Genomic DNA, 57671 nt, shown 5'->3' on the forward strand with positions numbered 1-57671 from the left:
CGCTGAGATCGCCGTAATAAGCCGGCACATCTGGCAGATAACCGATGCCTTGAGTTTGGCCAAACCGCACCGGCTGACCAGCAAACGTAATGGTGCCCGAGTCTAGTGGCTCCAGGCCCAAAATCAGGCGCATCGTGGTGGTTTTCCCGGCGCCGTTTTCCCCGACAAAGCCGTAAATGGCGCCTTGGGGAACGGCTAAGTCGAGTCCCTTCAGCACCTGCTGGCTGCCGAATGCTTTATTGACCTTGGTTAACGTGAGTAAATCCATCATTCCACCTCGCGGCCGGCAAAGAAATACAGCAACGGTCCAAACGGTTGCACGAAAATCACCAACAGTAGCCACAGAATGCGGTTGCCGAAGCGGTAATGGGGATGGCGCAGCACACTGATCACGCCAGTAATCGCCAGTGCCAGCTCGATTAACACAGCTGGAATCAGGAACGGTAAGTATTCTTTAATGAGTTCAAAGTCAGTCATGAATAAGCTCCTTTAATTGTTCCTGCAGTGGGGCCAAGCTCGGCTGCGCTAAGATTGCTTGCAGCGCCGGATGCGTCAGCAGCAGTTGGGCCATTTCCGCTTTCACATGACCTGAGTTGCGCGGCGTCACACCGGCGGTTTCGGTGGCCGCTAGCCAGTCATCGATTTGATCAAAATAGGCATCACCATGCAAGGTCAATGGTTCCGGCAAGGTCTGCAGCACTGGCAGCAGCAAGTGCAACTGCTTGGCGACTTGGTCTGCCTGGTTGAGTGCCCCAAAGCCCACCGCAGCACTGCTCCAAAAGTTAATCGCCACGATGGGATTGAGCTCGGCCACCTTAAAGGCCTCAATCAACGCTTGGCCGCGCTGCACCGTGGCCGTGAAGCGTGCAGGCGCTGCGATAGTCAGTTGCAAGTAATTAGTTAACCCGCTCAACATTACCGCAACATTTTGATACAAACCGCTTTGAAGCGTCGCGATGGCCTGATCCATTTGTCCCAGTTGCTGATAAGCGCCAGCAATCAAGCTATCCGCCGGCATGGCTTCCGGCGCGGTGGTGCCTAATTTGGCCAAAACTGCTTGCGGCTGTTGCAACATCAAATCGCACATCGCCGCCAGCTTGGTCGCCTTATCGATCAAAGCAGGCGTCTGGGTGATAGTGGGCACATGGGCAAACAACGCCTGAGCCTCATGAATGTAAGTAAGCCGATCGCCTGGCAGCAAGTCGCTGTGGTTAAGCAAGAGCAGGCCCATGCTCAGCACCAGATTGGGGCAAGCATAGTAGCGATGAATGGTCGCCTCAATGGCCTGATACACGACTGCCGCTGGCTCCTTGAGCAGACGAGCTTGCAACTGGCGGTATAATTGCGCCACTTCCGCATCGGCTAGCTGCGCCGAGTACGCCAAAAGCTCATCCACCGTGATGTTAAAGAAACTTGCAAGCAGCGGGAGTAACGTGATGTCTGGATACGATTGTCCGGTTTCCCACTTCGAAACTGACGCCTTGGACACACCGAGAAAATCGGCGACTGCTTGCTGCGTCAGGCCAGCCGCTTTACGCTGGGCTAAAATGACGGTGCCAACATTGAGCATGGACTTCACCTCCTGCTGTCATTGTAGCGAACGAGAGGGCCAGAACCAAGCGAGCAGTTGTTAACTTGAGCGAGAATTAATCAACTAACAAGAAACTAAAATTTCATCAACTCATGCCGCTTTGAAAACCTAGCAAAAAACGAAGCTTGATTATAACTGACTAATTAGTTATTATTGATTGCACCCGCAACTCTCTGCACTTTTTAGTAACGGCCGCCAAGCAAGTGCCATTGGGTGGCTGATTGCCGCAGCGAGTTGATTGCGGCTTCTCGCTGTATTTTGAACTGGTCAAGAAGGAGTCTATCTATGTCCAAGTTAATCTTAATCACCGGTGCCACTGCCGGCATTGGCAAAGCAACGGCCCGCGCGCTCGCCGCCCAGGGCCATCACATCATTATCCACGGCAGGAATGCTCAAAAAGCGAAACAGGTTGTCGCGGAAATTCAACAAGCCACTGGTAATGCTCATGTCAGCTATTTGATTGCCGATCTCTTTTCCATGCAAGCGGTCAAAGACATGGTGACTACCTTCAATGATGAATATGATCACCTTGATGTTCTCATTAACAATGCCGGCGCCGTGCTAGATGCCAAAAGGTTTGAAACGGTCGACGGCTTCGAAGGAACGATGGCACTGAATGTGCTGGCCCCACTGCTCCTCGCGCAACTGCTTTTGCCGAAACTACAAAAGTCGGATGATGGACGCATTATCAACATGTCCTCAGGGACTCATCGCATGGCGCACCCTGATATGAACGACCTCAATCTGGAACACGTTGCCTCCGGCCAAACCCGCTATGGAATTAGCAAACTTTTTGTGATTTGGAATACCCAGCACATGGCGGCCCAACTACAGCAGGCCGGCATCACCAATGTCACGGTCAACGTTTCGCATCCCGGCATGGCAGCGACTAATTTTGGCCAAGCCAGCGACAATGGTTTTTGGAATAATCTCGTTTACAAAGTCGCCTTGGCGATTGGTAAGACCTTGCATGTCGCAACCGCAGAACAAGGCGCCGTGACCAATGTTTTCCTCGCGACCAGCGCTACCGTTAAAGGGGTCAGCGGTAAATTTTTCGACAACAAGAAACGTCAAATCGCCCCAGCCACTGGCGAGTATTCACCCGCTAAAGCGTTGGCACTTTGGAACGATTGCATGGCCAAGCTTCAGCCTTGGCTTGACGAAAACTGACTGATTAGTTAACGTGAGGCTATGAGAACAAAAGACGAAAACAAAACCAGAGCCATCAAGGCCGCTGTGATTGCCCTTGCCCAGCAAGATGGCTTCACCAATTTAACCACTGCTAAAGTTGCCAAACGTGCCGGCGTGAGTCCAGCCACCATTTATCTCAATTACAAAGATAAAACCGATATGTTGAGCCGTTTGTACGAAGAGGTCAAAGATGACCTGCATCAGGGCTTAGCTGAGGCCATCGCCGCGGCCGGAGCAGAGATCGAGGCCCAACTCCGCGCCGCGCTGCACTTTTCCATTGCGCAAACCCTGGCACATCCCCGGGAAGCACACTTTGTTTCGGCTTTATGGACCAACCAAGAGTTACTGGATGATGCAGCCCGGGCCTATGGGCAAGGCACTGCCGAGCCGCTGGTTCAATTATTTCAGCGGCTTAATGCCTCACCTGACTTTACTGATGCCCCCGCAGTGATTGTCGCCGCGGTGGTCAGCTTACCGACGATTGTGTTACAAACAGCCACTGATCCTGTTAATCAAGCAACGATTGAGCAGGCCATTGATGTCGCCGTTAAAGCTTTAAAACACTAATCCAATTTATAATCGCCGATGCAAATCAGCTCAGTACCGTTGCAATTCCTGCCACCCCCTTGTGCATGTTGAAGGCGTATAATCAGCTTAAATGTTTCTTTCGAGGTCGCCTAATGAATCCCAAAATTGCCTTACTGAAAAATCAAATTTTAAACACCGAACGCTTGGTACTCCGGCCTTTTACAGTAGCCGATGCGTCGGCACTGCTTAAAATCGCCCAAGAGCCAGAAAACACTGCCCTGAAATATAAAAGTCTCGATGACGCGCTGCTTGGCTTGGCCGATTATTGGATGGGCCAGCCCCTGGGCAAATACGCTGTGACGCTGGCAGGCCAGTTTATTGGTGCGGTTGAGTTACATTTAGATGCGGCCAATCTTAAAGCCGAAATCGGTTATGTCATTAACCAAGACTACTGGCACCACGGCTATGCCACCGAAGCGGCCCAAGCGCTGTGCGATCTATGTTTTAACCAGCTTCTTTTGCGCCGGGTGGAAGGCATGTTTGATGCCCGCAATCAGCGCTCGCAGCATGTCCTGCAGCGCCTGGGCATGGTGGAAGAGGGTCGGATTGTGAACGACTTTATTGAAGATGGCGTGTTCGTAACCACAGTAGTGATGGCGAAAACTCGATAGCAACGTGGCGGGGCCAAAGGATATTCAAGCAACGCCGCCGCAAAAACCAGCGTAGGAAAAGATGGTCAAATGACCGCTTTTCCTACGCTTTTTTCACGTGCCTCCTCACATTCGCGCATCGAACCGCCTAGAAATGGCGGCCTTCATCATTTCGTCACACCTGCATGCTAAGCTCTTCATCGTATTCAGGAGGCGAACAAATGCGGGTCATGACGTTATGGCTAGTCGGATTAGGGTTCAGCGCAGGGCTGGCAGTGCTGGCCGCCTTATTTTTGACGGTCGAAAATCAACTCACAGCAGTGCTCTGGGCCGGCAACGTCTGGTGGCGCGAGCTGTTGGTGATTGCCGTTGGGGCTGGGTTACTGTGGCTGATGCGGTGGCGCTGGCCAGCCTTACCAGCCAACGCGCAAAGCGCAATGAAGCGCCTCAAAGCGGGCCAGTTATCGACGGCGCGAGAATTAGGGGCGGAACTGGCCATCACGATGATCATCCTCGTCGCCGGGGCAGGCGTAGGGCCGGAAGCGGCGCTGACCGCCGCAATCGTTGCCGCTTCAGTCTGGGTCGCAGATAAGTTGCGGTACCTGTACTTTAACTTTACGACTTGGCGCCGAGCGCCTTGGCGTCTGCTTCATCCCACCGCCTATCTAGTGCCTTATGACCCCGAAGCCCTGCCGGAAAAGCGCACGCTTAAACATGTCATGATGGCGTCATTGATCATCAATGGCCTCGTGGTGGCCAAATATTTGCTCCAGCAGTGGCATCAGCCGCAACTGCGGACGGTACTCGGCGCTAGCGACTGGCAGTGGCAACAACTCTGGGTGCTGGCCTTAGCGTTGGGCGTGGCCTTGCTTTACCAGCGCCTGGATCGCCGCCTGCAAACTGGATTGGCAAAAATTAAGCTGCCGCTTTGGGGTCAGGTCGCCGCTGGCGCGGGGTTTATTTTTCTGGTCGCCCAAGTGGAACCAGCCTTGCTGTTCTCTGGCCAGCACAGCGTGGACTGGCTACTGGCCATGCAGCATGCAACGCCTTGGTTGCTCACGCTACTCGCGGTGTTCAAGCTAATCTTTATGCGGTTGTGCCTGAATTTCGGCTGGCGCGGTGGCGATCTCTTTCCGTTGCTGTTCGTCGGCCTGACGCAAGGTTTTGCCCTAGCCGCATGGTTGCCACAAGTCGACACCATGCTGACAGTAGCGGTAACGGCGACCGCTATGATGGTGGTGCTGGGGCACCATCCTGCCTTGGCGGCAGTGATGGTGGCGTTATTTTGCCCCTTGACGTTGCTACCAGCGATTGCCTTAGCCGCTGCCGCAGTGATGCTGGGACAAAAACTGCAGCAAGCGCGGACAACCGCCTAAACTGTCACCAGGATTAGGCCTGGACCAGCTTCAGTGCGTAGTATCTTGAATCGCGATCGGGGAAAGCATATTGGCCGCCAAGTTGCTCGCGGCTGATGCGCACAAACCCCTGGCGCTCATAAAAGTGATGGGACCGATGCTCATTTTCTGGTGTGTCGAGCACAATCCGCTTAAACCCTTGCGCCTGAGCAGCATTCAAAAAAGTAGTAAACAACGCTTGCCCTAAACGATGAGGCTGGCCGCGAAATTCGGGATAAGTGAAGAACTTTTTTAGCACGGCAGTCTCATCATTCAGCGGCAACAAGGCAATACACCCTACCAGCCGCTCGTCGGCGCTGGCGCCCCAAAATTCGCCGCCGCGCCGACGATAGTAAGCATCAATTTGAAAAATATCGTCTTGCTCAGCCATGGTGATGGCTAGCTTCGCCTCAATGTTTTGACAATAGTTAATCAGATCGACGAGCTCGGCGGTGTGGTGCGCCGTTTGGGTCAGTGGTTGAATCTTCATAACTGGACCTCCTTCTTTAAAGCAACTATGAGTATAATTGTAAAAAGCCATTCAATAAAATTGAACTTTTCAAACTCAAAATTCAAATAATTTGAACGGAGGCCGCTTTTGAATCTCAAATATCTGCTGACGGTGCAAACCGTCGCTAGGCTCGCTAGCTTTCAGCTGGCCGCCATCCAGTTGAATTATGCCCAGTCGACCATTACCTTTCAGGTCCACCAAGTTGAACGTGAGCTTGACGCCACCTTATTTGTGCGTAACGGCCGCAAGGTGCAGTTAACCGCCGCGGGCCAAGCGGCATTGCCGTTAATTGAGCGCCTCCTTCAAGATGCCGAGGCTTTAACCGCGGCGGCCCATCCAGCCGCGCTCTCTGGGCCACTGCTTGTTGGGGTCCCGGAAACACTGCTGACCTACAAGCTGCAGCCCATTTTGCGCGCCTTCAAACAACGCGCACCTCAAGTCACCCTCAGCTTGCGCGTACTCAACTGTTACGATTTGTATGCCCAAATGATGGCCGGCGCCCTCGATGTGGCCTTACATTACAACGTGCGCGACTACCCCGCCGGTTATCAGGTCACTACCCTCGCGCAATATCCTATCAGTGTCGTCGCGGCGTCTGAATTAGCCCCCACGATCGACCTCATCACGCCGCACCAAACTCAACCAATTGGCCAGATTGAAAATGACCAGCGCGCGCAGTACCAAGAGTTCTTCACCGCCTACTTAGCCGCCAGTGGCATTCACTTGCCGCCAGCGATGGAACTGTGGAGCTTGGAAACCGTCAAGCAAAGTGTCGCCAGTGGCCTTGGCCTGGCGGTGCTCCCAACCTTTTGCGTGGCGAATGAATTAGCCAGCGGGGCGCTAAGCGCAGTGCCAACCAAGATGCCGACAAAGACTCTAACCGCTGTGATGGCGGTGCGCACGCCAACGCCAGCCGCCACCCTTTTTGCCCAGCTGGTCAAACAGCACCTCCAAGCCGAGGCCTGACCCTGCGCGCAAGGTCGCCTTCCGCCCCATTAGATTTGTTATATAATCAAGGTAGCAATGCATCCTGAAAGCTGGTCAATTCATGTCGTCTATTCAAGAAACAGTTTTCGCCAATCGGCAACCCGACTGGCCGAAGTTCGCCGAGTACGGATTCAAAGGCAGCGGTACCGATTGGGCATACACCAGCCCTTTGGTCGGCGAGTTGCAACTAACGGTCACTATTCACGGTGATACCGTCACGACCACGGTCATCGACGGCGATAACGGCGCGCCTTATGTGCTCCATCTCGATCCAGCCAACTCAGGCTTATTCGTTGGTCAAGTGCGGGGCGCTTATCTCACCGTGCTAGAAGACATCGCGGCCAAATGCTTTACCTCCACGACTTTTGCCTCCGGTCAAAGCGCCGCCATCATCGCCGAACTCACCACCAAGTACAACGAAACGCCTGAGTTTCTTTGGCAAAAGTTCCCCAACAACGCCATCATTCGCCGCGCCGACAACCGCAAATGGTACGCCTTGTTAGTGAAGGTCGCCGCGGACAAAGTAGGATTGGCTGGCAGCGAGTTGGTGGATTTACTCATTGTCCGCGCGGAACCGGCAACCATCACCGCCAAGCTTCAAGCTGGGACGGCGCTGCCGGCTTATCACATGAACAAGCAACACTGGCTCTCTTACCAACTCAACCAACAGACGCCGCTGGCTGATCTCATGGCCGCCATCGAGGCCAGTCGCAAGCTGGCGTGAGCCAAATCCTGTATAAGTAAAACTGGAGGTTCTCATGACCATTCTCTTTCTCATCTTAATTGGCTTGCTCGGGGTGCTTCACCTCGGCATCATGGGCCTAGAGCTTTGGGCCTCACCGCAGACGCAGGCCCAAGCCTTTGCGATGCCATTGAGCTTTGTTAGTCAGGCTCCGGCGCGCACTTCGCTCATCAACCAGGGCATTTACAACGGTGCGCTCGGCGCCCTGTTCTTGTTCACCTTTTTGTTGGCGGATAATCCCACGACTTGGTTGGTGCGGATGGCACTGGCTGGGTTTGTCTTGATCGTCGGCCTCGTTGGCGGCTTCACGGCGACCAAGAAAATCTTCTTCATTCAATGTTTACCAGCTGCCATCACGCTGCTCATTGGACTGCTAGCAAGGTAACAGGCACTAGCGGCAAACACACATCAGGTCAAAAGGGGCACCCCGCAACACCGGGGTGCCCCTTTGTGCGCCTCGCTGGCGGATGCCAGCATGTTATATAATGGTCATGGCGCAAGGCACGACCACTTTGAAATGGGTTGGAAATGAGGGCTAACAATGAACAAGCTGACATGGCGAAACTTTAAAGGCTTTTTGAGTCTACTGCTATTATCGATGATCATCCTGCTAACTGGCTGCGGCGCCAGGCAAGCCAGCGGACCAGAAGATGACCCGACTAAAACCGTGAAAGTTGATGGCACCAGTATTTCCCCAATCACGGCGACGCAAAAGACTTTTAATCAGCAGTTGCTCAAGCTGTACCCTAATCTCAAACCGGCGATGAGCAAAGATCCACGGCCGCGCTTGTACGTCATCCCTGGGCTGAAGACGACCAAAACGCTCAAGATGAATGCTAAATCCACCGTGGGCATCAGCAAAAAAATGGATCCACAGGGGTTAGCCATCACGCCCAAATACGTCATTATTTCGGCCTATAGCCGCGACAAGCAATACCACTCGGTGCTTTTCCTGCTGAGTAAGAAAACCGGCCGGTACCTCAAAACCATCGTCCTACCGCGTAATTCCCACGTTGGCGGCCTCGCCTATGACACGAAGTATCACCGGTTGTGGGTGACCACCGAAACGACCACGCAACAGGCCTCGTTATCCGCCTATAATTTGGTCACCCTGAAAAAGGCCAACTTTGCGCGCCACCACCGCGCCACGAAGTTCGACCAAATTGTAACCTTACCGCAACTCAAGCGCGCTTCCTACGCCACCTATTACGGCGGCAAAATTCTGGTGGGCTACTTTGATCAAGGCGGTCAAGGTAGTCTGATGGCTTATCCCGTCAACCAGCACGGTCTGCCCGACACCACTCAAGCCGCTACCACCCAGCTGCGCGGGGCGCATAACTACACTACGTTCACCCGCCTGCAAGGCGTCAGCGTCACCGCCAATCGGCTCCTGTTTTCCCAATCATTTGGGCAACAATCTTCGAAGTTGATCAGCTTCGACAATGACGGTAGCAAAACCTGGATTGATTTTGACGCTGATGACGTGGTGAAATCCGCCACCTTACCGCCTTACATGGAGCAAACCGCAGTGGACGGTGACGATATTTATATTTTGTTCGAATCGGCGGCTGAAAAGTACCGGCATGTCGACCTCGATTTTCACGCCGACCGGGTGGTGAAGCTGGATCTTAAGCCTCTGTTTAAATGAGTAGGTTACGCCTGACTCATTTAAATGAGTGGCCAGAGCAAAACAGATGGCAGCAATCCCAAGCGGGATTGCTGCCATTTCTGGTTCAATATAAAGCCTAAAAACAAAGCAGTGGTCTGAAACAGCATAGCCAACAATGTAGCCTCTGATTGAGGTTTTCAAACTTTCTGCTGCTGACTGATAGCTTGCAAAAAACGGGCCACGAGTGAATCGAGCTGATCTTGCCACCAATATGGAATCTCCAGCATTGGCACCTGATGATTCTGGCACCATCGACGTTTAACCTCCATGTTAGCAGCATAATTTTGAAAATGTGGTCTGTCCCTGAGATAGTGATGCATCCCGTTGTACTCGATGAAGGCCCATTGCCCTGCCACTTTGAAACATAAATCAACAGGCAAAGGGGTACCATTTTGATTTTTCAGTCCCCTAAACACCCGCTCCTGATAAACTTGGTAGCCGCGCTCCTTTAAAAACTCCCGAATATGTTGCACTTGCCAACCGTTCACGCCCCTGATAGCAGGAAAGCTTTGATACGTCGCTTCAGCCTCAAGCTCAAAATGCAGTGCCAGAATTTGGACGTTACGTCTAAATCCCGGCAGATGAAGCCGCACCACCTGACCAACGCGAGTATACGGTTGCCGATATGAGGGCAAATACCACGAGTAAACCTTACCCTGCGCCATCCCATGATGAAAAAACTGGGCATCAACGACATTTAACCGATCCCTGACAAAAACGATTTCGTTCATTGCATCACCCCACTGCAGGAGATTACCAGCATTGTTTCTGGTAGTTTACGATGCTTTCGTGTGTCATGCAATCTCAGCGCTTCGCCTTTTGAGCGGCGTGCCAAAGCAGCCTTAACTCCATCGCCGCTTTCAGCTTCTTTGATTGTATGGTCATCCCAGGATGCTACAGCAATCGCCTTGGTCAGACTTATCCTAAGCTCCCCTATCACTCGGAAAATTATCATCAGGGTGTCTAATGGCATGGCCTAACGCAACGCCGCTGACCGCTAGTGCTGCGCCACCTGCAGCATAAAATTCGAGGCTCAAACCAAAGGCCAAATACAATAGGACGAGAAAGGCGATGACGCCTAGAAACAAGATGGCAAACCGCGTATAGATAGGTAACAGTTTAGGCTGCCTTAGATACCAATACCGCTGTCGGATAAACTGCAACGCTGCGAGACTGCAACTCAGCACCATCACAAGCATGGCTTGAACCAGTGGCGGCGTCTGCAACCACGGCCAATCAAACAGAGCACCTAAAACCAGTACCATCAAAATCGCAACTGCGACCAGCAGGACCCAATAAGCCCGCCGCGCTTTCGTCGCCGCTTGTGCTTTCGCTCGCATATCGCCAACCAGCTTATGATCACCCCGAATGAAATCATCCAGTGACAAGCCAAATAAATCGCTCAGCGCAATCAAAGCATCAATATCTGGATAAGTACGTCCATTCTCCCACCCTGAAATCGTTTGGCGACTGACATGAAGCTGGTCTGCCAGTTGTTGCTGCGTCAGATTCTGTTTTTGTCTTGATTGTTTCAGGCGAGTGCCGAACGTCATCGCTATCGCATCCCTTCGGCCCAATTATGCCACGAGCCTCATTAATCGGATAGTGAAGGCGCGTCAATACGATGACGAGATTTGTTGCATGCCACGCGGAGGCCGCTACTCGACGCGCCTGAGCGCCATCACTTATGATGCGAAAGAGCGGTCCTGTTTGCTGCCGCGATTTTAGCTGCGCTTGGTCACTCGCCAAAGCAGCCCCAGTTCGATGGCAGTCAACACCGTCAACACCGCGAAACTATTCACGCTGCCGGTGAGCGTCCCGGCGACTCGCGAAGTGGCCTGCGCCTGGCCGGCCGCAACGATGGCCGCCGCCAAGTCGACCCCCAGCGCGGCCCCGAATTGCTGAACCGTATTGAAAATTGCATTGCCATCGGGATACGTGGCTTCCGGCAATTGATTCAAGCCAAACGTCATGATATTGCCATAACCCAAGCCGCGCCCCAGCATGAACAACAGATACAATACCAAGATTGCCACGTCATCCAAGTGATTGCCCCAAACCCACAGTCCCAAGGTACCCATGAGGGCAATGATGGCACTGCTGCGTAACGGCGCCTTGGCGCCACGTTGATCATACCAGCGTCCGCTCAACGGTCCGGCAACCGCGCCAATGGCTGCGCCCGGCAGCACCACCAGGCCGGCGACCAGCGCCGAACTGTGATTGACCAACTGAATGTAGTTGGGCAACAGAAAGCTCATCCCCAGCGCGCCGATTTGCACGCACAAAAACGCCAGCAGGCTCTCGACGAACGTCTGATTGCTCAACAGACGTAGGTTGATGATCGGCGTCTGGAGGCGCAACGACCGCTGCACAAAGCCCAGCAGCGCGAAGCAGCCGAGCACCAACGCGCCAGCCACTGACCAGCTGAATAGCGGCTGGGAGCCCCAGTTAGAAATGCCGTAGATCAAGCCACCAAACGTGAGGATGATCAGAATCACGCTAAGCGGATCGGTTTTGGCGGCGACCAGCCGGGAATGTTGTTCAATGCACACCAACCCCAAGATCAACGCGATCAGCAACACTGGCAACAAAAAGACGAAAATGTAGCGCCATGACAACGCGGACACCACCAGCCCGCCAAAAGTTGGCCCGAGTGCCGGCGCCACGCCAGTAATCATCGTGCCGACCCCCATCATCATGCCGGTTTGACTCGGCGGCACTTGCTCCAGAATGATGTTAAACATCAAGGGCAGTGCGATGCCAGTCCCCAGACCTTGCACCCCGCGCCCCAACAAGAGCACCCAAAACGCCGGGGCCGCACCATCAAGAACTACACCGACGATGAACAGGCTAATCGCCACCAAGAATAAACTGCGCGTCTTAAACCGCCGCTTCAACGTCGCCGAGAGCGGCACCATCGCCGCCACCACTAACAGATACAGTGTTGTCATCCACTGTACCGTGTTGGTGGCAATCTTGAACTCGTGCATTAGAGTGGGAAACGTGATATTCATCGCGGTTTCGACCATCACCCCGCAAAACGACATCAACCCTGTGGCTACAATTGCGCCAACGACTTTTGGCGTGATTTTCTTTTCGTACACCGTTGCCTCCTGAAATTTGATAGCTTGCTAACAAATTCCAACCTAGCACAATATTTTGCTTCGCGTAAGCACAACCTGTTGCCAGACCACGGCATGCAAAAAACCGACTATCCGTTGTCTGATAGTCGGTTCACCAGCGAGGATTGAAGCTGTTAAAGCCGCCCGAACCGACAAAACAAATCGGTTCGCCAAGACTGCCGCATCACTTATGATACGGACTCCCAATCTGTATCATAAACGCGCGATAAATCTGCTCAATCAACACCAGCCGCATCAACTGATGCGGCATGGTGAGCTTGCCAAAACTCAAGGTATCATTTGCGCGTTTCATCACCGCCGGCGCCAAGCCCAGCGAGCCGCCAATCACGAAGGTAATGTCGGAATGGCCATAGGTCGTCAGGTCTTCGATTTCTTTGGCAAAGACTTCGCTGGGCCGCTGTTTGCCCTCGATGGCCAGCGCAATGACCCATTCTTTGTCCTTGATTTTGCCTAAAATCCGTTCGCCTTCAATGGCTTTGACCTGCGTCATCTCGGCCTCAGACAGCGACTCTGGGGCTTTTTCGTCAGCCACTTCCACAATCTCGACCTTGGCAAATTTGGTCAGGCGTTTGCGATACTCGGCAATCCCGTCTTTAAAGTATTTTTCTTTCAGCTTGCCCACGCCGATAATTTTGATATTCATGTTCGTTCGCCTCTGCTTTCCTGTTCAGTATAGCAAAAAGCGCCTGCTCCTCGCAGACGCTCGCGTTTACTTAAACCACCGGCTGGCGAAATCGTACAACGGCGTACTCATGGGCGTCGTATGTAGCGCCGCTTCAAATGGCCCGGTGTAAATCGCTGCATCGGCCCCTTGCCCCAGCTTCACGGCCCAGGTCGGGTCATACAGCAGCTGCTGGCCCACTGCCACTAATTCTGTCGTGCTCAGCACGTTTTCGACGTCTTCGCGGGTCCGCACGCCGCCCACGCCGACTAAGGGCAAGCGGCCCGCCAACTGCTCATGCACCACAGCCAGAATACTACGGTCAACAACGTCGGTCCGCGCCACCCGCTGATAGTCATTGAGTGACACGTGCAAATAGTCCAGCGGCTGCCGGGCCAGCTGATCCACCAACCACAAGGTATCGTCAAGGCGAATGCCCGGTGTTTCATATTCCTCTGGCGACAGGCGATACCCCACGGCAAACGAACGGTCGGCCGTTTCGCGTACCGCCGTCATCACCGCGTCAATCACGGCTTGAATAAAGACGTACCGCTTGTCTCGAGAACCACCAAACGCATCAGTCCGCCGGTTGGAATGCGGGGAGAAGAACTGTTGCAACAAGTAAGTATTAGCCCCGTGTAATTCCACACCATCGAAACCGGCCGCGATCGCGCGGCGCGTGGCCGCACCAAACGCTTCAATCGTAGCCTGAATCTCTGCAGTGCTCATCGCCCGCGGGGTTTCCGCATTGGCCCGTTCTGCGGCCACGGCGCTGGCCGACACCGGCTGCTCACCACTCAGCGTGGCCCGATCCGTCATCCGGCCGGCATGAAAAATCTGCACGATGGCTTTAGCGCCTTGGGCATGAATCGCCCCAGCCAGCGCTGCCAGTTGCGGAATTTCGGCGTCTCGGTCAATGCCTAGCTCGCCTGGCCAGCCTTTGCCGCCTGGCTGCACATTGGCGGCACCGGTAATGACGGCGCCCAGGCCCTTCGCCCGGGCGTGATAATAGGCGATTTCGTCCTGCGTTACAGTACCATCAAAAAAGCTTTGTTTCGTCGTCATCGGCGACATCATCAGGCGATTTGGTAAAGTGACCCCAGACCGCAACTTCAGTGACTCATTGAACTTAACCATTGCACTGCCCCCTCAGTTCGTGTTGTTTGTCGCTTACTAATTATAAGCTCATTCCAGCACAAGTGCCACCGGCGATTCGGTCAAATAAGCGGTGACCGCAGCGGTAATTGTTCGCTAATGATTGACAATGTAACGACTTATTGCCCACTTTTTACACATTACCCCCGATGCTGTTTTTTGGTCTCGCCGTACAAGTAAATTTATAGAATGCCGATTTGATAGCATTTAGATGCATCTTTTTGGCCTTTTTTACCCGTCATCCGTATAATTTACCTTAGCGTGTGTTTTACACGAGTTTTACACACGCTCCATTGTTTCACTTGTTTTTTAAGTGCAGAATAGTAGTGTTGAGTCAATTTTGGAGCGTGTAAAAACATATGACTGTAATCAAAAACATTGCCAAAGACCGGGTGCTTCAGATCACCGCTGCCTTGGTAGTGCTGAGCCTGTTCGTTGCTAAGCCACGACTTGCGGACATCAGCTTTTCAACACTCTGGTCGATTCTCGGGATGATGACGGTCATCCAGATTTTTGAATACCTGCACATCCTCGATTATTTCGCTTACCGGTTAACCAGTATTGCCGCTGACTCCAGGCAGCTGCTGGTGATGTTCGTCGGGCTGGCGCTCGTCGCCGGGATGGTGCTCACCAACGACGTGACCGTCATCACCCTGGTGCCGTTGTACCTTCAAATTGCCAAAAAATATAACTTACGCGAAATTCTACCAGTGACCCTGATCGGCATGGCGGCCAACTTCGGGAGTGCCTTCACCCCATTTGGGAATACGCACAACATCTACCTGATGAGCCACTACACGATTACCGCCGGTCAGTTCTTCGGCTGGTCGACGCCGTTGCTAATTGCCAGCATCATTTTGCTGGCTGGGTTTGTGTTGTTCATTCCAAAACAACCACTACCAACCGTTGAGTTCCAAGACATCCACATTCAAACGCGGCCAACGGTGATTACCTGCATCGTGGCGCTGTTGATTTTTGCCGGGGTCTTCAAGTTCATCCCTTCGTACGTTGGTGCCATCGCCGCGATTCTGTTGGCCAGTGTCTACAACCGCGAGATCATGAAGAATGTCGACTACGCAATCGTTTTGACCTTCGCCGGTTTCTTCGTGATTGTCAGCGTCCTTCAGCAGATTCCCTGGGTCGTCAATCTCATCTCTAGCTTGATGAGCAGCGCCCACTCTGTTTTCCTCACCAGCATTCTCAGCAGTCAGCTGATTTCCAACGTACCATCAACGGTGCTGATTGGGAAATTCACCAATTACGCCGCGGCACTGTTTCTTGGCTCCAATATTGGGGGCCTCGGTACGGTGGTCGGTTCAATGTGTAACCTGCTGGTGTACAAGGAATACACCGACTGGGGCAACCATCACCCCGGCAAGTTCTTCCTCGGCTTTTTCGCCTTCAACATCATCGGTCTGTTGGTGCTGGGTGTGATGGGCTGGCTCATTCTCGATTTTGTTTATTAGTAGAAACCAAACGCGCGTCAACTGCAATTGAGTTGGCGCGCGTTTTAGTTGGCTTCGAGGGCGCCCGGCGTGAGCTTGGCGCGGATTTTATCCGGTAACGCGGCTCGTTTGACCGGCTGCCAGCGCAGCACCTTCTGCCCTTTCGTTTTCACCGCCAGATAGGTGTCAGGGGCAAGCGGCTGATCCGTGACTTGAATCAAGAGCTGGCGCGGCATCCCGCACCGATCATAGGCGGTCAGTTCATAGCGATAATCACGGCCGCCATGCGCGTTGGGGAGCCACTCCACTTGCTTGGCTTGGGTCGAGACATAAACCGTGGTGCATGGCACGACCGGGTTCAAATAGTCAATCGCCGCTGCGGCCTGGGTGGTTTGATTGCGCGTCATCAGCGGCATACCAAACAGCACTGCCACCACAATGATCACTAATGCGCCGCAATTCAACCCAGCCCGTTTCATGTGCTCCCCTCCTTGTTGTCACTATACCAATCAGAATATTTATCGGCATACGACTTAGGAAGGATTTCACATGGGGCCTTCGTGGGATTTTTCATGGCTTAATTGCTCGATGCGTTCACTAATCGGCATGTGCTCTCAACAATCGGTCATTATCAGTCCGGGAGACTGATGCTGTTTTCTCACCCTACTGTTATGAAGCGGGTACAGGCGGGGCGGCGGAGGCGCACCGCCTCTATCCGCTGTGCCTCAAATGATTCTTAAAAAAGCGGCACCACCGCAATGGGTGATGCCGCTCATAAGCATTAAAGGTCTTCGCCGTTGGTGGCGATCACTTGTTTGTACCAGTTGAAGGAGTCCTTGCGGCTGCGCTTCCAGCTGCCGTGGCCTTCGTCGTCAGCATCGACGTAAATGAAGCCGTAACGTTTCTTCATTTCACCAGTCGAAGCCGAGACAATGTCAATCGCGCTCCAAGGGGTGTAGCCAATCAGCGGCACGCCATCTTCAGCCACCGCCTTTTCGGCTTGCAGCAAGTGGTCGCTCAGGTACTTGATGCGGTAGTCGTCGTGAATGCTACCATCCGCTTCCACCGTATCATACGCGCCAAAGCCATTTTCCACGATAAACATTGGCTTGTGCCAACGGGCGTTCATCCAGTTCATCGCATAGCGCAGACCCACGGGATCGATTTGCCAGCCCCAGTCGGAGCGCGGTACGTATGGATTTTTGACGCTGGAGTTCGGTTCGTCGTAGTCCATTTCGGGATTGTTTTCGTTGTACTCAACGGCATTGCTGTTGTAGTACGAGAACCCAACGTAATCCACGGCGCCAGCCTTCAAAATGGCCTCGTCTTCAGGGGTGACATCAACATGGATACCTTTGCGGTCCCAGTAGCGGCGGACCCAGGCTGGGTATTCGCCATTCGCCTGCACATCGCCAAAGTAGTAACGGTAATCCATGGCGCGCTGAGCAAACAGCACATCTTCTGGCTTAGCGGTCAGCGGGTAGATTGGTGAGAAGGCAATCATATCGCCGATTTGCAGGCTTGGATCGATGGCATGCCCGATTTGAACGGCTTGAGCGCTGGCAACGAATTCCAGATGCGCAGCTTGGAACATGGCTTCTTCCCAGTTTTCGTCATCCTTCAAAATCAAGCCAGAGTTCTGCAGTAGGGCATGATCACTGCGCCAGTTGGTCTGGTTGTTGATTTCGTTGAAGGTCATCCAGTACTTGACCTTGTTGTGGTAACGCCGGAAGCAGGTTTCGGCAAACTTGGTGAAGGCATCCACCACAGCCCGGTTGCGGAAACCGCCGTAATCCTTGACCAGCTTCAGCGGGATTTCAAAGTGTGACAAGGTGACGACTGGCTGAATGCCATTTTCTAAGCAGGTATCAAACAGGTCGTCATAGAACTTGAGGCCTTCCTCATTCGGCACAGCTTCATCGCCATTGGGATAAATCCGAGTCCAGGCAATTGAGGTCCGGAAGCACTTGAAGCCCATTTCGGCGAACAGCTTGATGTCTTCCTTGTAGTGCGAGTAAAACTCAACACCCCAGTGGTTCGGGTAAGTCTGGTCGGGCAAAACGGCATCGTCCTCGATGCGGGCCACCCCATTGGCGCCGGCGCGCATCACATCCGCGATACTTAAGCCCTTGCCGCCTTCTTGCCAACCACCTTCAGCTTGGTGCGCCGCAATCGCGCCGCCCCATAAAAAGCCTTCCGGCATCTTGTAACCTTTGCTCATAAAAAATCCTCCTTGTGACGATAAAATAGACGAGTGTGACAGTCGAAATGCGACCCGCAGCATCTAGTTGCGCTCCGTGGGGCAACGCCCGTGCCCCTAGCTACGCATTAGGCATCGCCGCAAAAAACGCGCCAATACCTAACGCTAGGCTATGTGACGGGCTAAGTGCGGCCCCACTCCGCAGCCTTCTTTAGTTGCGCTCCGTGGGGCAACGCCCGTGCCCCTAGCTACGCATTAGGCATCGCCGCAAAAAACGCGCCAATACCTAACGCTAGGCTATGTGACGGGCTAAGTGCGGCCCCACTCCGCAGCCTTTTACAAAAGTTTGGCGCTGCTCTGGGCCTCGCGACTCTGGCTAGCCAGGGGCGGGGCGCCATCACAGCGCCAAACGGAAATTATTTGCCAAGCGAACGCGGGAGACTACTTGCCTTCCTTGTCCAAACGCTTGTACAGATCAACGATTTCGCCCGCCAAGTCGCGGAACGTAATGCTGGTCATCAAGTGGTCTTGTGAGTGAACCATGAGCAGGCTAACCTTAGCGTGTTCGCCGTTAGCTTCAGCCGTCAGCATCTTAGTCTGTGAGTTGTGCGCATCAACTAAGAAACCGTCAGCTTCTTTGAGCTTGGCATCTGCCGTGTCAAAATCACCCTTTTTGGCGGCTTGAATTGCTTCAAAAGCGGAGCTCTTCGCGTTACCACCATTCAGGATCAAGCCCATGATTGCGTCCATGTTCTGTTCTTCTTCAGCCATTGTATTCTCCCATCAAAAACTAGTTATTGCGTTCTGGTACCGGTTACTTTTTACGGCAAGCTTACTTTTGGAAGTTGTCGATTGAGGTAACGGCTTCCTTGAGGACCTTTTCACCGTTCATCATGCCGTAGTCTTGCATGTTGATGACTTCGACAGGAATGTTGTTAACCTTCTTCTGGAATTGACCAAGCAGGTAACGAACCTGAGGTCCAAGCATTAAAATGTCTGGGTTCTTCGTTGCCAATGCGTTGTCAGCATCGGAGGCAGCGGTTGCAAAAATCTCCGTATCAAGACCTTGAGCTTCAGATGCCTTCTGCATCTTGGATACAAGCAAGCTGGTGGACATCCCAGCAGAGCATACGAGCATGATTGTCTTTTTGTCAGCCATAATTAAGAACTCCCTTTGATTAAAATTTTCGCAGTTAAAGTTTAACCGCTTTCATTACAATGCTATAATAATACGTGGGTACAAAATAAACAAGTGCTTAGTGCAAAAATTTGTTTGGAGGGGCGCTCATGTATCATCAAATCGCGGAGGAACTGCTTCAATCGATTCAAGCTGGGGAGTACCAATCGAAACTCCCGACCGAGCAAGAATTGATGAAACGCTTTAATGTCAGCCGGAATACGATCAGGCGGGCGATCGATGTTGTTTATCAACACGGGTTGCTTCGCCGGATTCAAGGCAGCGGCTACTATGTCAATAATGTGCAATTGCAAAGCACGATGACCATTAATTTGTCCATCGGCGCCGGCAAATCTTTGGCCAAACGCGGCCCGCTGAAGTCGAAAATCGTCACCTTCGACCGGGTGCTGGCGCGTGAAATTCCGCTGGCTCAAAAAATGAAGATTAATGACGACACCGAGTTGTGGCGCATCATTCGCCTGCGTTACTTCAACGGAATGCTTTATTGCCTTGAGGAAGCCTACTATCTGCGGGATGTCGTCCCATTCATTTCCACCGACGTCCTCGATGATTCGCTGTTTGACTTCGTGAAGGAAACATACGATATCGATCCCGATTCAAGTGATGACTTCCTATCCATGACCACCTTAGGCCCCGACAAGGCTGACCTGATGAACCTCAAGCCAGGCACCTCCCTGCTGACGCTGGCCCAGATCAACTACATGCGCAACAACGTCATCTTCAACTTCTCCCAAACCGTCTACTGCTACCCAGGACTGGACTTCTACTTCCACTCAGCACACTTGAGCAGCAATTAACAGGCTGTGGAGGTTGGCGGGCTTAGCCAGATGGGTAGCCTAGCTGAAGGCATTGCCGTCGTACTTTGATGGCGAGGCCTTCAGCGTAGCTATCCACTCCGGCGTTGATCAACCGGAGCGCAACTAACAGCCTGCGGAACGGGGCGCACTTAGAATGATGGCGAGCCTAACCACCTGCCCTTTACCAGTATGGCACATAAGAATTCGCTCCAACCAGTCAAAAGGACTCGCCTTCTGCATGAAGACGAGTCCTTTTACGTTGCTTTTAAACGGCCGTTATCGGTCCATCTGACGGCGTACTGCAAACGGTATTTCCTGTCCGCCGCCACGCACTCAAGCGTTGATAACGCCTGCTAGGCCGGTTTAACCTCATACTGGTCAGCATCCCGCCGTCCAGTCCGAGCCCGCAGCGCGTACAAGATGGTGATGGTGTCGACGACTTCTTGGAACAAGGCACCAATGATCACCGGAATAACGCCGGCGCTGGCAATCAGCATCAGGACCGTACAAATCCCAATCCCGATCCACACCGCTTCTTTGGCGATGCGCATGGTGTCTTGAGAGATGATCACAGCGCAAGCGACTTTAGTTAGGTCATCGCGCAGAACCACTGCGTCGGCCGATTCGCTGGCGGCCGTGGCGCCGTGCGCCCCCATGGCAATCCCAACATCAGCGACCGCCAAAGAAGGTGCATCATTGACACCATCGCCGACCATGACCACTGGCCGGTTTTCTTTTGGCGTCTGATCCAGCACGGCGATTTTATCGGCTGGTAGCTGTTCAGCGTAGACCTCATCGAGGCCTACTTGAGCCGCTACTTTATCCGCAATCGCTTGGGAGTCGCCAGAAATCATCAGGGTCTTTTCCACGCCTAATTCGTGTAAAGCGGTAATGGTTTGCTTGGCTTCAGGCCGCGTGCGGTCGGTAAAGGTGATAACGCCCGCGTACTGACCGGCCACGTTAACGAAGACCGCGGTGGCATCCACTTGCTGGTCAGTTTCCGCAAAGGCCGCCTTCCCGACCCGCACCAGCTGGCCATTCACGGTGCCTTGCACCCCTTGCGCGGTCACTTCTTCGGCATCAGCCACTGGCAGCAGGCCCTTACCTGCCGCTTTAACCAAAGACCGGGCCAAAATATGAGTAGATTGCTGCTCGGCACTGGCCGCCAGCTGCAAGAGCTGATCAGCGGTGTAGCCGGCTGCCGGCAAAATCTGATCCACCGCCAGGACACCTTGCGTGATGGTCCCAGTTTTATCGAAAGCGACCGTTTTCGCAGTAGCAAGTTTTTCCAAAGCGGTCCCAGATTTCACGATAATCCCGGCCCGGCTGGTGCGGCTCATCCCGGAAACCATGGCTACTGGCGCCGCCAAAATCAAAGGACATGGGCTGGCCACCACCAGCACCTCAGCAAAGCGCAGCGGGTTACCAGTCACGGCCCAAGCCACGCCGGCAATCAGGTATGCCACCAGCGTAAATGGCAAGGCATAGCGATCGGCCATGCGGACAAAATGCGCCGGCCGCGCTTCGGATTCTTGCACCAGCCGCACAATCCCCTGGTACTGACTGTCGGCGGCGCGCTTGGTAACGCGCACAGTCAAGGCGGCATCGCCGTTGACCGTCCCACTCATCAGCTCATCATGGACGTTTTTCTCCACGGGCTTGGATTCCCCGGTCAAACTGGCTTCATCGACCAGGCTACTGCCGGCCGTAACCACGCCATCGACTGGCACCAGTTCACTCGGCTTCACCACGACGATGTCATCCACCTGCACGTCATCGACCGAGACATCGTGCAATTGGCCGTCAACGAGTCGATGCGCCGTCGTGGGCGTATTATCCAGCAATTGCTTAAGATCAGCATTGGCTTTCGTGGCGGCGAAGTCTTCCAGCGCATCCCCACCAGTCAACATCAGAAGCACAATCAGCGCTGCCCAATACTCACCAACCGCCAGGGTCGCGACCACCGCCGTGATGGCCAATAAGTCCACCCCAAACGAGCCGCTCCGCAGCGTTTTGATCATATCAAGCAGCATCAGAAGTGCAATCACCGCCCCGATGACTGTAATGACCACTTGCGCCCACTGCGCGTGGTGAAGCCCAAACTCACAAATCAACGCGATAATGCCGACACCTAGTACCGCCCAAAGCCGACGATAGTTTTTCACCGATCTCACTCCTTCATCAAATATCCGTCTTAATTATAACGGTTCTAATGTAGAAAGTCCAGTTAGATGAGAATTATTCTTCTTTAGGTGGGCACAACTCAATTGGCCACGCTACAGTCCCGGCTGCGATCAGATTTTGCATGTGGTTGAACAAAAACAATAGCCAGGTGAAGCCAATGGCAAAGCCTTGCATCTCAAACGCGGTTAATGAGGGATAGCGGAAGAACTGGAACCCCATGTACATCAGAAATTCCAGTACCCCCACGGCATACGAGGCCCAGAGGAACTCTTTGGACACGCCTGGCAGCAGCCACCGCAGGCTCACAATGATGAGCAGGATAATCGATACCAACCACATCGACACCCGGTCGTGCAGCACGTGGAACTGGGCGTTATTCGGGAAAATCCCGATGCAGGCCAGATCTACCGCCGCCAGCGTCAGGAGGCCGCGCAGGACATTCAGACGCATGTTATGCGGATACTGCTCCGCCAAACACACAAACAGGTAATCGACCAAGGTGATCATCACCAGCGCCGTCATGACCAACGTGAGATTGAACTGCCAAGCGTTGCGAGCCAACTGCGTCCCCAAGAAGCTCAGGTTATACTGCCACCAACGCCGACTGCCATTAGACGCCATCGCAATGACAGCGCCAGAAACCACGACCACCGTCAACAGCGTCGACAGCGTGGTTGCATTGAGGCGCAGCGCCATTTGGACCATAAAGATATTTGCTAAGGCTAAGAACACCACCAGCAGCACCAGCGCCGTGAAGGGATCGAAACTCGCCCCAGGAAATAGCGTTCCGAGCACCCAAGAGCCGCCCAGCAGCAACATGCCCAAGATCACCACAAAGGCAATCATGATCACGGGAAAATTCCGCCAGTACACCCGCTTGGAAAAGCGGTTATCCGGGTCATTGCGCGACTGAATGAAAAAGCCAGCAAACAGCAAGGTCCCGCTAACCAGCCCTAGGCCAATGGTAAAACTCGCCACCGACACATCGCCATCCAGCGGTATCATGCGCAGGCCTTGGCTCAGCCAATAAACGAACGCCCCCAACGCCGTAATCGCCGCCACTGCCAGCGGCCAAATGAAACTCAGTCGCCCGGACCGCAGGCGCTCCACCCGCTCTGGTTGCATGATGATGCGATCATTTTTGATTAACAGTTGCATTGGGGTATCTGGTTTCACCCGCAACTGTGCGTATACCCCTTCTGGCACGGTGACGGTCAAGCGCTCAGTCGCCGGTTGCGGCGGGATTTTTGCTTGCTCCGTTTCTTTCATGATGATTTTCACTCCTATATTTGATCTCTTTGCCTATAATACCGTAACCAGCCAGCAAAATTCGCCTTTCGAGCAAAAAAGCCCCGCCTCAGACTGGGCAATCTGAAGCGGGACTCATTTTTTGGGAGGAGGAAAATGGGTATCGATGATGAGAATAGTGGGGTCTATTCAATCTCGATGTGATGGGGATCTTGTTGCTGTTCGGTCAGCTTCGGCAAGGTAATGGTCAACACACCGTTGTCGTAAGCCGCCTTGATGTTGTCTTCGTCGACATTTGGCAGCCGATAGCTGCGACTCATCGCGCCATAGCCGCGTTCGCTCATCAAGATGTTGCCTTTGTCATCACTGTGGTCATTGAAGTCTTCCTTCTTCACACTGATGTTCAGCACATTGTCTTGGTAGTTGATGTGAATGTCGTCTTTCTTGATGCCAGGCACATCCACCTTCGCGACGTAATTCTTGTCGGTTTCTTTGATGTCCGTCTTCAGCACCTTCGTATCAGGCATCATGCGGTCAAAGAACCGTGGAGCAAAGTGATCGAAAAAGGGATCATCCAGCCAGTCATTCCGCGTCAACAAGTCATTTGCCATAACCAAAACTTCCTTTCTAAAATCTGAGCTAGTCGCGCTGATTGCTCTGCGCGTACTTCTTTGGAACAATTCAAGGCTAACAGGTCGCCATTTTGACATTCAAATAAAATGCTTAAGCAATTGGTATCTGATGATCCGCTGCGGCTTGGGTCAGCTTCGGCAGCGTGATCGTCAGAACCCCAGCCGTCAAATCAGCGGTAATCGCGTTAGCGACCACATTCGGCAACCGAAAGGCCCGCTTGGCTGCCGCTTGCGGCCGCTCTTGAACCAAGTAATTGTGGTTCCCAGCTGCGGCCGGCTGTTGCACGGCCACCGTCAACTGTTGATTTTGATAATTGAGGTCAATCTGATCTTTAGTGACTCCAGGAACATTCAACCGCGCAATGTAGGCATCGGCAGTTTCCTCAATATCCGTTGGTAGGTCACTGGTTGGGACCGCGTCCAGCCAATCAGAGAATGGATCAGCCAACCAGCGATCGCGCATAAGTTCATTTGCCATCATTGATGACTTCCTTTCATATCCAGCTCAACAAGGTTTCGTTCGTTCCTTGTTTACATAATGTATTATCGGTCGTTTTAGCACTCTTGTCAAGAGAGTGCTAAAAATAAACTAAAAAAAACTGCTGCACCCGCGGGTTCCGGTGCAGCAGTGCTTTTAAGCGCCCGTTAGCAGATTTTGCCACCCAAGGCTTTCATTTCTTCACGCCGGGCTTGTTCCTCATCGCTCAGCGGTTGCGCGCGGTCTAAGGTCACCGCGCCGTCCAGGACGCCACTATCATCGCGCAGGTTCAGGGCGCCGTTGCGATAGTCGAGGGTGAGCCCATGGCCGAGGTACATCGGCTCCAGGCTCCCAGTCGTGATGGTGAGATCGGCATCATTGGCCAAGACGTCGGCATAATCGCCATCGGCCACTTCACTGATCACCAGCTGGAACTTGTTGCCAATGGCACAGGTGCCGCCGAGCTTTGAGTACTTGCTACTACCATCGTCTAAGGCGAGGAACAGGTGCTCACTTGGTAAGACCTTCCCTGTTAAGTACGTCTTTGCTTCTGGCTTGATTGAGATTTCCATTTGACTCACCCTTTCGTGGTTTTTAGGTTGTGCACAACCTTTCCATCTCCTATATTACGGAGTTGCGGGGATAAAGTCAAGATTAACTTACTTTACGATAGTCAGTAAAGTGATCATACACACCCAAACACACGCTATCCCCAACAGTTATCCACACGGTTAAAAACTTGACCCCTAGTGATTGTGTTCACCTTCGTTTTTGACACCAGATTTCGTGTCGCGAAAAATCAAGTCAATTATTTTTGATTTCGAGTTATCCACACTAGCCAATAATTCAATTTCACGAACTACCCTGTCCAAAACCGCGTCCCATTAGGCCGTACAGGTGTTTGGTGAGCAAGAAAATTTTCTTATCCACAGGCCATCCACACCCTGTGTAAAAAACTATCCACGACGTACAATCCAAGTTATGAACACTATCCACAGACTTATCCACAGGTTAAGGGGTCAGTTGTCCCCACTCACAATTCACACTTGACAAAGTAATCCTGAACATTTCGGCGTGGCCACTGTCCAACATCTGGAAATTGACAGAAAAAAGCCCGCCGCATCGTCGAATGCAACGGACTTTCCGAATAAGGGTAACAGTCGGGTGAATTCTGCGTGGATTATTCAGAACCAACTGCTGGCAATGCCAGCAAAAAACGGAATGACCTCCACCGGATCATTCCGTTTTTCCCATTAATGATATTTAGTTAGAACTCGACGTGTCCAGCTGATCCGTGGTTTGACTCAACTTCACGCTGACGGTCTTTTTCTCACTGCCGCGATAGTACGTCAGCTTGATGGTGTCCCCGACGGCGTGCTTGTAAAGCGCGGTGTGCAAGGTGGCGACACTGGAGACACTGGTGCCATCAACGGCGACAATCACGTCGTAGCGCTTGAGCCCGGCTTGCTTGGCCACACTGGTCGAAGTGAAGCCTGCCACGACGACGCCTGAGGTGACACTCGATGGCACCTTCAGCAGAGAGCTTTGCTGCGAAGCGGAAACCGACGAGAGATCCCGGGCTTCAATCCCTAAGGCCGGCCGGACGACTTTCCCTTTTTCCACCAGCTGATTGATGATAGAAACGACTTCGTTACTTGGAATGGCAAAGCCCATCCCTTCAATCGTCGCTTCTGAGTTGCTGGTGCCGGACAGCTTCATCGAGTTAATCCCGATGACTTGCCCAGACAAGTTGATCAGCGGCCCACCGGAATTCCCGGAGTTGATGGCGGCGTCGGTTTGGATAACCGTCGCTTGGCCAGTGGTTTGGCCGGTGGTTTCATCGGTGACATCCACAGTCCGGCTGGTGGCAGAAATAATCCCTTGGGTCACTGAGGTCGCGTATTGCGAGCCCAGCGGCGACCCAATCGCCAAGACGGTTTGGCCAGCAGCAATCGAGCTGGAGTCACCGAAACTGGCGACCGTGGTGACCTTGCTGGCATCAATGGACAGCACGGCCAAGTCGGAAGTCGAATCTGTGCCGACTAATTTCGCAGTCACCTTGGTGCCATCAGACAAAATGACTTCCAGCGCATCGGAACCGGAGACCACGTGATTGTTCGTCACGATGTAGGCTTTACCGTCTTTCTTTTGGTAAATGACCCCAGAACCTTCGCTGGCTTCTTCTAACTTGCCTGAGCTGCTACTATCACTGGATGATGAGTCGCTATCTTGCCCAAACATATCGCCGAAAACATCGAGGCCGCTGCTGGTGCTTTGCGACTTCTGCATATTGATAACAGAAACGACGGCCTTTTCAACTTTCGCAAAGGCGGTTTGCGAAGCGCTGCTTTCCTTCACTGAAACATTGGAAACTTGAGTGGTGCCAGATTTCTGACTGGTATTCGTCACGCCAAGATCCGCGCTACTACTTTGGCTGAGGCCCCAGTAGGCGACCCCGCCACCAACGCCGCCCCCGATCAAAGCCGCAACCACGGCCACGATGGCAAGTTGCTTGATGCCACCGCGCTTTGGTTTCGGCTGATTTTCCGGGGTTGGTTGTTCTTCTTGGAAATCGTGTGATTGATTATCCATTTCTGACCCTCCTACACGCTTATTTCGATAGTTTAAGTGTACAAAGTGGGTATGACGAAAATATGAAGAAGGCTAGTAATTATCGTGTTACTCGCCCTACGCGCCCACCGTGAACAATGGATCGGCAATCGCAGGGTCGGTGTCCAAAATTTTGAAGTCGTGGTCCACTGCCAAGCCTTGCGCTTTGAGCATGTTCGCCACAGTCACATGGGCCAAGGCCTTGATGTTGTTGTGCGGCGACAAGTGGCCAAGGTAGATGCGCTTGGTTTTCAGCCCAATCACATCCATGATGGCATTCGCCCCGTCTTCATTGCTTAGATGGCCAAAATCACCCAGAATGCGCTGCTTCAACGACCACGGATACGGCCCTTCGCGCAGCATTTCCAAATCATGATTGGTTTCCATCACTAACGCATCGGCATCGCGAATGGTGCCTTCGATGTGGTCGGACACATACCCCGTATCCGTCACAATCGCAAAGCGCTTGCCATCATGCTGGAACTGGTAAAACTGGGCCGCCGCGGCGTCATGGGACACGCCAAAACTTTCGACATCGAGGTCGCCTAAATCAAGCGCCGCCCCGCGGTCAAACACCCGCAGCTGATCTGGTGGCAACTCGCCGACACTGCGCGGCAAGGCCGCAAACGTCGGCGCATTAGCATACACCGTCAACTGCGGATACCGCCGCGCCAGCACCCCGACGCCCCGGCAATGATCCGTGTGCTCATGCGTAATAAATACACTATCGATATCTTTGAGATCCCGATCGATACTATGCAGCAAATCATTCAGCTTTTTGCCCGACAACCCCGCATCCACTAGCACCTTATGCTGCGGCGTTTCGATATACGTAGCATTACCTGAACTACTTGATGCAAGCACCGACACCCGCATCCCAAAATCCTCTGTCAAAATAGTCACCTTTCTTTGTAGGCTGCGGAGGTCGACCGCATTTAGCCTGACGAGTAGCCTAGCCGGCTGGTTTGCCACCGTTCTTTGGTGGCGGGCCAGCTGGCGTAGCTAATCGCTCAGGCGTTGGTCGACCGGAGCGCAACTGTAGAAGCTGTGAAATGAGGCCGCGCTTAGCTAGTTTAGTCTAGTTGCGCTCCGTGAGGCCAACGCCTGAGCAGCTAGCTACGCACTAGCCCTCACCGCCAAAAAACGGCGGTAATGACTAGTGCTAGGCTACCTGTCAGGCTAAACGCGGCCTCACTCCGCAGCCTAATCTGCTACTCTAGCTTTCAACACGGTCTTATTAATCGCGTTGACTTTCTTCACGGTCAAATTCTTCGACCCTTGGCTTTCAATGCCGACGAACCAGGCGGGAATATAAACTGTACTGCCCTTCGCGTCCAAGAGGTAAGTGTAGGCTAAGCGCGTCCACTTGACCGTACTGTTGTTAGCAATTTCGTTTTCTCGGTACAGGGTCGTCACCGCGTCTTGCGCGCTGCACAATGCGACATTCGCGCGCAAGGTGGTGGCGCTAGGCAGGTAGGTTTGCGTGTAGCCGGTCAAGCGGTGGTTGGCCACATGCAGCGTCAACTGCGCCCGGTCATCATAGAACAAATGGCCGCCGATTTTCTGCGCGAAGACGTAAGCACTGGCGCTGGAAAGTTGCGGGGCGTAGACATAGACTTCGCCGTGCACCACGTTGCCTTCGGTCACCCAGCGCTTCAGCCGCGCCGTGACATTACTTTTAACCGTCAGCGGACTTTGCAAGGTCGCTGTGAGCGTCGTACCATCGGTTTTCGAAAAGCGCAAGTTTTGGCCGGCCAGCGGCGCCGCGTCGGCTTGGAGGGTCGAGGCGTTGGTGCTAGCAAGATAGCTGCCTTCACGCGTGGTGGCGCTGAGCTTTGGCAATTTGATGTCGTCACGCTTGATATCTTGCAAAATTTCCGAGGTCGCATCGCCCGCCGTGGCCAAATCCACCTGCTGGTTTTGGAAGAACGTCATCCCTAAGAAGATGTTCAGTGCCACGAACACAATGAGAAAAATGGTTTCGATGCGTCTAAAGTCCATCCTTCACCCCTCCTTTCTATTGCACGATTTGAGTCGCTGCTCGGTTGATCTGGCCGGCATTGCTTGGTAGCAGCCATTCGGTATAGCGTTTGTACTCGTTGTTGATTTTGACGAAATACGTTGGCGTCAAATCCACGACCTGACTGTTGTCCTTTTGCGGCTGCCAATAGTAGCCAAGTTGAATATCTTGCACCGACGTTTCACTATAACCAGCGTGAGCCAACTGGGCCAGGACATCCGCGGTGCTCGGCAGGGATACTGCCGCCTGCTTAGTAGGAATCGCAACGGTTAGATTGTTCAAGGAGAAGGTCATGGCTAAGCCATTGCTGGAGTTGGTGACTTCGACGGTGCCGTTGTACACATCGTTGAAAATCGGCAAGCCTTGCGCATAAGAGCGGAAGGTTACCGTATGATTGGTTTTGTCATAACCCGCGTAATGCATGGTATTAACGCCTTGCAAGTTCAACTTGGTAATGGCTTTATACCCCGCCTGCAGGGTCGCGGTCAACTGCTTCGCCTTCGCACTGCCGCTGTCCTCATACTGCACCACATCGTCGTCATCGTTCAGCGTCATGCGGTACCGGTCGTTCAGTGTGTAAATGACTTCATTGCCAATTTCCCGCGAATCCACCGTGTTACCTTGCGAACTTGGCATCAGCAGCGAAACGAAATGATTGGCGTTTTGTTGATCGAGCAAAAAGGCATACGGCGTCACAGCGATACTCTGGTCAAACGCGGTAATCCATTTCCCGTTCAACTTCTTTTCTGTGACCGGCAAACTCGTTGCTTTGACACTGGTCAGCACTTCATTCACTTGCGTTGCGCTGGCATTTTTTAAGGTGACTTCACGTTTGGTGTGCGTTTCATCATTCAACAGCGTCAGCTTCGGTGTTTTGTCGGCGAGGTGAATCAGCAGCCGGTCAAACTGAAAATCGGCCGGGGTATTCACTGCCGGATGCTTGAAATAGCGCGTGTTAAACAGCTTAAAGCTAATCGGCCCAGCATATTTCAGCTGCAGGGTCTGATCCGTCTGGAGCAGTGCGGTGTAGGCCGCGCCACTTAAGGTCGCCTTCGCGCCGACCTTGACGATGCGCCAGTTGCGCAGTGCCTGGTGCAGCTGGCCAGTCACTGCCGTATCGGGCTTAAACAGCAATTGTTTTTGGCCTGATTCCACCGCATACGCCGTAGTCGGCATCAACAGATACTCAGTCTGCTTACCCACCGCAGTGTCAGGCGCGGTTTTGACCGTGGCCGATGATTCTTGGCGACCAAGGCGGGACGGGTTTTGCCAAATGAGCCAACTGAAAATCAGACTCAGGGCCACCATCGTCATCAAACTGACGCGTAAAATCCAGCCACTAAGCTTCATCCCAATCACCTCCGTCTTCATCTAGCGGTTGGTAAGGCAGTGAAATGTAGAAGGTACTGCCTTTGCCTTCTTGCGAATCGACCCAGATGCGGCCGCCCAGCGCTTCGATGACTTCTTTGGAAATCGCCAGCCCCAACCCGGTGCCCCCTTGCTGCCGAGAGCGCGCCTTGTCGACGCGGTAGAAGCGGTCGAAGACTTTGTTGATATCCTGGCGGGGAATACCCAGGCCTTGGTCAGAAATCGATAAAATGACATGGTTATGCGTTTCTAGCAACCGCGCGGAAATGACGCCGCCATCTGGGCTGTACTTGATCGCATTATTCATAATATTGTCGATCACTTGCATAAACTTGTCCTGGTCGATTTCAACCCACAAGTCGCGCTTGGTGATTTCGCGGCGAATTGAGTACTGCTTGTGTGTCGCATGCGCTGGTAGGCTCTGGTTATTATCCTTACCAGCCTGCTCGTTATCGGTTTTGAGCATCATATCGAACCGGTCAAGGATGTAGTTGAAGAACTCGTTCAGATTCACGTATTCCAGTTCAATTTTGCTCGTGCCAGAATCCATCCGCGACAGCGACAGCAGGTCGTTGATCATGCGAATCATGCGGTCCGTTTCATCCTGCGTCACCTTCAAAAACTGCGGCGCAATCTCGGGATCCTGCCAAGCGCCGTCGCTCAGCGCCTCAATGTAGGAACGCATCGAGGTCAGCGGCGTCCGTAATTCATGCGAGACATTCGACACGAATTCCCGGCGCTCGCGTTCGTCCTTTTGCTGTTCAGTGACATCATGCAGCACCGCCACCAGCCCGGAAATAAACCCAGTTTCCCGCTGAATCAGGCTGAAGTCCACGCGTAAAATCAGCTCGTGATTGAGCTGCTGCGAGAAATCGAGCAGCAGTTCCTTTTGATTTTCGAGCAAATCGCGCAGCGTGTAGTCTTTTTCAATGTTGAGCAGGCGCAAAATCGAGACCCCAATCACGTCTTCGTTCTTCGTGTTCAGGAAATCCAGTGCCGTTTCATTGATGATGATGACATTGCCGCGCCGATCGGTGGCGATAACGCCATCGGTCATGTGGGCCAGCACCGAATCTAGCCGCCGCCGCTCCGCCTCACTGGCCTCCTGGGCCTCCTCGACCCGCACCGACAGGTTGTTAACTGCCACCGCCAACTGGCCCAGTTCATCCTGCCCGTAAATCCGGACTTGACCGGAATAATCGCCGCGGGCCATCCGGATTGCCTGCTTTTTCATTTCCTCGATCGGCCGCGTGATGGCGCGACTAATGACAATCGAAATAATGACCCCCAGCATCCCCGCCACTAAACTGGCAATCAGGAAAATGCGGACGATCTGATTGATATTGTGATACACGGTTTCCATCGAGGCCGTCACCGAAACTGCCCCAATGACGGCGTTACCTTCACCGGTGGCACTCGGGTTTTTGATTGGAATAATCCGCGTATACATCGAGCCGGTGTTCGAGGCATATTCATAGCCCTCAAAAATCTGGCCATTATACAGCACATTTTTGATGTTGTTATTCGCCGACTTGGTGCCGACATCGCCTTGCGCATTCACGTTGGAATTCGCCCGCACCGTGCCCTTGGCATCCACCACCACAATCGTCGCGGTGTTAGCAATATCAGCCTGAGAAATCGTGGACTTCATCGACCCATTCGCATCGTCAGTATCCGTGCGCATCAAATCCGTGGCCAGCTTATCCTGCAAATAAGGATCCAAGTTAATGCTGGTCTTGAACGTATCAATATTCTGCTGCTCAAGCGACTTCACAAAATACGCGCCAATGATTTCCACCGTCACTAACAACAGCAGAATAAACACCAGCGCGATTTTGAAGTTGATCGATTGAAAGAACTTGATCTTCTTATTCATGAAAATCTCCAAATGAAAGGCTGCGAAGTGAGGCCGGTCTTAGCCTGACGCTTAGCCTAGCTCAAGGCATTGCTGGCGCTTTTGGCCAGTGATGCCTTGAGCCTAGCTAAGTGCTCAGGCGTTGCCGACCGAAGCGCAACTATAAAGGCTGCGGAGCGGGGCGCATTTAGGATGACGGCTAGCCTAGATCACCGCATTGAAGCCGGTTTTTGGCTTCGAGGCGGTGAACGTAGCTAGACGCTCATCCGTTGCCCCGCGGAGCGCAACTGAAGGCTGCGGAGCGGGGCGCACTTACCGGGATGGCTAGTCTAGTCCAGCGCACTGAAGCCGTACTTTGACTTCGAGGTGCTGGACGTAGCTAGACAGTCCCGCGTTGCCCCGCGTAGCGCAACTACAAGCTGCCAGCCCGCTCGCCTTTATTCCGCGTCCGGGTTCTTCAAGTAATACCCCACCCCACGCCGGGTGATCAGCCATTCCGGATGCGAAGCATTGTCTTCGATTTTTTCGCGCAACCGCCGCACGGTCACATCAACCGTCCGCACATCGCCAAAGTAATCATAGCCCCAGACGGTTTGCAGCAAGTGTTCCCGCGTCATCACTTGGCCCAGGTGCTGGGCGAGATAATGCAGCAACTCAAATTCACGGTGCGTCAGCTCGATTTTATCGCCGCGCTTAGTGACCGTGTAAGCATCAGGATGGATGGTCAAATCGCCGACGGTCAGCTCCTTGTTGTCATCATCTTGCTCCTGCTGTTGCATGCTAGCGCCACTGCGCCGCAAATTAGCCTTGACCCGCGCTACCAGCTCCCGGTTAGAAAATGGCTTGGTGACGTAATCATCAGCGCCCATTTCGAGCCCCAAAACCTTATCGATTTCGGAGTCCTTAGCGGTCAGCATGATGATCGGCGTGTCATGGTCTTTGCGCACTTGGCGCGCAACTTCCAGCCCATCAATTTTCGGTAGCATTAAGTCCAGTAAGATTAAGTCAGGATTTTCTTCGTTTACTTTGGCTAGCGCTTCTTCACCGTCGTATGCGGTGACCACGTCGTAGCCTTCTTTGCTCAAATTAAATTTGACGATATCAGAGATTGGTTTCTCATCGTCAACCACAAGGATTTTTTTTGCCATCATTGGCCTCCAATACTCTCCAGTTGCGTTGTTTCTATTATAACGGTTTCTCACGGGTTGGGCAAAAAGCAGTAAAAGGCTGCGGGGCGGGGCGCATTTAGGATGCCGGCCAGCCTAGCTCACCGCATTGAAGCCGGTTTTCGGCTTCGAAGAGGTGAGCGTAGCTAGACGCTCATCCGTTGCCCCGCGGAGCGCAACTGTATTGCTCAGCATGTCTGCACCCCCGGGCAGGCCCGCCCTACGAAGTGGTTCTCGTTTCACTATTGGCTTAACCCTAGCATGCGTCGCCGTCTGGAGCCCCTGATGCCGTTGAAGGTGTTCTGGACGAAAGCAACGACATGGCCCTACATGAATATTTTTTGCATATTCTTGAATTTTTCTTGCATATTTTCCCAAATGGGTATATATTCATATAAAATTCATCTTGAGGGGTTGGCAGGTTATGCATAAATTTTATCGGTGGGTCCTCAGTCTCATCGCCGTCTTGTTCATCGGTGGCGGCGTGGCCACGGCATCGACCCAAACGGTCCAGGCGGCAACAAATGACAGTACGCCGGCGGCCATCAAAAAACGGGGTTACATCATTCTTGGGGTATCGGCAGACTACGCCCCGATGGAATTTCATGCGACCGTCGACGGCAACGACAAAATCGTCGGCGCCGACATTTCCCTAGCGAAGAAAATCGCCAAGGATATGGGCGTGAAATTGCAGATTAAGGAAATGGGCTTTGATGCGCTGATTGGCGCCTTGAAGACTGGCAAAGTCGACATGGTCATTTCCGGGATGTCGGACACCCCAGAGCGGCGCAAGCAGGTCGACTTTTCCAAGCCTTACACCTACGAAAAGCAAATCATGGTCATCCAGAAAAAGGATGCCAGCAAGTACAAGAACATTGCCGATTTCGAAGGCGTTAAGGTCGGTGCCCAGAAGCAGTCGACACAGGAACAAATCGCCAAAGCTGAGCTGCCTGATGCCAAGATTGTCAGCCTCGAAAAGGCGAACGACGTGATTGCCCAGGTCCAATATGGGAAAATCAACGCTGGGGTCATGTCCAACGTGGTCGCCGGCGCTTACGTCCAAAAGAACCAAGCGCTGAAAATCATCGATCCGAAGTTTGCCACCGGGAAGGCGCCAACCGTGGTCGCCATTGCTAAAGGCAACAGCGGCTTGACCAGCGCCGTGAACAAGAGTATCAAGGACATGCAAAAGCAAGGCCTCTGGTCCAAGTACATGGACGAAGCCTACACCCTGCAAAACCAAAGCAACAGCTTCTGGCAGAAATATGGTAGCTTCTTCATCAAAGGCGCTGTTAACACCTTGGTCTTCGCGCTGTTAACGGTTATCGCCGGGACGGTGCTGGGCACCCTGCTGGCCTTGATGCGCCGGAGCAAGGTTTGGATTTTGAAAGCCATCGCGGTCATCTACGTGGAATTCATCCGCGGCACGCCTTTGATGGTGCAAGCTTTCATCGTGTTCTTCGGGACGCAGGTGTTGGGGCTGAACTTATCCGCCTTCGTCGCTGGGGCCATCGCCATGGGCATCAACTCTGGCGCTTACGTGGCCGAAATCATTCGCTCCGGCTTGAACTCCGTGCCGATTGGCCAAACCGAAGCGGCGCGTTCCTTGGGGCTGTCTGGTAGCGAAACCACCCGCTTCGTGGTCCTGCCGCAAGCGATCAAGAACATCTGGCCAGCGCTGGGGAATGAATTCGTCACCGACATCAAGGAAAGTTCTGTGCTGTCCGTGATCGGCGCGACGGAATTGATGTTTGAAGGGACCACGGTCCAAGGCGCATCGTTTGAACCGTTTTTCCCGATGATGATTGTGGCTTTGATCTACTTCGCCATGACCTTCATCCTGAGCCGGTTGCTCGGGGTCGTGGAACGGCGGATGAACTAAGCACGGTGACAAAGGGCGGGCATGAGCCGGCCTTTTGGTGCGTTACCCGGTCATGAGCATTAAACTGTGAACTGAACCAATTGAGGAGGAATTATTGATGACAGACAAAATTGTATTGGCATATTCAGGCGGCTTAGATACTTCGGTGGCCATTCCTTGGCTCCAAGACCGCGGCTACGACGTTATCGCCGTGTGCCTGAATGTCGGCCAGCCCAATGCGGACATGGCCTTCATTCAAAAAAAGGCCCTGCAGGTGGGCGCGATTGAAAGCTACGCCATCGATGCCCAGGACGAATTTGCCGATACCTATGTGGCGCCTGTGATCAAAGCCAACGCCTTGTACGAAGGCGACTATCCGCTGGTTTCCGCGCTGTCGCGGCCGCTGATTATCGACCACCTGGTGCAAATTGCCCATGAACACGGCGCCGTGGCCATTGCCCATGGCTCCACCGGGAAGGGCAACGACCAGGTCCGTTTCGAAGCCGCCATTCACGCCTTGGATCCACAGCTCAAAATCGAAGACCCAATTCGTGATTTTCACTGGTCCCGGGAAGAAGAAATCGACTACGCCAAGGAGCACAACGTTCCCGTGCCGATTGGCAAAAAATCGCCTTATTCCATCGACGCTAACCTCTGGGGTCGCGCCAACGAAGCCGGCATTCTGGAAAATCCTTGGAACCAAGCGCCAGCTGACGCCTGGGCGATGAGTGTGGCACCAGAAGAAGCGCCAGATCAGCCAGTCTTCATCGATTTGACCTTTGAACAAGGCCTGCCGGTGGCGATTGACGGCGAAGCGATGAAACTCGCTGCTTTGATTAAGCACTTGAATAAGCTGGCCGGCGAAAACGGCATCGGCCGCATCGACAAAATCGAAAACCGCATGGTGGGCATCAAGTCCCGCGAAGTTTACGAAGCCCCAGCCGCGGCGGTCATCATGGCGGCGCACCACGAACTGGAAAACCTGACCTTGGAGCGCGACGTGGCCCATTACAAGCCGCTGATTGAGCAGCAACTCGCCACCATGATTTACGAAGCCAAGTGGATCACCCCCCTGTTTGACGCCCTGATGGCCTTTGTTGACCACACCCAAACCGTCGTCAACGGCGTGGTGAAAATGAAGCTGTACAAAGGCAACGCCACCCCAGTCGCCCGCAAGTCCGACACGAACTCACTTTACGATGAGAACCTGGCGACCTACACCTCAGCTGATACCTTCGATCAGGAAGCTGCCGCTGGCTTTATCAAGCTGTGGACCTTGCCGGGCACGGTGTTTGAAGAAGTTAATCACGTGCACTCACAGAAACCGGAGGCCAAATAATGACCGACAAACTTTGGGGCGGCCGGTTCACCGCCAAAGCCGCCAAATGGGTCGATACCTTTGGCGCCTCGATTAGCTTTGACCAGCAAATGGCCAAAGAGGACCTCACCGCTTCCATCGCCCACGTCAAAATGCTTGGCGCTCAAGCCATCATCCCAAAAGCTGACGCGGCGACGATTGAAGCCGGTTTGAAGGCCCTCATGACCAAGCTGGAAAACGGTGAACTGCACTTCACCGTCGAAAACGAAGATATTCATTTGAACATGGAAAGCCTGCTGACGGATTTGATTGGGCCGGTGGCGGGTAAGCTGCACACCGCCCGCTCCCGCAACGACCAAGTCGCCACGGATTTTCACCTGTGGCTGAAAAACCGCCTGCCGGAAATCATGGCCGCAATCAGCGACTTGCAAACGGTGCTGATCGAAAAAGCCGAGGAGAATGCCGGCACCATTATGCCGGGCTACACCCACATGCAGCACGCCCAGCCCATCACGTATGGTCATTATCTGCTGGCGTATTTTGAAATGTTGCAGCGTGACTATGAACGTTTTGAATTCAACCAGAAGCATACCGACATGTTGCCGCTTGGCGCCGCCGCGCTGGCCGGCACGACCTTCCCGATTGACCGAGAAGCAGTGGCGGCAAGTCTCGATTTTGACGCCGTGTACCACAACAGCTTAGATGCTGTGTCCGATCGCGATTTTGCACTGGAGTTTCTCAGCAACGCCGCAATTTTGATGCAGCATCTGAGCCGGTTGGCCGAAGAACTCATTCTCTGGTGCACGTATGAATTCAACTACATCGAAATGGCGGACACTTTTGCCACCGGCAGTTCGATCATGCCGCAAAAGAAAAACGCCGACTTCGCGGAACTGGTGCGTGGCAAAACCGGCCGGGTCTACGGTGCCTTGATGGGGCTGTTGACCACCATGAAGAGCCTGCCTTTGGCCTACAACAAGGACATGCAGGAAGACAAAGAGCCAGTGTTTGATGCGTATACCACCATTCTCGGCTCGCTCCATATTTTCACCGGCATGCTGGAGTCGATTACCGTACACAAGCAGCGGATGCATGACGCCACGACCAATGACTTCTCCAACGCCACGGAATTGGCGGATTATCTTGCCACCAAAGGCGTGCCGTTCCGGCAGGCGCACGGCATCGTCGGCCAACTCGTGCTGCATGGTATTCAGACCCACCAAAGTCTGCAAGACATGCCGCTAAGCGAGCTGCAAGCCGCCGCACCACAGATTGAAAAAGACGTTTATGCCGAGCTCACCTCGGAAGCTGCTGTGAACCGCCGCACCAGCCTCGGTGGCACCGCGATGGCGAACGTTGAAAAAGAAGTGGCCCGCGCCAAGGAAATCATCGCGAGCCATTAAAGTTAAGGACTCAGCATCGCACAATGCGATGCTGAGTCCTTTTTTCTTCACCCCTACCAGCGTCAAAGTAAAACGGCGCACCTTGTGGCATCGCCGTCACTTAAGCTAAGCATTCATTTGGAAGGCGCAACGCCCGCTAAAGCCGCTGGTAACCGACAGCCTTGACGTCCTGATGCGCCGCTAAGTATGCCTGCCATGGGGCAACCAGCCAGTCACGATCAAGCACGCGGTCTTCATTCAAAGAGCTACGCTGCGCTAAAAGTGCGCTCGGCGTGCCCGGATGCGTAATCAAAGCTAACGTGCCAGCCTCCGATAGCGCTTGGACGGCGGCGGCCACGGTTGCTAGATCATCAGTGGTGTGCCGCAAGCCTAACGTCTGCGTTGGTGCCGTGACCGACCGCGTCTTCAGCATCCCCCAAAGCTTGGGCTGCTGCCCAGCAACTAGGTTATGCCGTAGCGGCAGACCTGTTTCTTGGGCCAGCCGGGACACCACGTCAAACACCGCGGGACTGAGCAACTCGAAGTTCTTGTGGGTGGTGATGTGATCAATCATGATTCCGAAACGCTGGGCCAGCTTGATTTGCTGGCGCAGTTCGCTGGCTAGTTCACCCAGGTTGATTTCACCAATCGCCAGCCGGGCCGTGAATTGATCAAATGGCAGCAAATAGCCGCGCTCATCCACCAAGGACGCTATTTGCTCCGGCGAGCTCGCCGGCAAATGACGGTCGATGATCAGATGAATACCCATCTGCGTGCGGCCAGCTGCCTCGGCGAGTTGCATGGAATCTTGAAACCCTGGCATGGTGGGCATGCAGTTGGTCGCCGTTACGACGCCCTGATCCAGCAGCGCCAAAATCGTTTTGGTAATCGCTGGCGTCAGGCCAAAATCATCCGCTTCCACAATCACTTGTTTCACGATGACACCCCCCTTTTTGCTTACTGTACCAGAAAACCGGCCACACGAAGCGGCCGGTTGCAGGCAAAACTAAAGTAGGTATTGCTGCCACAACTGGGTGGCGGTGTTCAGAAAGCGGGCGCGATTTTGGCCTTGTACATTGCCTAAAATCACCACGCCTGACTGCCCGTCGCGGCTGATTTGCACCGTCGACAAGAAGCCATAGCCTGAACCGTTAGCATGCAGTGCTTGCGGCTCATTCAGATAGAACCCACCGCCGTAATGTTGCCCAGCCGGGTACAGCGCAGCCGGCGTGACCCCAAGCAGTTTGCCAGAGACCAAGGCCTGCTCGGCGCGGAACAGATCCGTGGCACTCATATACACCTGGCCGGTCCCCAGTTCCGCATGCATCGTGTCCTTCGAGACGAATTCCGGTTCAGCATACAAATTGCTGCCTTTAAGCGAGTAGCCGGTTGCGACCGGCTGGGTAGCAGACAAGTCATACGCCATCGCGGTATGTTTCAGCGCAAGCCGGTCGCGGTACAGGCCCATGAACAGTTGCTGGTAATCTTGCTGGGTGACTTGTTCAAGAATGCCCGCCAGCAGCACATAATTCACTGGCATATAGGCATATTGCCCCAGGGTCTTCGGCCGCACGGTCAAATGCGCCGCGTCATAAGCCACCAGCTGGGCATCGCTTTGATATTTGGGCACCAACGTATGCGGCGTGCTCAGGCCCGAGTTCATGTGCAGCAGATGGGCCACGGTCAGCGTCGGCTGGCCTTGCAAGCGCGCGTAAAATTGTCCGACCGGGGTGGTCAGGGCGAGCTTACCCAGCACCATTTGTTGCATCACCAAGCCCGCAGTCAGACTTTTTTGCAGCGAGTCGATTTGAAACATGGTATCGGCGGTGTTCAGGCGTTTGCGCGCGGCATTGGCATAGCCCGCACTGTACTCGGCGACAATGCGGTTATGCTTGACCATTAAGGCCGTGCCGGAAAAATGCTGCTGCGCCAGCGGCCGTTCTAGGGCCTCTTGCATAGTATTGTTGATCGCGCGTGGCAGCGAGTTGCCGGCTTTTTGGGCTGGCTGCGCTTTGGCCTTTACCACCACCGTCTTTGTTTGCGCTGGCGGTTTTGGCGCTGTCCAGCGGCCCAAGCTAAACCCTAAGCCCAAGCTCAGCGCAGCCACGATGCCTAGCAAGGCAAGGCGGCGGTGGACGCGACTGCGGTTATTTTGTGCATAACGCATGTGCTCACCCCACTGTTTTCGTCTGTGCCCAGGCCTTGGTGTAGAAATAGTCATTCAGCTGGTAGTGCGGGGCCAGTTGCGGCGTCGTCAAAAACGGCTTGACCACGTGATCGACCGCCAGCCAGCCTTGCCAGCCCAAATGAATGGTATCTTGCATGAAGTAAGGCTGGCTGCCTTTTTGACTCAGATCCAGCACCTTATCGAAGCCTTGTTCAGCAAGCTGATACTTGAGTTTACCCACCGCTTCTTCATATTCCGGCATCGACAGGCCGGTGTAGCGGGCCCATTTTTGGTTGATCGGCGGAATAATGAATTGCACGTTCATGTTCGCCTTGGCAAACTGCTGGAGCAGCAGCTGAAAGTCGCCGTATTCTGGGCTGACGCGATAGTCGAAGCCGCGCTGACTACCAGCCAGCTGCTTAAGTCGTTTGCCCTTGAGCCGCTTATTGAAAAAGTCGTTGTCGATGCCTAGGTTGTTCGAGGTGGTGCGCGCCTTGCCGATTTGCGTAGCTAGCGTGCTGAGGGCCGCCGGGTCGTCCGTGGCCGGCAATCGCCGCATGCCGCGTTCAATGTCGTGCCAGCGCGGTGAAATCGACAAGGTGCTGAAAAGGTTGTCCTCATTTTTCAAGGCTTGCAGTTCGGCTTGCAGCCCCACGCGTTGCGGCTTGGTCAGGCGCTGACCAGCAGCAATGCGATACAGCGCATCACGCATCACGATACTTTTGGCCGGGGCCCCCATGGCGAGCAGGCGGCGAGCTGCATAGCGATCCGCTTCGCCGCGGCCGGCCTTGAGTAGCCAAGTCGCGAGCTGCAGCGGGGAGTAGTATTGATCAAAAGCGGCTGGAATTTGGCCTTGCTTGGTGAACCACTGCATCGAAACGATGAACACCGCCCGTTTGCCATGGAGCTGCGGCATCATGGTTTGTTCATCGACAAAATGCACCAGTGACTGGGTCCCTGGATCACCCAGCAACAGCGGCTGATAAGCACGGTGATACTTGGCCGCTAAAACTGAAGGATGAAACGGGTCCATCCGCGCCAGCTCTGAAGAACCATAAAAGGGCACATAGTTTTTGGCCAGGGCTTGGTGCTTGATGCGCTGGCCGCCGAGAACGGTTGGCGACAGTGATACGGCGTCAGCGTGCAGCCGCTGCATGCTTAATTTCTGGTTTGGTAGCGGCGCCAGCAGCAACCCCAGCACAATCAAAGCCGCTAGCACTACCGGCCCGAAAATTTGCCAGAGTCGTTTTTTCATGCCGTTGCGCTCGCTTTGGCAATGATTTTCGCTGGGGTGTCCCACTGACTGCGGTCGAATTCAGAGACAGGGACGTCCACGCCGAGCTGGGATTGCAGTTCCAGTAGGAGTTGCACGGTGTCCATTGAGTCGAGCAGACCGCTTTCGAAGAGGTTTTCATCCAAGTTGGCAGCGAAGTCCTCGCCGGTTAAGTCGTTCAGAATTGCCAAAACAGTTTCTTTTGTATCCATGTTATTTTCTCCTTTGATTGTGTGATTGCCCGCTGGTTTGGACGCCGGCGACCTCCGCGGTGGATCGCTGCTGGCGGTGCGGCCGGTCCGAGCCGAAAAGCGGTCTCGGACCTAACGATTGAGCCGCAGCGCCCCACCGCTCCAGCCGCCAGCACCCAAACCAGCTCCTTAACAGAAACAGGTGGCACTTGGATCATAGATTTTACATTGAGCTTAATTTACTTAAACCACAGCGTGTCCAAAAACCCTGAAAAGATGAGGAAGCTGAAGCAGACGACATTGAAGGTGATGAAGATGGCCAAAGCTTCGGTCCAGCGGTTGTGCGGTAGTTGTTTGCGGTGCTTCTTTTTGAAGCGAAGCCAGTAGTCGTTGATGATGATGGCACCAGCGTGGAAAAGACCGTAAACGATGTAATACCAAGTGACGCCGTGCCAGAAGCCCATCACCAGGAAGTTGATCAGGTACGCGACTTGCGAGATGCGAATGCGGTTTTTGATCAGTTTGTGTTTCATGATGAAAAAGGTGACGCGCATGAAGATGAAATCGCGGAACCAAAATGAGAGCGTCATGTGCCAGCGGTTCCAGAAGTCCTTGATGTTGTGCGCCTGAAACGGCCGGTTGAAGTTCATGGGGGTGTTGATGCCCATCACTAAGGACAACGCCACGGCGAACAGGCTGTAGCCGGCAAAGTCGAAGAACAGATACATGGCGTAATCGTACATGTATAAGCCCAAGGCCGGGCTGAGGTCGAGCCAGCCGCGGTGCACCATGGCGGCTTGGGCAAGGCGCGGGAGCCATAAGGTGCCAAAGACATAGCCCAGAATGAACTTGTAGAAGAAGCCGAGAAACAGGTACCACACGGCGCGTTCCAGCATGGCCACATAGTCGCTTTGGGTCGGCACCTGCTCATAATCCTGGGCGAAGCGCCGGTAGCGGTCGATGGGGCCAGAGGAGATGACCGGCATGAACAGCATAAAGCGCAGGAACATCCCCAATGACAATTGTTTGATGGTGCCGTCGCGCAGCTCCATCAGTACTTGCACGGCCTTAAAGGTCAGATAGGAAATCCCCAGGAACCCCAGCAGCGATTGGTTGGGGCCAAGCGCCGGGGTCACTTTGACAATGACCAGCGGCAAAATGCTCAAGGCCACCACTGAAACAAACACCGGTGTCGTATTTTTGGTTTGGCGATACCGCGCGTAGCCTGCCACCAGCAGCAATTGATACACCACATACGCGATCAGGGCCACGCCTTGCTGCCACTTGGCGCCGGTGAACATCAGCGTGATGAACGCCGCCGAGACGATAGTTTCATAAATGCGCAGCCGGTGCCCGTAATACAGGCCAATCATCAGTGGTAACAGCGCCACCAGCAAGAGGACGAAATATTTGGGGTCGGCATAAGGTTGTAAATTGATCATTGGCCATTGACCTCAGCAATCAGCGCTTTGACCGCCACCTTGCCATTTTGGGTCAGTGGCAGCTCATCGCGGTAAATGAAGCGTTGCGGCACCATGTACGGCATCATCACGCCTTGCAAGTACACGCGAATGGCTTTGGTCAAGGCCAGCCCGGATTCGGCTGGCGCTTCAGGGACGACATAGGCCAAAAGTTGCGCCACCTTATGTTCGGCGTTGTATTTCGGCACCGCCACCGCTTGGTGAATCATTGGCGCCTGGTTGAGGTAATGGTCCACTTCTTCCAACTCAATGCGGTAGCCGTTGAGCTTGATTTGAAAATCGGTCCGGCCTTGATAGAAAATCAAGCCGTCTTCGGTGATGTAGCCGAGGTCGCCTGTTTTATAGCCGCGTACGGCGCCGGCGGTAAAGGCCGCAGCAGTCTTTTCTGGGCGGTTGAGGTAGCCTTTGGACACGCTCGGGCCAATCAGCTCCAGCTCCCCGCTTTGGTGATTATCGGCTTCACGCTCGGAGCCTGGCACCAAGGTGATGGTGGTATCCGGTTTGGCATAACCAATCGGCAGGCGATCATGGTCGGCCAACACTTGATCCGTGATTTCAATCGCCGTCACCGCCACGGTGGCTTCAGTCGGGCCATAGGTGTTAAACACCTGCGCCTTCGGGAACCGCTGGCGCAGCTTGGCTGCGGTGGCATGGGTCAGTTCTTCGCCGCAGAAGAACAGCTGCTTCAACGCTGGGTAGTGCACCGCGTCAAAGGTCTGATCCAGCAAGCAGATATCAATGAAACTAGGCGTGGATACCCACACATCCACTGGCAGCTGGGGCAAGGTTTCGAACAGTTGCTTCAAATTCTCAGTCGCTTCACGCGGCAAAATCTGCAGGCAGCCACCCGCGGTTAAGGTCGGGTACAAGGACATCACAGACAGGTCAAAGGAAAACGGCGCTTGCGCCAACATCCGCGGCTGGCGTGGCAAGTTGAAGCTGGCCATCCACGCCACAAAGCTGGTGAGGTTGCCATGGGAAATCTGCACGCCTTTGGGCTGGCCAGTGGTGCCAGAAGTGAAGATGATATAGAAATTATCATCAGCCGCTGGGGTCGGCAGCGTCACCGTCAGTGGCACGGTCATCATTTCCGCCACTTGACCTGGGGTTTTCACTGGGGTCTTCAGCGCTACTGGTACTGGCTGCGTGGCCAGCACCACCGCTGGCTCGGCGATGGCTTCAATCATCAGCAGGCGGTCTTGCGGCGAATGAGTATCGACCGGAATATAGGCCCGCCCGGCTTTGACGACGCCTAAAAACGCCGCGATGGCGGCGAAGCTTTGGTCGCAGTAGACCAGCACTGGGCCGGCAGGTAAGGCGCTGGCTAAAAGCGCGGCTGCAATGCCGTCGGAGGCGGCCTTCAGTTCGCCATACGTATAATGATCGGCCAACACCGTCAGCGCCGGCCAGTCGGGATGGGCCAGCGCAATGTCATCAATTTGTTGCACGATTGTTTTCATGAGTGCCTCCTAGAATTCGTTGTAAATAAAGTGGCCACCAGCGACGCCGCGATAGCTGTATAAGTAGACCAAAATTAGAATGATCACGGTGTAAAACAGCGTTTTGGCGACGAATTTCACGCTCGGTTTCGCGAAGAAAGCTTTCATCTGGGATCCTTCTTTCTGCATTAAAAAAGCAATGACCTTAGTGTAGTGGTCATTGCTTTTACCTTCAGGAGCACTTTCTAAACCCGAGATTAGAGATTTTCAGAATCCGCCAACGGCAGGTGCACCATGAAGCGACTACCCTGGGGCACATTATCGACCACGCTTAACTCACCGCCGCTGAGTGTGGTCAACTGTTTGGCAATTGCCAAGCCCAAACCGGTGCCTTTAATCGCTTTGGACCGGGATTCGTCCACCCGATAAAAGCGATCAAAGATCTTCCCCTTTTCCGCATCAGGAATCCCAGGGCCCAAATCCGCCACGCTTAACAGCGCGCGCTGGCCGCCCTTAGTGATCTGAATCGTGACAACACTGTTAGCTGGGGCATATTTGCGGGCATTGGACAACAGCGCCAGCAAGGTATGTTCAATCGCTTCGGCGTTGGCCTGCACCATTAGCTGATGCGGGGCGATGACTTTGAGGGGCTGCGGCGTTTGCTGCTGATAGCGACTGACAACACGTTTGACCTGGGCCACCAAATCATAAGCGGCCACGCTCATTTGGGCGTTTTCCATGCGCGACAGCGCCAGCAGGCTTTCGATCAGCTGCTGCATCTTCTGCGATTCGTCATCGATGACCGCTAGCGAATCGTCAAACAGTTCTGGGTGCGCCTTGCCATGGCGCTGTAGCAAGGCCACATGCCCGCGAATTGCCGTTAACGGCGTGCGCAGCTCATGACTGGCATCCGAGACAAATTGGTTGTCTCGCACCACTTGCTGCTTGAGCGAATGCAGGAGCCGATTAAATTCCACCGTCAGTTCACGCACTTCCTCTGGTCCTTGCGGCACCGGCAGCGCTTCTTGCCCATCGGGACTAGGAGCGTCCGAAATCACCTTCGCCGCACTGGTTAAGGTCACCAGCGGCTGGTTAAGGCGCCGCGCTAGGACCCGCGTCGCCCAGCTGCCGACCAATAGACCCAGCAAAGTGATGCCGCTACTCATCAGCAGAATCATTTTGAAAATCTCAATCATGCCATTGAGGCTCAGCCAGGTATCATACACGACTTCCAGCTGGCCTTCCTGCTCCACGGCGCGGGTGTGGTAATACACGCCTTGGTTGCCCTGGTATTGAACGTTCGAAATCAGCGGCCAAGTCGACCAGGTGTTGTCCAAAAAGCGCCGGGTGTTGCGGGTGTAGTAACGTTGCACCGTTTTTTTGCCTTGCTTGACCTGAATGCGGGCAAAGGTGTGGTGTGTGTTGACTGGGGTGTTTTCGTGCCAGTATTCCCAGTCTGGTTCATCTTGGTCGAACGAGGCCTTCAGGGTTTTCATCAGCTCCACGCTGTCGTCGTGTTTGTTCTTGATTAAATGAATTCCCACCACCGTGATGGTCGAAAAGCTCACCAAGAGCATCAAAATCACGAGCAAGCGATTGTAGGCATGCGTGATGCGGGCTGCGCTGCTATTACCCCGCTTACTCATCAGTTGGCCCTTCAGCTAGCATGTAGCCGATGCCACGCACCGTTTTCAGCAAAGTCGGCGTACCAGGCTGGTCGAGCTTTTGCCGCAAGTAGCGGACATACACATCGACAATGTTGGCTTGACCATCAAAACTCGTCCCCCACACGGCATCCAGCAATTGATCGCGAGTCAGGGGCTCGCCGCCATGCTGCATGAACACCAGCAGCAAGTCGAACTCCCGCTGGGTCAGCTGCGTCAGCTGACCGCCGCGCCGCACCTGCCGCGCTTTAGTATCCAGGGTCAGGTCCGCCACATGGAAATTCGTCTGCACCTGATGATTGCGGCGAATCAGCACCCGAATCCGCGCCAGCAACTCCTCGATTTCAAAGGGTTTGGTGATGTAATCATCCGCACCATTATCCAGGCCGGCGACTTTATCGCCGACATAATCGCGCGCTGTCATCATCATGATGGGCACTGCCGAGGTTTTGCGGATGCGCCGCATCACTTCTAGACCATCAAGCTTGGGAATCATCCAATCCAGCAAAATCATATCGATCTGGTCCCCTTGCGCCTGAAAGGTAGCAAAGGCCGCTTCCCCATCCTGCGCCGTCAGGACCTTGTAGCCTTCAAAATTCAATTCCCGGTCCAAATATGAAATCAACCCGGCTTCGTCTTCTACTAATAAAATCGTTGCGGTCATGGCTGCCTCCTGCAGGTAAAGTCCCTATATAAGGATAGCACGCGGCAGACACGGCTTAAGATAACAAAAATGTCACCTCTTTTTTTCAGCCAGTCGCTGCGGCCGACTTCGCAGCCCAGGTCGTTGCGCTCAGCCGGGCAATGCCCGAGCAGTTAGCTACGACCGAATCAAAAATCCAATCACCGCCATTAATCGGTGATTGGATTCTGATGGTGCTTACTTCTTCGCCGCCCGCTTGGCGCGAATGTTGCGGATGTAGCCCCGGACGAGTTGCAGGAACGTCTGCGTCTTGACGATATGTTCAGCGGGAATATAGACCCGAATGGCACGCAGGGTGCGCTTGGGATCCTTGCTGGCAAAGGCAAAGTTGCCACTGTGCTGCGTGTGAATCGTGAAGCGCGGGATGTATTTACCTTTGAACATAATCGTGGCCTCAACAATGGTCACTTCACCCCAAGGAATCTGGATGAACTTGCGCCGGTTGCGATTGGAGAACCACTCGAAGCCTTTGTCGCCGACCATGATTTTGCCGTAATCAGCGATGCCCAGATAGGACGTGGCATCGACGGTCAGATCGACTTTCGTGTTGATGGATTGAATGACTTCTTGCATGGTTAATCCTCTCTTGGCTTTTGCAACGATTATACGCATATTAATGGCAAAAAAGAAAACCTCGAAGCGGCTGCTCCGAGGTTCTGCGGAACACTATTACATCCAGCCGGCAACGTGGAAGAGAATCCCGACCACGAACAGACCCAGGATGATGACGATTGGTGAAATCTTCTTCTTCAGCAGCCACATGCACAGCAAGGTGAGCAGCAGTGCCGCCAAGCCTGGAATCAGTTGATCCAAGTTGTTTTGCAGCGTCGTGACTTTGATCTTGTCCAAGGACAAACCATTGGCCTGCTGGGTCAAAGCTTCCTTGATACCTTTCGAACCGGAATCAAGTGAACTCCAGTCGATGTAGGCCCCTTTTTGCTGAGAAATCTTGGATACGATTGGCGTGAACTTCACGCTGACCCACCGGTTAACCAAGGCACCCAGGATGAACATCCCGAGAATTGAAGCGCCTTTGGTGACGTCTTGCAGTAAGGTACCGGACATATCATCGGCAATCCGGGAACCGGCCTTGTAGCCGAATTCCTGGGTGTACCACATAAAGGCAATCCGCATCAGGTTCCAAACCACGAAGAAAATGATTGGACCCATGATGTTCCCGGACAAGGCCAAGGAAGCGGCCAAGCCGCCGAGAATTGGCCGCGCGGTGAACCAAAACACTGGATCGCCGACCCCAGCCAGCGGACCCATCATGCCGACCTTAACCCCTTGAATGGCAACGTCGTCAATTGGGGCCCCATTCGCGCGTTCTTCTTCCAGCGCCAAGACCACACCCAAAACCGGAGAAGCCAGGTATGGGTGGGTGTTAAAGAACTCCATGTGGCGCTTCAAAGCTGCGACGCGGTCCTTCTTAGCCGGATACAACTTCTTGATTGCTGGAATCAGTGAATAAGTCCAGCCGCCGTTTTGCATCCGTTCGTAGTTCCAAGAGCCCTGAAGGAAGGTCGACCGCCAGCAGACCTTCAAACGATCTGACTTAGTTAATTTAATCTGTTCAGCCATGTTTATTCCCTCCTTCGTCAATAATTATCGATGATGTCGCCGACAGGATCGCCGGTGCTTGCGGACCCGCTGTTACCGTTAGAGGAGCCGCCCATCTTCGACAAGGTCAAGTAAATCAATGCCAGCGCCACGCCAATCGCCCCTAAAGCAATCAGGGTCAACTGGGAAATGGTGGCCATCACGAAGCCAAGGGCAAAGAATGGCCACACTTCGCGGGTCGCCATCATGTTCAGCACCATGGCATACCCAACAGCCACGACCATGCCCCCGCCAATGCCAAGGCCATCAGTCAGCCATTTTGGCATCAGGTTCAGCAAGGAGCGCACCGGGCCAGCCCCAACGGCCAAAATCAGGCCGGCTGGAATTGCAATGCGCAGTCCCTGCATGGCAATCGCCACGTAGGACCAGAAATCAATCATCTTGAAGCTGCCTTCTTCGGCCGCTTTATCCATCAAGTGCACAATCGCCGTGGCAAGCGTACGAACCAAAGTGGTCAGCAGCAAGCCAGCAACGGCCAGCGGTACCGCCAGCGCAATCGCAGAGTTAACCCCGGCGCGGCCTTGGCCGCCCAAAACCAAAATAATAGCAGAAGCAACAGAAGCCAGTGCGGCATCAGGCGCCACCGCGGCCCCAACGTTCGCCCAACCCAAAGCAATCATCTGCAGCGTCCCACCTAGGATCAGGCAAGGAACGAGCTGGCCAGTCACCAAGCCAATCAACGTACATGCAATAACTGGTTGATGGAATTCGAATTCGTCAAGAATCCCTTCGACCCCAGCTAAGAATGCAACGATGAGGACCAAGATGATTTGAATAAAGTTCAAACTCATTAGTGTATCCTCCCTTTAATGTTAGGAATGTCGATTATTTCTGTGCGTTCAGCGCATCTTGCGCCTTTTTGAGGATGGCATCCATGTTGTCTGGCTGGTCACCTGGGACCTTCCGGACATCAAAGGACACACCCTTTTCCTTCAAGGTTTTGAAGGTATCAATATCGGTTTGGTCAAAGGCCAAGACCTTGTTCGGTTGGACTTTACCCACTGAGTGCGCCATTGAGCCGACGTTCAGGGTCTTCAGCGGTACGCCGCCTTCGATGGCCTTCAGGGCGTCCTCTGGCGTTTCAAATAATAGCAATGCCCGTTCGCCGCCGAAATGCTGATCGTCTTTGGCGATTTTGATCATCTGATCGATAGGAATAACGTGCGCCTTGATTCCAGCTGGCGCCGCATCGGTGATCAATTGCTTACGCAGCTTGTCATGCGCGACACTGTCTGAAACCACGATAATCCGCGTCGGGTTAACCGACTTACTCCAAGCAGTGGCCACCTGACCATGCAAAAGCCGCGAGTCGATGCGCGCCAAGACATAAGTCAAGCTGCCTGGCCGCCCGCCTTTCGCTGCTGGCGCAGCGGCCGCAGGAGCTGCAGCTTCCGTCTTCGGTTCAAGGTCCTCGGGCTTAATTTTGACCCCATCGCGGCCCGCTTCAATGATGTGGGCAGCGATTTCTTGTGCTGAATCCATGGACAAACGGGAACCGTAAGCTTCAATCAGCATTGGCAGGTTCAACCCAGTCACAATTGCCCACTTATCTTTGTGGTCTTCAAACAACCCATTGGCTTGGTTGAATGGTGAACCGCCCCACAAATCAATAAGGAACAGTACTTGTTCATCTGAGTCGAGCTTGGCAACGGCCTCCTGAAGATGCGCCTTCAGATCGTCTGGGCCTTCGTTGGGCTGGAACGTGACTGCTTGCACGTTTTCCTGCTCACCGAAGATCATCGAACCTGATTGCATAATGCCACTGGCAAAATTACCGTGGCTGGCAAGGATGATTCCGACCATTGTTTGTCGCCTCCTATATTTATTTTATTCGGGACACAGTATGCGCTCTCATTTGTCTGAAACCGGTTCGACAGTTCAGCGCATAAACTCATCCAGAGGTTAGTATGCCCAAAACTCTGGGTAATTGCAACAAACAACCCCTGAAAAAGCGGAGCGTTTTCATGAAAGTTCCTGAATATCGGTATTCAATTGGTTAAAAGTTTTTCAACAATTTTTTTATTTTTCACCGGAATGGCTCATTTTCAATTCAAAGCAGTGCAGCCGCGTCATATCGTGATTTATCGAGCAATTAACTAGCTTTTCTCGGCTTGGGTTCCTGTCTTAACACCGTACTTATCTTAACATTAGCTATGAAAATTGACCCTTTCACCGTCCGGTTTTGAGCAATTGGTTCGTTTGGCTTAAAAGCGCTTTCAGCGATTTTTACATTGTGCAATAAAGGCCAAAAACCGCTTATCATCTAAATTAGAACGCATAAATATTGCAAATTTAGTCTATACTTTTCATCTATACCACTATTCAACGCTTGAATGTCGCGTACCTGATGATCGGCTCGGTCAACAGCCTGAGCAAAGCCGCGTCCCTGCGCCATCGCGGACCCGGATTGCTATTCGACTGACGCAGGCGACGCTCGGTATTCGGCCGGCAGACTGACCTAAACCGATTAGGTATCGCCAAACCGGCCAGATGTGTCATCATTATCGTTCACACCTTACGCTGTCTGGCACGATTGTTATTCAACTAGCGTAAGCGCAAACCTGCGGCACCCAGTGGTCCAGTCGTGAGTTGGGTTGACCTTTGGGGGCCAGCCGTCCGCCGCCCCCGTCTAAGATCTTCGGCGCCCTTGACAACCGTGGCGCTAGTCAGTACAGTAGAGCTCGACAATTGAATTTACCACTACGAAATAGAGGTCGCGGAGAAGACGAACGCTGAGGAGTGCCTGACCACGTTGAATCAGCCGTAAGCGAATCCGCCGAAATTGACCAGCTCATCAAGGGCGCTGGTCAGTTGGGCCAGAGGGCGAATAGCTCCTGGACTGTCGAAGCATCTTGCTTCGGAGCGCTATGATTCTGGCTTAACCACTGAAATCATCGGTCGACCTTTGTTTGCTACGGGTCGACCTTTTTTGTTGGGCCGAAACGGTACCGACCGCTCAGTCAGCTGAGCGAGCACTCTATTTCCCGATGTCTGGTCTTGGCAACAAGACCAATTTGAAGGGAGTTTTTCACATGATGAAGGGTTTTAACCGCCGCCTGCTTGCTGTGGGGGCGACCGTGATTGCGGCGTTGGGGCTGGCCTGGCCAGCGCAAACAACCCATGCCGCGGATAACGGCACATTCAAGGTCGGCATGGAAGCCGGCTACGCGCCATTCAACTGGACGCAAAGCACCAGCGCTAACGGTGCCGTGAAGATCCAGGGTTCGCAAGATTACGCCAACGGTTACGACGTGCAAATGGCGAAAAAAGTCGCCAAAGCCTTGGGCAAAAAGGTGGTCGTGGTCAAAACCGACTGGGATGGCCTGTCCCCGGCTTTGACCTCTGGCAAAATTGATGCCATTATCGCCGGCATGTCCCCGACCGCGGAACGGCGCAAAACCATCGATTTTTCCAGCACCTACTATGCCAGCAAACTGACCGTGGTCGTCCGCCGCGATAGCAAATGGGCTAAAGCCAAGAGCATCAGCGATTTCAAAGGCGCCAAAATCACCGCGCAACTGTCCACCTTCCACTATCAAGCGATTAAGCAAATGAAAGGTGTCATCAAGGAAACTGCGATGAACAACTTCCCGGCGATGCGGGTGGCACTAGAGTCCGGCACCATCGACGGTTACGTCTCCGAAGTCCCAGAAGGCATCACGGCGCAGGACGCCAATCCAAATCTGACCTACCTCAAGTTCAGCAAGGCTAATGGCTTTAAGACTGATCCCGCCGACGTGGATTTGGCGATTGGGCTGCGTAAAGGTGATCCTGACAAAGCCACCATCAACGAAACTTTAGCCAAAATTTCCACCACTGAGCGCAATCACTTAATGGATCAGGCCGTAGCGAATCAGCCCACAACCGACAAGCAAGGCAACTGGCTACTTGCCATTTTGAAGCAATACGGCCCGATGCTCTTGCGCGGCACCGGCATGACCCTGCTGTTGGCCTTGGTCGGCACGCTGGTGGGCTTCATCATTGGCCTGTTAGTCGGCGTGATTCGCACCATTCCGCGGCAGAAAAAGGCTGCCCAGCGCGGCCTGCTGGCAGTCGGCAATTGGCTGCTGTCGGTTTATATTGAAGTCTTCCGCGGCACCCCAATGATTGTGCAAGCCGCCGTGCTGTATTACGGCGCAGCGCAAGTGATGCACATCAATATGGATAAAACGCTGGCCGCGCTGGTGATTGTGTCTATCAATACTGGCGCCTACATCGCTGAAATCATGCGCGGCGGGATTATTTCCGTCGATGAAGGCCAATTCGAAGCAGCGCACGCGCTGGGCATGACCCATTGGCAAACCATGACTAAGGTCATTTTGCCGCAAGCCATTCGCAACAGTCTGCCTGCCGTCACGAACGAATTCATCGTCAACATCAAGGACACCTCGGTGCTGTCGGTCATCTCTGTTTCCGAGCTGTTCTTCACCGGGGAAACCATTTCTGGGCAAAGCTTCCAGTTCTTCCACACCTACCTGATTGTCAGCGCCATTTACCTGATCATGACCTTCACCATCAGTCGCCTGTTCCGGTTGATTGAAAAGCGCCTCGATGGCCCGAAGAACTACAATGTGGAAAATAACCAGATGCAAGTTGTTACCCCAACGATTAAGTAAGGAGGCTCCTCATGACAGAACCCATTATTGAAGTCCGTAATTTGAAGAAAACGTTTGGGACGCATGAAGTCCTCAGCGATATCAACTTTGCCGTGGAAAAAGGCCAAGTCATTTCGATTATTGGCCGCTCCGGGTCTGGGAAATCCACCCTGCTGCGGAACATCAACCTGCTGGAAACGCCAACTTCTGGCGACATTTTGTTCCACGGGGAAAGCATTTTGGCTGACAAATTCGATTTGCCACTGTATCGCGCTCATGTCGGCATGGTGTTCCAAAGCTTTAACCTGTTCAACAACCTCACCGTCCTGCAAAACGTGATGGTCGGCCAGCAAACCGTGCTGAAGCGGGACGCTGACACCGCCAAAAAGCACGCCCTAGAACTGCTCGCCCAGGTTGGCATGGATCCCTATATCAACGCCAAGCCCAGCCAGCTCTCCGGCGGCCAGGAGCAGCGCGTGGCCATCGCCCGTGCCGAAGCCATGGACCCGGAAGTCTTGCTCTTTGACGAGCCAACTTCCGCTTTGGATCCAGAAATGGTGGATGATGTGCTCAATGCCATGACCGCCTTGGCCCATACTGGTCTGACCATGATTATCGTCACCCACGAAATGGCTTTCGCCCGTGATGTATCCGACAAGGTCGTGTTCATGAACCAAGGCGTGATTGCTGAAAGCGGCACGCCAGACGAACTGTTCGGTCACCCGCAAAAACCAGAAACTCAGGAATTCCTGAAGCGGTATCTGAACCGCGTCTAGCTAAACGAAGCGCCGCCGAGATTGCATCTCGGCGGCGCTTTTGTGGTTTGATGGAAAAGGGTCTGATGTTACGAAGCGGTTATTGCAGTTGCGCTCCAGGTGGCCAACGCCTGAGCAGTTGGCTACGCCTGAAGCCTCACCGCCATAAAGCGGCGGTAAGGCTTCAGGCTAGGCTACCTGTCAGGCTAAAAGCGGCCACCCTCTGCAGCCTGTTTTAGTTGCGCTCCGCCGAGCAACGGGGGAGCAGCTAGCTACGCATAAGGACTCACCGGCAAAAAACGCCGGCAATGCCTTATGCTAGGCTATCTGTCCCCCTAAATGCGCTCGGCTCCGCAGCCTATACATTCAAGATCCACATAAACCCGACAAAGACGAAGAACAGGCCGTACATGATTGGCGAGACTTCTTTGCCGCGTTTGGCGGCGAGCATGGTGATGGGATAAATGATAAAGCCCAGGGCGATGCCGTCGGAGATACTATAGGTCAGGGGCATGCCAATCAGAATCAAGAAACTCGGAATGGCGATTTCAAGCTGTGACCAGTTGATTTGGCGCAGCGATTGCGCCATCAGCACGCCGACAATGATCAACGCGGGCGCCGTGACTTGATCCGTGACCACTGCGAGCAGCGGTGAGAAGACCAGGCCAACAATGAATAAAATCCCTGTGGTGACCGCGGTTAACCCACTGCGGCCGCCGACTGCGATGCCGGCACTGGATTCAACATAGGCCCCCACTGGCGAGGTCCCTAAAATTGAGCCCGCGAGCATGGCTGTGGAGTCAGAGGCTAAGGCCTTGCCGACCCGCGGCATTTTGTTGTCCTTCATAAAACCAGCCTGGTTGGCCAAGCCAACCAACGTCCCAGCTGTATCAAAGAACGTCACCAAGAGGAAAGTCAGCACCACGACTGCGAGTTGCAAGGTGTTGATGTCGCCAACATGGGCAATCGCCACGCCAAAGGTTGGCTTCAGGCTTGGCGCCGGGGCAATTAACGCGCTTGGCAGCTGAATCAACTTGGTCGCTAAGCCTAGCACCGTCGTCAGCACCATGCCAATGAAAATCGCCCCTGGCACTTTTTTGACCATTAGGATGGCCGTTACGACTAGGCCGAAAATCGTCAACCAAGTGGTCGCCGTAGAAAGTGAGCCCAGCCCGACCAAGGTGGACTTGTTGGCTGTGATCAAGCCGCCGTTGCTCAAACCCAAGAAGGCAATGAACAAGCCAATCCCACCAGAAATGGCATACTTCAGGTCAGCCGGAATGGCGTCAATAATCATTTCCCGCAACTTGAAAATCGTAATCAGGATAAAAATCAACGACGCCACGAACACGCCGGCCAGTGCCGTCTGCCATGGTATCTTCATGCCGATCACCACGGAGTAAGCGAAAAAGGCATTGATGCCCAAAGCCGGCGCGGTGGCAATCGGGTACTTCGCCAAAATCCCCATCAACAAACAGCCCAGCGCCGAGGCCAAAGCGGTGGCGGTGAAGACCGCGCCTTTATCCATCCCGGCTGCCCCCAGCACAGAAGGATTAACGAACAAGATGTAAGCCATTGAGATGAAGGTGGTAAAGCCTGCCAACAATTCACGGCGGACCGTGGTGCCTAACCGCTCGATTTCAAAATACGACAATAATTTCTGTTTCACGTTGAATACCCTCTATTTTCCTGATTTAGCACCTAACAATCGTATAATATTCGTAGTTAAATGTAAATAGAGATAATTGGGGCAATTATTGTTCGTGTTTTTAATGAAAACGACACCAAAACGCGGCCGGCAGCGCTTGCTGACGATTCAGTTTTCGCCACCCTGCCATATTTGCTGTAAACTAGCTTTTACCTAGGAGGTGCATCATGACCACAGACAAACTCGACGAATTATGGGACGCTTATAACCGCCAAGGTCAGATCATTGGGGTCCAGCGGCGCGGTGATGTAATACCACCGGCGACTTATCATCTGACCGTCGCCATTCTGATCTTCGTCGGCCCAAACCAGCTGTTGCTCCAGCTTCGTAGCCACCAAAAGCTCAACCAGCCCGACACTTGGGACGTGGCTGCCGGCGGTTCGGCCTTGCGCGGGGAAACCGCTGCGCAGGCCGCAAGTCGGGAGCTGCATGAAGAACTCGGCCTTGAGCATGCCTTCACCAAGCCGCTGACGACCGTGTGGCATGAGACCTGGTTTGAAACGATTTTCGCGCTCAATCTCCCCCAGCTGACGCTCGAATCACTCCGGCTGCAAGCCAGTGAAGTCAGCCGCGTCAAAATCCTTAGCATTGAGGCGGCGAGCGCCTTACTCCAAAACAGCAGTACTGACTGGGGCACCATCATCGCTCAAGCCCAAACAAAAATCGGCTGATGCCAACTCTTACGAGGGGCATCAGCCAATTTTTTGAATCAATTAGCCTTCAACACGTGAAATCAGCACGTTGTTGGTGGAGCCAGCTTCGTACAACGGCAAGCCAAGGACGATCACAATCACGTCGCCTGCTTCAACCACGCCTTCGTGAATCAGGCGCTTTTCAGCTTCGGCAATCAGTGATTCGTATGCATCGCCCTTAGGCAGCACCATTGGGGTCACGCCCCATGACAGCAGTAAGCTGGAGGCGGTGCGTTCCGTGTAAGTCAGGGCAATGATTGGGGCGCTTGGCTTCAACCGGGAAATCTGCCGTGCGGTGTAGCCACTAGCGGTCAAGGCAATGATGGCCTTGGCACTCACACGTTCCGCCGCCGTAACCGCCGCAATCGCGGTGGTGGTGGTGATGGAGCCTGAAGTCTTCAGTTCTTCAAGCACCGGTGAGTGTTCTGGCAACATCTTGTCGGCGCGTTCGTCAATCACCGCCATGGTGTGCACAGATTCAACTGGGTAGTCCCCGTTGGCAGATTCGCCAGAGAGCATGGTGGCATCGGTGCCTTGCAACACGGCGAAGGTCACGTCAGTTACTTCGGCCCGCGTTGGGCGTGGGTTTTCCTGCATGGAATCCAGCATCTGCGTCGCAGTGATGACCGGCTTGCCGACCAAGTTACACTTGCGAATCAGCATTTGTTCAACGGCTGGCACTTCTTCATAAGGAATTTCGATTCCCATGTCGCCACGGGCCACCATGATGCCGTCAGCTTCAGCCAAAATGGCATCGGTGTTGTCAATGCCTTCTTGTGATTCAATCTTTGGAATCACGAGCACATCTTCGCCGCCAACTTCAGCCAGCACGTCGCGGATTTCCTTGACGTCACTTGGCTTGCGCACAAAAGAGGCAGCGATGAAGTTGATGCCTTGCTTAACGCCAAAACGAATGTCGTCTTTATCGCGTTCGGTGATGCCCTTCAGCTTCAGGGAAACACCTGGGGAGTTCACGCCTTTTTTCGAGCCCAAGGTCGCCGGGTTTTGGACTTCCAGCACCAAAGCATGGCGCTTTTCGTCTTTTTCGATGATCTTGGTGTCCAAGAGCCCATCGTCAAACAGCACATGATGACCCACATTCACGTCGTCGTACAAACCGCCATAAGTAATATCCACAGCCTCTTTGGTCGTGTTCTTACCGGTGTTCATGGTCAAAAGGAACTTATCGCCGGTGTCAAAGTCAATCTTGCCATCGTTGTCGATTTCCGTGGTGCGGATTTCGGCGCCTTTGGTATCAAGCATTAAGCCCACTTTAACCCCAGTATCCTTCATCGCCTGCTTCACCAGGTTCATCCGGCCCAGCTGTTCCTCATGATCCCCATGAGAAAAGTTGAACCGGAAGATGTTCGCCCCAGCGTGAATCAATGCGGTGATCTTT

General features: G+C 53.7%; 55 protein-coding genes and 1 riboswitch (2 of these 56 cut by a window edge). Of the genes, 16 read left to right on the forward strand and 39 right to left on the reverse strand.

What is annotated here, in order from left to right; translation table 11 throughout:
* The 3 genes in view from EKM90_RS01590 to EKM90_RS01600 are tightly spaced (each overlapping or abutting the next) and all read right to left on the reverse strand, a layout consistent with a single transcriptional unit that may run on beyond the window.
* A protein-coding gene (locus EKM90_RS01590) for an ABC transporter ATP-binding protein (RefSeq protein ID WP_125579305.1) crosses the window boundary here: on the reverse strand, positions 1-268 show its start. The gene continues 599 nt to the left of window position 1, outside the view; only the first 268 of its 867 coding nucleotides appear in the window; its start codon is at positions 266-268; the stop codon falls past the left edge of the window.
* Positions 268-477, reverse strand: a complete 210-nt coding sequence (locus EKM90_RS01595; RefSeq protein ID WP_125579306.1) for a PLD nuclease N-terminal domain-containing protein — start codon at positions 475-477, stop codon at positions 268-270. The genes EKM90_RS01590 and EKM90_RS01595 overlap by 1 nt, the downstream gene beginning before the upstream one ends.
* The gene (locus EKM90_RS01600) at positions 470-1570 is read right to left on the reverse strand and encodes a helix-turn-helix domain-containing protein (protein WP_125579307.1); all 1101 of its coding nucleotides are present in this window, start codon (positions 1568-1570) and stop codon (positions 470-472) included. Before EKM90_RS01600 ends, EKM90_RS01595 begins: the two co-directional genes overlap by 8 nt.
* A gap of 306 nt (positions 1571-1876) precedes the next feature.
* On the opposite strand from EKM90_RS01600, the gene EKM90_RS01605 reads away from it, so the two are divergent.
* From EKM90_RS01605 to EKM90_RS01620, 4 genes are all read left to right on the forward strand, one after another.
* Positions 1877-2761: an SDR family NAD(P)-dependent oxidoreductase gene (locus EKM90_RS01605; RefSeq protein WP_125579308.1), complete on the forward strand. Its 885-nt coding sequence runs from the start codon at positions 1877-1879 to the stop codon at positions 2759-2761.
* Between the two features lie 21 nt (positions 2762-2782).
* Positions 2783-3349 carry a TetR/AcrR family transcriptional regulator gene (locus tag EKM90_RS01610; protein WP_125579309.1) on the forward strand — a complete coding sequence of 189 codons (567 nt, stop codon included), beginning with the start codon at positions 2783-2785 and terminating at the stop codon, positions 3347-3349.
* A 113-nt stretch (positions 3350-3462) separates the two neighbouring features.
* Complete coding sequence (locus EKM90_RS01615) at positions 3463-3981, forward strand: GNAT family N-acetyltransferase (RefSeq protein ID WP_164507806.1); 519 nt, start codon at positions 3463-3465, stop codon at positions 3979-3981.
* Between the two features lie 200 nt (positions 3982-4181).
* Positions 4182-5336: a chloride channel protein gene (locus EKM90_RS01620; protein WP_164507807.1), complete on the forward strand. Its 1155-nt coding sequence runs from the start codon at positions 4182-4184 to the stop codon at positions 5334-5336.
* Positions 5337-5349: 13 nt separating this feature from the next.
* Here EKM90_RS01620 and EKM90_RS01625 read toward each other — a convergent pair whose 3' ends face one another.
* Positions 5350-5844 carry a GNAT family N-acetyltransferase gene (locus EKM90_RS01625; RefSeq protein ID WP_125579312.1) on the reverse strand — a complete coding sequence of 165 codons (495 nt, stop codon included), beginning with the start codon at positions 5842-5844 and terminating at the stop codon, positions 5350-5352.
* 108 nt (positions 5845-5952) lie between these two features.
* On the opposite strand from EKM90_RS01625, the gene EKM90_RS01630 reads away from it, so the two are divergent.
* The 4 genes from EKM90_RS01630 (at position 5953) to EKM90_RS01645 (ending at position 9242) form a co-directional block, all read left to right on the forward strand.
* Complete coding sequence (locus tag EKM90_RS01630) at positions 5953-6831, forward strand: LysR family transcriptional regulator (protein ID WP_125579313.1); 879 nt, start codon at positions 5953-5955, stop codon at positions 6829-6831.
* A gap of 82 nt (positions 6832-6913) precedes the next feature.
* Positions 6914-7576, forward strand: a complete 663-nt coding sequence (locus EKM90_RS01635) for an MmcQ/YjbR family DNA-binding protein (protein ID WP_125579314.1) — start codon at positions 6914-6916, stop codon at positions 7574-7576.
* 34 nt (positions 7577-7610) lie between these two features.
* A complete protein-coding gene (locus tag EKM90_RS01640) occupies positions 7611-7979 on the forward strand; it encodes a DUF1304 domain-containing protein (protein WP_125579315.1) in 369 nt (122 codons plus the stop codon).
* Positions 7980-8135: 156 nt separating this feature from the next.
* The gene (locus tag EKM90_RS01645; protein WP_125579316.1) at positions 8136-9242 is read left to right on the forward strand and encodes a hypothetical protein; all 1107 of its coding nucleotides are present in this window, start codon (positions 8136-8138) and stop codon (positions 9240-9242) included.
* Between the two features lie 158 nt (positions 9243-9400).
* On the opposite strand, the gene EKM90_RS01650 is transcribed toward EKM90_RS01645, so the two are convergent.
* The 5 genes from EKM90_RS01650 to EKM90_RS01670 all read right to left on the reverse strand — a co-directional run bounded on the left by EKM90_RS01650 (position 9401) and on the right by EKM90_RS01670 (position 14204).
* Positions 9401-9994, reverse strand: coding sequence for a hypothetical protein (locus tag EKM90_RS01650; protein ID WP_125579317.1), 594 nt, complete (start codon positions 9992-9994; stop codon positions 9401-9403).
* Positions 9995-10186: 192 nt separating this feature from the next.
* Positions 10187-10816: a helix-turn-helix domain-containing protein gene (locus tag EKM90_RS01655; protein WP_125579318.1), complete on the reverse strand. Its 630-nt coding sequence runs from the start codon at positions 10814-10816 to the stop codon at positions 10187-10189.
* A gap of 171 nt (positions 10817-10987) precedes the next feature.
* On the reverse strand, positions 10988-12367 hold the full coding sequence (locus EKM90_RS01660) for an MFS transporter (RefSeq protein ID WP_191987458.1): 1380 nt from the start codon (positions 12365-12367) through the stop codon (positions 10988-10990).
* A gap of 202 nt (positions 12368-12569) precedes the next feature.
* Positions 12570-13049, reverse strand: coding sequence for a 23S rRNA (pseudouridine(1915)-N(3))-methyltransferase RlmH (rlmH, locus tag EKM90_RS01665; RefSeq protein ID WP_125579319.1), 480 nt, complete (start codon positions 13047-13049; stop codon positions 12570-12572).
* Positions 13050-13115: 66 nt separating this feature from the next.
* Positions 13116-14204 carry an NADH-dependent flavin oxidoreductase gene (locus EKM90_RS01670; protein WP_125579320.1) on the reverse strand — a complete coding sequence of 363 codons (1089 nt, stop codon included), beginning with the start codon at positions 14202-14204 and terminating at the stop codon, positions 13116-13118.
* A gap of 377 nt (positions 14205-14581) precedes the next feature.
* Here EKM90_RS01670 and EKM90_RS01675 point away from each other — a divergent pair, with 377 nt between their 5' ends.
* Positions 14582-15688: an SLC13 family permease gene (locus EKM90_RS01675; RefSeq protein WP_125579321.1), complete on the forward strand. Its 1107-nt coding sequence runs from the start codon at positions 14582-14584 to the stop codon at positions 15686-15688.
* Positions 15689-15732: 44 nt separating this feature from the next.
* On the opposite strand, the gene EKM90_RS01680 is transcribed toward EKM90_RS01675, so the two are convergent.
* The 4 genes from EKM90_RS01680 to EKM90_RS01695 all read right to left on the reverse strand — a co-directional run bounded on the left by EKM90_RS01680 (position 15733) and on the right by EKM90_RS01695 (position 19026).
* Complete coding sequence (locus EKM90_RS01680; protein WP_125579322.1) at positions 15733-16146, reverse strand: YxeA family protein; 414 nt, start codon at positions 16144-16146, stop codon at positions 15733-15735.
* Between the two features lie 302 nt (positions 16147-16448).
* Positions 16449-17888, reverse strand: coding sequence for a 6-phospho-beta-glucosidase (locus EKM90_RS01685; RefSeq protein ID WP_125579323.1), 1440 nt, complete (start codon positions 17886-17888; stop codon positions 16449-16451).
* Positions 17889-18308: 420 nt separating this feature from the next.
* On the reverse strand, positions 18309-18638 hold the full coding sequence (locus EKM90_RS01690) for a PTS lactose/cellobiose transporter subunit IIA (RefSeq protein WP_125579324.1): 330 nt from the start codon (positions 18636-18638) through the stop codon (positions 18309-18311).
* 61 nt (positions 18639-18699) lie between these two features.
* Positions 18700-19026, reverse strand: a complete 327-nt coding sequence (locus EKM90_RS01695) for a PTS sugar transporter subunit IIB (RefSeq protein ID WP_125579325.1) — start codon at positions 19024-19026, stop codon at positions 18700-18702.
* Between the two features lie 128 nt (positions 19027-19154).
* Here EKM90_RS01695 and EKM90_RS01700 point away from each other — a divergent pair, with 128 nt between their 5' ends.
* Entirely contained in the window at positions 19155-19862 is a 708-nt protein-coding gene (locus tag EKM90_RS01700) for a GntR family transcriptional regulator (protein ID WP_125579326.1), read from the forward strand.
* Positions 19863-20215: 353 nt separating this feature from the next.
* Here the strand turns inward: EKM90_RS01700 and EKM90_RS01705 are convergent, their stop codons facing one another.
* The 11 genes from EKM90_RS01705 to yycF all read right to left on the reverse strand — a co-directional run bounded on the left by EKM90_RS01705 (position 20216) and on the right by yycF (position 33405).
* Positions 20216-22027, reverse strand: coding sequence for a heavy metal translocating P-type ATPase (locus tag EKM90_RS01705; protein WP_125579327.1), 1812 nt, complete (start codon positions 22025-22027; stop codon positions 20216-20218).
* Positions 22028-22100: 73 nt separating this feature from the next.
* A complete protein-coding gene (locus EKM90_RS01710; protein WP_225422665.1) occupies positions 22101-23315 on the reverse strand; it encodes a hypothetical protein in 1215 nt (404 codons plus the stop codon).
* Positions 23316-23479: 164 nt separating this feature from the next.
* Positions 23480-23905, reverse strand: coding sequence for an Hsp20/alpha crystallin family protein (locus EKM90_RS01715; protein ID WP_125579328.1), 426 nt, complete (start codon positions 23903-23905; stop codon positions 23480-23482).
* Between the two features lie 112 nt (positions 23906-24017).
* A complete protein-coding gene (locus tag EKM90_RS01720) occupies positions 24018-24404 on the reverse strand; it encodes an Hsp20/alpha crystallin family protein (RefSeq protein WP_164507808.1) in 387 nt (128 codons plus the stop codon).
* 167 nt (positions 24405-24571) lie between these two features.
* Positions 24572-24976 carry an iron-sulfur cluster biosynthesis family protein gene (locus EKM90_RS01725; RefSeq protein WP_125579330.1) on the reverse strand — a complete coding sequence of 135 codons (405 nt, stop codon included), beginning with the start codon at positions 24974-24976 and terminating at the stop codon, positions 24572-24574.
* Between the two features lie 691 nt (positions 24977-25667).
* A complete protein-coding gene (locus tag EKM90_RS01730; RefSeq protein ID WP_125579331.1) occupies positions 25668-26996 on the reverse strand; it encodes a S1C family serine protease in 1329 nt (442 codons plus the stop codon).
* A gap of 96 nt (positions 26997-27092) precedes the next feature.
* Positions 27093-27917 (reverse strand): MBL fold metallo-hydrolase, encoded by an 825-nt coding sequence (locus EKM90_RS01735; protein ID WP_125579332.1) that lies wholly within the window; start codon positions 27915-27917, stop codon positions 27093-27095.
* A gap of 300 nt (positions 27918-28217) precedes the next feature.
* Positions 28218-29015 carry a two-component system regulatory protein YycI gene (locus EKM90_RS01740; protein WP_125579333.1) on the reverse strand — a complete coding sequence of 266 codons (798 nt, stop codon included), beginning with the start codon at positions 29013-29015 and terminating at the stop codon, positions 28218-28220.
* A 16-nt stretch (positions 29016-29031) separates the two neighbouring features.
* A complete protein-coding gene (locus EKM90_RS01745) occupies positions 29032-30405 on the reverse strand; it encodes a YycH family regulatory protein (protein ID WP_125579334.1) in 1374 nt (457 codons plus the stop codon).
* Complete coding sequence (walK, locus tag EKM90_RS01750) at positions 30374-32278, reverse strand: cell wall metabolism sensor histidine kinase WalK (RefSeq protein WP_125579335.1); 1905 nt, start codon at positions 32276-32278, stop codon at positions 30374-30376. Before walK ends, EKM90_RS01745 begins: the two co-directional genes overlap by 32 nt.
* Positions 32279-32694: 416 nt before the next feature.
* Complete coding sequence (yycF, locus tag EKM90_RS01755; RefSeq protein WP_125579336.1) at positions 32695-33405, reverse strand: response regulator YycF; 711 nt, start codon at positions 33403-33405, stop codon at positions 32695-32697.
* A gap of 442 nt (positions 33406-33847) precedes the next feature.
* Here yycF and EKM90_RS01760 point away from each other — a divergent pair, with 442 nt between their 5' ends.
* The 3 genes from EKM90_RS01760 (at position 33848) to argH (ending at position 38005) form a co-directional block, all read left to right on the forward strand.
* Positions 33848-35305, forward strand: a complete 1458-nt coding sequence (locus EKM90_RS01760; RefSeq protein WP_125579337.1) for an ABC transporter substrate-binding protein/permease — start codon at positions 33848-33850, stop codon at positions 35303-35305.
* A gap of 97 nt (positions 35306-35402) precedes the next feature.
* Positions 35403-36623, forward strand: coding sequence for an argininosuccinate synthase (locus tag EKM90_RS01765; RefSeq protein WP_125579338.1), 1221 nt, complete (start codon positions 35403-35405; stop codon positions 36621-36623).
* Entirely contained in the window at positions 36623-38005 is a 1383-nt protein-coding gene (argH, locus tag EKM90_RS01770; protein ID WP_125579339.1) for an argininosuccinate lyase, read from the forward strand. The genes EKM90_RS01765 and argH overlap by 1 nt, the downstream gene beginning before the upstream one ends.
* 136 nt (positions 38006-38141) lie before the next feature.
* Here argH and EKM90_RS01775 read toward each other — a convergent pair whose 3' ends face one another.
* The 13 genes from EKM90_RS01775 to EKM90_RS01835 all read right to left on the reverse strand — a co-directional run bounded on the left by EKM90_RS01775 (position 38142) and on the right by EKM90_RS01835 (position 50325).
* Positions 38142-38921, reverse strand: coding sequence for a carbohydrate deacetylase (locus tag EKM90_RS01775; RefSeq protein ID WP_164507810.1), 780 nt, complete (start codon positions 38919-38921; stop codon positions 38142-38144).
* 69 nt (positions 38922-38990) lie between these two features.
* On the reverse strand, positions 38991-40151 hold the full coding sequence (locus EKM90_RS01780) for a serine hydrolase domain-containing protein (RefSeq protein WP_164507811.1): 1161 nt from the start codon (positions 40149-40151) through the stop codon (positions 38991-38993).
* 4 nt (positions 40152-40155) lie between these two features.
* Entirely contained in the window at positions 40156-41406 is a 1251-nt protein-coding gene (dltD, locus tag EKM90_RS01785) for a D-alanyl-lipoteichoic acid biosynthesis protein DltD (RefSeq protein WP_125579342.1), read from the reverse strand.
* Positions 41403-41636 (reverse strand): D-alanine--poly(phosphoribitol) ligase subunit DltC, encoded by a 234-nt coding sequence (dltC, locus tag EKM90_RS01790; RefSeq protein WP_125579343.1) that lies wholly within the window; start codon positions 41634-41636, stop codon positions 41403-41405. The genes dltD and dltC overlap by 4 nt, the downstream gene beginning before the upstream one ends.
* Before the next feature lie 218 nt (positions 41637-41854).
* A complete protein-coding gene (gene dltB, locus EKM90_RS01795) occupies positions 41855-43057 on the reverse strand; it encodes a D-alanyl-lipoteichoic acid biosynthesis protein DltB (RefSeq protein ID WP_125579344.1) in 1203 nt (400 codons plus the stop codon).
* Positions 43054-44556, reverse strand: coding sequence for a D-alanine--poly(phosphoribitol) ligase subunit DltA (gene dltA / locus EKM90_RS01800; RefSeq protein WP_125579345.1), 1503 nt, complete (start codon positions 44554-44556; stop codon positions 43054-43056). Before dltA ends, dltB begins: the two co-directional genes overlap by 4 nt.
* A 9-nt stretch (positions 44557-44565) precedes the next feature.
* Positions 44566-44724, reverse strand: coding sequence for a teichoic acid D-Ala incorporation-associated protein DltX (locus tag EKM90_RS01805; protein WP_404819932.1), 159 nt, complete (start codon positions 44722-44724; stop codon positions 44566-44568).
* A 68-nt stretch (positions 44725-44792) separates the two neighbouring features.
* On the reverse strand, positions 44793-46181 hold the full coding sequence (locus tag EKM90_RS01810) for a sensor histidine kinase (RefSeq protein ID WP_125579347.1): 1389 nt from the start codon (positions 46179-46181) through the stop codon (positions 44793-44795).
* Positions 46174-46863 carry a response regulator transcription factor gene (locus EKM90_RS01815; RefSeq protein WP_125579348.1) on the reverse strand — a complete coding sequence of 230 codons (690 nt, stop codon included), beginning with the start codon at positions 46861-46863 and terminating at the stop codon, positions 46174-46176. Before EKM90_RS01815 ends, EKM90_RS01810 begins: the two co-directional genes overlap by 8 nt.
* 216 nt (positions 46864-47079) lie before the next feature.
* The gene (locus tag EKM90_RS01820) at positions 47080-47475 is read right to left on the reverse strand and encodes a DUF956 family protein (RefSeq protein WP_125579349.1); all 396 of its coding nucleotides are present in this window, start codon (positions 47473-47475) and stop codon (positions 47080-47082) included.
* A 96-nt stretch (positions 47476-47571) separates the two neighbouring features.
* The gene (locus EKM90_RS01825; RefSeq protein ID WP_125579350.1) at positions 47572-48483 is read right to left on the reverse strand and encodes a PTS system mannose/fructose/sorbose family transporter subunit IID; all 912 of its coding nucleotides are present in this window, start codon (positions 48481-48483) and stop codon (positions 47572-47574) included.
* A gap of 17 nt (positions 48484-48500) precedes the next feature.
* Positions 48501-49313 carry a PTS mannose/fructose/sorbose transporter subunit IIC gene (locus tag EKM90_RS01830; RefSeq protein ID WP_125579351.1) on the reverse strand — a complete coding sequence of 271 codons (813 nt, stop codon included), beginning with the start codon at positions 49311-49313 and terminating at the stop codon, positions 48501-48503.
* Between the two features lie 34 nt (positions 49314-49347).
* Entirely contained in the window at positions 49348-50325 is a 978-nt protein-coding gene (locus tag EKM90_RS01835; RefSeq protein WP_125579352.1) for a mannose/fructose/sorbose PTS transporter subunit IIA, read from the reverse strand.
* Between the two features lie 897 nt (positions 50326-51222).
* Positions 51223-51398, forward strand: a riboswitch (Lysine riboswitch).
* A 156-nt stretch (positions 51399-51554) separates the two neighbouring features.
* Here EKM90_RS01835 and EKM90_RS01845 point away from each other — a divergent pair.
* Complete coding sequence (locus EKM90_RS01845) at positions 51555-53138, forward strand: ABC transporter permease subunit (RefSeq protein ID WP_125579353.1); 1584 nt, start codon at positions 51555-51557, stop codon at positions 53136-53138.
* An 11-nt stretch (positions 53139-53149) separates the two neighbouring features.
* The gene (locus EKM90_RS01850; protein WP_125579354.1) at positions 53150-53893 is read left to right on the forward strand and encodes an amino acid ABC transporter ATP-binding protein; all 744 of its coding nucleotides are present in this window, start codon (positions 53150-53152) and stop codon (positions 53891-53893) included.
* A gap of 337 nt (positions 53894-54230) precedes the next feature.
* On the opposite strand, the gene EKM90_RS01855 is transcribed toward EKM90_RS01850, so the two are convergent.
* Positions 54231-55541 carry an NCS2 family permease gene (locus EKM90_RS01855; RefSeq protein WP_125579355.1) on the reverse strand — a complete coding sequence of 437 codons (1311 nt, stop codon included), beginning with the start codon at positions 55539-55541 and terminating at the stop codon, positions 54231-54233.
* A gap of 206 nt (positions 55542-55747) precedes the next feature.
* Between EKM90_RS01855 and EKM90_RS01860 the strand changes: the two genes are divergently transcribed.
* Positions 55748-56251, forward strand: a complete 504-nt coding sequence (locus EKM90_RS01860) for an NUDIX domain-containing protein (protein WP_125579356.1) — start codon at positions 55748-55750, stop codon at positions 56249-56251.
* 42 nt (positions 56252-56293) lie between these two features.
* Here the strand turns inward: EKM90_RS01860 and pyk are convergent, their stop codons facing one another.
* On the reverse strand, positions 56294-57671 hold the 3' portion of the coding sequence (gene pyk, locus EKM90_RS01865; protein ID WP_125579357.1) for a pyruvate kinase. 53 nt of this gene lie beyond the right edge of the window; 1378 of the gene's 1431 nt are visible here — the last part of the coding sequence; its start codon lies off the right edge, out of view; the stop codon is at positions 56294-56296.

This window comes from Lacticaseibacillus suibinensis (genome assembly GCF_003946175.1).
In the GTDB taxonomy this organism is placed as follows: Bacteria; Bacillota; Bacilli; order Lactobacillales; family Lactobacillaceae; genus Lacticaseibacillus; species Lacticaseibacillus suibinensis.

Bases quoted from the DNA above. Each gene is read 5' to 3' on its own strand.
- EKM90_RS01690 (WP_125579324.1), bottom strand. From the start codon at position 18,638: ATGGCTGAAGAAGAACAGAACATGGACGCAATCATGGGCTTGATCCTG.
- EKM90_RS01765 (WP_125579338.1), top strand. From the start codon at position 35,403: ATGACAGACAAAATTGTATTGGCATATTCAGGCGGCTTAGATACTTCG.
- EKM90_RS01810 (WP_125579347.1), bottom strand. From the start codon at position 46,181: ATGAGTAAGCGGGGTAATAGCAGCGCAGCCCGCATCACGCATGCCTAC.
- EKM90_RS01610 (WP_125579309.1), top strand. From the start codon at position 2,783: ATGAGAACAAAAGACGAAAACAAAACCAGAGCCATCAAGGCCGCTGTG.
- yycF (WP_125579336.1), bottom strand. From the start codon at position 33,405: ATGGCAAAAAAAATCCTTGTGGTTGACGATGAGAAACCAATCTCTGAT.
- dltB (WP_125579344.1), bottom strand. From the start codon at position 43,057: ATGATCAATTTACAACCTTATGCCGACCCCAAATATTTCGTCCTCTTG.
- argH (WP_125579339.1), top strand. From the start codon at position 36,623: ATGACCGACAAACTTTGGGGCGGCCGGTTCACCGCCAAAGCCGCCAAA.
- EKM90_RS01845 (WP_125579353.1), top strand. From the start codon at position 51,555: ATGATGAAGGGTTTTAACCGCCGCCTGCTTGCTGTGGGGGCGACCGTG.
- EKM90_RS01745 (WP_125579334.1), bottom strand. From the start codon at position 30,405: ATGAAGACGGAGGTGATTGGGATGAAGCTTAGTGGCTGGATTTTACGC.
- EKM90_RS01860 (WP_125579356.1), top strand. From the start codon at position 55,748: ATGACCACAGACAAACTCGACGAATTATGGGACGCTTATAACCGCCAA.
- EKM90_RS01815 (WP_125579348.1), bottom strand. From the start codon at position 46,863: ATGACCGCAACGATTTTATTAGTAGAAGACGAAGCCGGGTTGATTTCA.
- EKM90_RS01635 (WP_125579314.1), top strand. From the start codon at position 6,914: ATGTCGTCTATTCAAGAAACAGTTTTCGCCAATCGGCAACCCGACTGG.
- EKM90_RS01700 (WP_125579326.1), top strand. From the start codon at position 19,155: ATGTATCATCAAATCGCGGAGGAACTGCTTCAATCGATTCAAGCTGGG.
- EKM90_RS01820 (WP_125579349.1), bottom strand. From the start codon at position 47,475: ATGCAAGAAGTCATTCAATCCATCAACACGAAAGTCGATCTGACCGTC.
- EKM90_RS01825 (WP_125579350.1), bottom strand. From the start codon at position 48,483: ATGGCTGAACAGATTAAATTAACTAAGTCAGATCGTTTGAAGGTCTGC.
- EKM90_RS01620 (WP_164507807.1), top strand. From the start codon at position 4,182: ATGCGGGTCATGACGTTATGGCTAGTCGGATTAGGGTTCAGCGCAGGG.
- dltC (WP_125579343.1), bottom strand. From the start codon at position 41,636: ATGGATACAAAAGAAACTGTTTTGGCAATTCTGAACGACTTAACCGGC.
- EKM90_RS01605 (WP_125579308.1), top strand. From the start codon at position 1,877: ATGTCCAAGTTAATCTTAATCACCGGTGCCACTGCCGGCATTGGCAAA.
- EKM90_RS01780 (WP_164507811.1), bottom strand. From the start codon at position 40,151: ATGCGTTATGCACAAAATAACCGCAGTCGCGTCCACCGCCGCCTTGCC.
- EKM90_RS01685 (WP_125579323.1), bottom strand. From the start codon at position 17,888: ATGAGCAAAGGTTACAAGATGCCGGAAGGCTTTTTATGGGGCGGCGCG.
- rlmH (WP_125579319.1), bottom strand. From the start codon at position 13,049: ATGAATATCAAAATTATCGGCGTGGGCAAGCTGAAAGAAAAATACTTT.
- EKM90_RS01640 (WP_125579315.1), top strand. From the start codon at position 7,611: ATGACCATTCTCTTTCTCATCTTAATTGGCTTGCTCGGGGTGCTTCAC.
- EKM90_RS01695 (WP_125579325.1), bottom strand. From the start codon at position 19,026: ATGGCTGACAAAAAGACAATCATGCTCGTATGCTCTGCTGGGATGTCC.
- EKM90_RS01680 (WP_125579322.1), bottom strand. From the start codon at position 16,146: ATGAAACGGGCTGGGTTGAATTGCGGCGCATTAGTGATCATTGTGGTG.
- EKM90_RS01740 (WP_125579333.1), bottom strand. From the start codon at position 29,015: ATGGACTTTAGACGCATCGAAACCATTTTTCTCATTGTGTTCGTGGCA.
- EKM90_RS01670 (WP_125579320.1), bottom strand. From the start codon at position 14,204: ATGGTTAAGTTCAATGAGTCACTGAAGTTGCGGTCTGGGGTCACTTTA.
- EKM90_RS01655 (WP_125579318.1), bottom strand. From the start codon at position 10,816: ATGACGTTCGGCACTCGCCTGAAACAATCAAGACAAAAACAGAATCTG.
- walK (WP_125579335.1), bottom strand. From the start codon at position 32,278: ATGAATAAGAAGATCAAGTTCTTTCAATCGATCAACTTCAAAATCGCG.
- EKM90_RS01615 (WP_164507806.1), top strand. From the start codon at position 3,463: ATGAATCCCAAAATTGCCTTACTGAAAAATCAAATTTTAAACACCGAA.
- EKM90_RS01720 (WP_164507808.1), bottom strand. From the start codon at position 24,404: ATGGCAAATGAACTTATGCGCGATCGCTGGTTGGCTGATCCATTCTCT.
- EKM90_RS01675 (WP_125579321.1), top strand. From the start codon at position 14,582: ATGACTGTAATCAAAAACATTGCCAAAGACCGGGTGCTTCAGATCACC.
- EKM90_RS01650 (WP_125579317.1), bottom strand. From the start codon at position 9,994: ATGAACGAAATCGTTTTTGTCAGGGATCGGTTAAATGTCGTTGATGCC.
- EKM90_RS01710 (WP_225422665.1), bottom strand. From the start codon at position 23,315: ATGAAAGAAACGGAGCAAGCAAAAATCCCGCCGCAACCGGCGACTGAG.
- EKM90_RS01595 (WP_125579306.1), bottom strand. From the start codon at position 477: ATGACTGACTTTGAACTCATTAAAGAATACTTACCGTTCCTGATTCCA.
- EKM90_RS01645 (WP_125579316.1), top strand. From the start codon at position 8,136: ATGAACAAGCTGACATGGCGAAACTTTAAAGGCTTTTTGAGTCTACTG.
- dltA (WP_125579345.1), bottom strand. From the start codon at position 44,556: ATGAAAACAATCGTGCAACAAATTGATGACATTGCGCTGGCCCATCCC.
- EKM90_RS01805 (WP_404819932.1), bottom strand. From the start codon at position 44,724: ATGCAGAAAGAAGGATCCCAGATGAAAGCTTTCTTCGCGAAACCGAGC.
- EKM90_RS01835 (WP_125579352.1), bottom strand. From the start codon at position 50,325: ATGGTCGGAATCATCCTTGCCAGCCACGGTAATTTTGCCAGTGGCATT.
- EKM90_RS01625 (WP_125579312.1), bottom strand. From the start codon at position 5,844: ATGAAGATTCAACCACTGACCCAAACGGCGCACCACACCGCCGAGCTC.
- EKM90_RS01725 (WP_125579330.1), bottom strand. From the start codon at position 24,976: ATGGAAATCTCAATCAAGCCAGAAGCAAAGACGTACTTAACAGGGAAG.
- EKM90_RS01830 (WP_125579351.1), bottom strand. From the start codon at position 49,313: ATGAGTTTGAACTTTATTCAAATCATCTTGGTCCTCATCGTTGCATTC.
- EKM90_RS01600 (WP_125579307.1), bottom strand. From the start codon at position 1,570: ATGCTCAATGTTGGCACCGTCATTTTAGCCCAGCGTAAAGCGGCTGGC.
- dltD (WP_125579342.1), bottom strand. From the start codon at position 41,406: ATGAAAAAACGACTCTGGCAAATTTTCGGGCCGGTAGTGCTAGCGGCT.
- EKM90_RS01760 (WP_125579337.1), top strand. From the start codon at position 33,848: ATGCATAAATTTTATCGGTGGGTCCTCAGTCTCATCGCCGTCTTGTTC.
- EKM90_RS01850 (WP_125579354.1), top strand. From the start codon at position 53,150: ATGACAGAACCCATTATTGAAGTCCGTAATTTGAAGAAAACGTTTGGG.
- EKM90_RS01715 (WP_125579328.1), bottom strand. From the start codon at position 23,905: ATGGCAAATGACTTGTTGACGCGGAATGACTGGCTGGATGATCCCTTT.
- EKM90_RS01730 (WP_125579331.1), bottom strand. From the start codon at position 26,996: ATGGATAATCAATCACACGATTTCCAAGAAGAACAACCAACCCCGGAA.